At 69.2% G+C, this 55,056-nt stretch carries 56 protein-coding genes, 1 tRNA gene and 1 pseudogene (1 of these 58 running past the window's edge); 25 read left to right on the top strand and 33 right to left on the bottom strand.

The features are described from left to right. Together ACSGDB_RS14290 and ACSGDB_RS14285 are read right to left on the bottom strand one after the other, a co-directional pair. Window positions 1–410, bottom strand: partial view of a glycerate kinase gene (locus ACSGDB_RS14290; protein WP_434995534.1) — the 5' end (the start) only. 796 nt of this gene lie to the left of the window's left edge; 410 of the gene's 1,206 nt are visible here — the first part of the coding sequence; the start codon lies at window positions 408–410; its stop codon lies beyond the left edge, outside the window. 43 nt (window positions 411–453) lie between these two features. Beyond that, entirely contained in the window at window positions 454–633 is a 180-nt protein-coding gene (locus ACSGDB_RS14285; RefSeq protein ID WP_434995533.1) for a hypothetical protein, read from the bottom strand. A 158-nt stretch (window positions 634–791) separates the two neighbouring features. On the opposite strand from ACSGDB_RS14285, the gene pgm reads away from it, so the two are divergent. Then, on the top strand, window positions 792–2,423 hold the full coding sequence (gene pgm, locus ACSGDB_RS14280) for a phosphoglucomutase (alpha-D-glucose-1,6-bisphosphate-dependent) (protein WP_434995532.1): 1,632 nt from the start codon (window positions 792–794) through the stop codon (window positions 2,421–2,423). 19 nt (window positions 2,424–2,442) lie between these two features. On the opposite strand, the gene ACSGDB_RS14275 is transcribed toward pgm, so the two are convergent. Both ACSGDB_RS14275 and ACSGDB_RS14270 read right to left on the bottom strand, forming a co-directional pair. Continuing rightward, window positions 2,443–3,831 carry an aldehyde dehydrogenase family protein gene (locus ACSGDB_RS14275; RefSeq protein WP_434995531.1) on the bottom strand — a complete coding sequence of 463 codons (1,389 nt, stop codon included), beginning with the start codon at window positions 3,829–3,831 and terminating at the stop codon, window positions 2,443–2,445. Beyond that, window positions 3,828–4,676, bottom strand: coding sequence for an SDR family NAD(P)-dependent oxidoreductase (locus ACSGDB_RS14270; RefSeq protein WP_434995530.1), 849 nt, complete (start codon window positions 4,674–4,676; stop codon window positions 3,828–3,830). Before ACSGDB_RS14270 ends, ACSGDB_RS14275 begins: the two co-directional genes overlap by 4 nt. Before the next feature lie 98 nt (window positions 4,677–4,774). On the opposite strand from ACSGDB_RS14270, the gene ACSGDB_RS14265 reads away from it, so the two are divergent. Beyond that, window positions 4,775–6,103 (top strand): uracil-xanthine permease family protein, encoded by a 1,329-nt coding sequence (locus ACSGDB_RS14265; protein ID WP_434995529.1) that lies wholly within the window; start codon window positions 4,775–4,777, stop codon window positions 6,101–6,103. A gap of 59 nt (window positions 6,104–6,162) precedes the next feature. After that, complete coding sequence (locus tag ACSGDB_RS14260) at window positions 6,163–7,164, top strand: hypothetical protein (protein WP_434995528.1); 1,002 nt, start codon at window positions 6,163–6,165, stop codon at window positions 7,162–7,164. A 144-nt stretch (window positions 7,165–7,308) separates the two neighbouring features. Here the strand turns inward: ACSGDB_RS14260 and ACSGDB_RS14255 are convergent, their stop codons facing one another. From ACSGDB_RS14255 to ACSGDB_RS14235, 5 genes are all read right to left on the bottom strand, one after another. Further along, window positions 7,309–8,139 carry a glycerophosphodiester phosphodiesterase family protein gene (locus tag ACSGDB_RS14255; protein ID WP_434995527.1) on the bottom strand — a complete coding sequence of 277 codons (831 nt, stop codon included), beginning with the start codon at window positions 8,137–8,139 and terminating at the stop codon, window positions 7,309–7,311. Further along, window positions 8,117–8,926: an HAD family hydrolase gene (locus ACSGDB_RS14250; protein WP_434995526.1), complete on the bottom strand. Its 810-nt coding sequence runs from the start codon at window positions 8,924–8,926 to the stop codon at window positions 8,117–8,119. Before ACSGDB_RS14250 ends, ACSGDB_RS14255 begins: the two co-directional genes overlap by 23 nt. 76 nt (window positions 8,927–9,002) lie before the next feature. Continuing rightward, a complete protein-coding gene (locus ACSGDB_RS14245) occupies window positions 9,003–9,530 on the bottom strand; it encodes a YbhB/YbcL family Raf kinase inhibitor-like protein (RefSeq protein WP_434995525.1) in 528 nt (175 codons plus the stop codon). 31 nt (window positions 9,531–9,561) lie between these two features. After that, window positions 9,562–10,482, bottom strand: a complete 921-nt coding sequence (locus ACSGDB_RS14240; protein ID WP_434995524.1) for a carbohydrate kinase family protein — start codon at window positions 10,480–10,482, stop codon at window positions 9,562–9,564. Between the two features lie 53 nt (window positions 10,483–10,535). Further along, the gene (locus ACSGDB_RS14235; protein WP_434995523.1) at window positions 10,536–11,015 is read right to left on the bottom strand and encodes a PGPGW domain-containing protein; all 480 of its coding nucleotides are present in this window, start codon (window positions 11,013–11,015) and stop codon (window positions 10,536–10,538) included. Window positions 11,016–11,153: 138 nt separating this feature from the next. Between ACSGDB_RS14235 and ACSGDB_RS14230 the strand changes: the two genes are divergently transcribed. From ACSGDB_RS14230 to ACSGDB_RS14220, 3 genes are read left to right on the top strand one after another with little or no spacing between them, the layout of a single operon-like run. Continuing rightward, window positions 11,154–12,143: a ring-cleaving dioxygenase gene (locus tag ACSGDB_RS14230; protein ID WP_434995522.1), complete on the top strand. Its 990-nt coding sequence runs from the start codon at window positions 11,154–11,156 to the stop codon at window positions 12,141–12,143. Next, window positions 12,140–12,781 carry an alpha/beta hydrolase gene (locus ACSGDB_RS14225; RefSeq protein ID WP_434995521.1) on the top strand — a complete coding sequence of 214 codons (642 nt, stop codon included), beginning with the start codon at window positions 12,140–12,142 and terminating at the stop codon, window positions 12,779–12,781. The genes ACSGDB_RS14230 and ACSGDB_RS14225 overlap by 4 nt, the downstream gene beginning before the upstream one ends. Next, window positions 12,774–13,562, top strand: coding sequence for an isocitrate lyase/PEP mutase family protein (locus tag ACSGDB_RS14220; RefSeq protein ID WP_434995520.1), 789 nt, complete (start codon window positions 12,774–12,776; stop codon window positions 13,560–13,562). The genes ACSGDB_RS14225 and ACSGDB_RS14220 overlap by 8 nt, the downstream gene beginning before the upstream one ends. Here ACSGDB_RS14220 and ACSGDB_RS14215 read toward each other — a convergent pair. Then, the gene (locus ACSGDB_RS14215; RefSeq protein WP_434995519.1) at window positions 13,559–14,485 is read right to left on the bottom strand and encodes a prolyl oligopeptidase family serine peptidase; all 927 of its coding nucleotides are present in this window, start codon (window positions 14,483–14,485) and stop codon (window positions 13,559–13,561) included. The two genes, ACSGDB_RS14220 and ACSGDB_RS14215, sit on opposite strands and share 4 nt — an antisense overlap. A 64-nt stretch (window positions 14,486–14,549) precedes the next feature. Between ACSGDB_RS14215 and ACSGDB_RS14210 the strand changes: the two genes are divergently transcribed. Next, window positions 14,550–15,659, top strand: a complete 1,110-nt coding sequence (locus ACSGDB_RS14210) for a GTP pyrophosphokinase (protein ID WP_434995518.1) — start codon at window positions 14,550–14,552, stop codon at window positions 15,657–15,659. Window positions 15,660–15,684: 25 nt separating this feature from the next. Here ACSGDB_RS14210 and ACSGDB_RS14205 read toward each other — a convergent pair whose 3' ends face one another. From ACSGDB_RS14205 to ACSGDB_RS14195, 3 genes are all read right to left on the bottom strand, one after another. Next, window positions 15,685–17,196, bottom strand: a complete 1,512-nt coding sequence (locus tag ACSGDB_RS14205; RefSeq protein WP_434995517.1) for a carboxyl transferase domain-containing protein — start codon at window positions 17,194–17,196, stop codon at window positions 15,685–15,687. Next, window positions 17,193–18,416, bottom strand: a complete 1,224-nt coding sequence (locus ACSGDB_RS14200) for a CaiB/BaiF CoA transferase family protein (RefSeq protein ID WP_434995516.1) — start codon at window positions 18,414–18,416, stop codon at window positions 17,193–17,195. Before ACSGDB_RS14200 ends, ACSGDB_RS14205 begins: the two co-directional genes overlap by 4 nt. Before the next feature lie 73 nt (window positions 18,417–18,489). Continuing rightward, window positions 18,490–19,854 (bottom strand): SLC13 family permease, encoded by a 1,365-nt coding sequence (locus tag ACSGDB_RS14195; protein ID WP_434995514.1) that lies wholly within the window; start codon window positions 19,852–19,854, stop codon window positions 18,490–18,492. A gap of 143 nt (window positions 19,855–19,997) precedes the next feature. On the opposite strand from ACSGDB_RS14195, the gene ACSGDB_RS14190 reads away from it, so the two are divergent. Beyond that, the gene (locus tag ACSGDB_RS14190; RefSeq protein WP_434995512.1) at window positions 19,998–20,696 is read left to right on the top strand and encodes a FadR/GntR family transcriptional regulator; all 699 of its coding nucleotides are present in this window, start codon (window positions 19,998–20,000) and stop codon (window positions 20,694–20,696) included. Window positions 20,697–20,773: 77 nt separating this feature from the next. Here ACSGDB_RS14190 and ACSGDB_RS14185 read toward each other — a convergent pair whose 3' ends face one another. From ACSGDB_RS14185 to ACSGDB_RS14170, 4 genes are all read right to left on the bottom strand, one after another. Continuing rightward, the gene (locus ACSGDB_RS14185) at window positions 20,774–21,238 is read right to left on the bottom strand and encodes an SRPBCC family protein (RefSeq protein WP_434995511.1); all 465 of its coding nucleotides are present in this window, start codon (window positions 21,236–21,238) and stop codon (window positions 20,774–20,776) included. 34 nt (window positions 21,239–21,272) lie between these two features. Beyond that, window positions 21,273–23,657: a phosphoketolase family protein gene (locus ACSGDB_RS14180; protein WP_434995510.1), complete on the bottom strand. Its 2,385-nt coding sequence runs from the start codon at window positions 23,655–23,657 to the stop codon at window positions 21,273–21,275. Between the two features lie 40 nt (window positions 23,658–23,697). Then, window positions 23,698–26,208, bottom strand: a complete 2,511-nt coding sequence (locus ACSGDB_RS14175; RefSeq protein WP_434995509.1) for an ATP-dependent DNA ligase — start codon at window positions 26,206–26,208, stop codon at window positions 23,698–23,700. A gap of 73 nt (window positions 26,209–26,281) precedes the next feature. Then, entirely contained in the window at window positions 26,282–26,776 is a 495-nt protein-coding gene (locus tag ACSGDB_RS14170; RefSeq protein ID WP_434995508.1) for an SRPBCC domain-containing protein, read from the bottom strand. A gap of 69 nt (window positions 26,777–26,845) precedes the next feature. Here ACSGDB_RS14170 and ACSGDB_RS14165 point away from each other — a divergent pair, with 69 nt between their 5' ends. Next, on the top strand, window positions 26,846–27,685 hold the full coding sequence (locus ACSGDB_RS14165; protein ID WP_434995507.1) for a Ku protein: 840 nt from the start codon (window positions 26,846–26,848) through the stop codon (window positions 27,683–27,685). Beyond that, window positions 27,682–27,939: a hypothetical protein gene (locus ACSGDB_RS14160; protein ID WP_434995506.1), complete on the top strand. Its 258-nt coding sequence runs from the start codon at window positions 27,682–27,684 to the stop codon at window positions 27,937–27,939. Before ACSGDB_RS14165 ends, ACSGDB_RS14160 begins: the two co-directional genes overlap by 4 nt. 16 nt (window positions 27,940–27,955) lie before the next feature. Here ACSGDB_RS14160 and nhaA read toward each other — a convergent pair whose 3' ends face one another. The 5 genes from nhaA to ACSGDB_RS14135 all read right to left on the bottom strand — a co-directional run bounded on the left by nhaA (window position 27,956) and on the right by ACSGDB_RS14135 (window position 32,691). Continuing rightward, entirely contained in the window at window positions 27,956–29,374 is a 1,419-nt protein-coding gene (gene nhaA, locus ACSGDB_RS14155) for a Na+/H+ antiporter NhaA (protein WP_434995505.1), read from the bottom strand. A gap of 130 nt (window positions 29,375–29,504) precedes the next feature. Beyond that, complete coding sequence (locus tag ACSGDB_RS14150; protein ID WP_434995504.1) at window positions 29,505–30,182, bottom strand: potassium channel family protein; 678 nt, start codon at window positions 30,180–30,182, stop codon at window positions 29,505–29,507. 7 nt (window positions 30,183–30,189) lie between these two features. Then, the gene (locus ACSGDB_RS14145) at window positions 30,190–31,557 is read right to left on the bottom strand and encodes a TrkH family potassium uptake protein (protein WP_434995992.1); all 1,368 of its coding nucleotides are present in this window, start codon (window positions 31,555–31,557) and stop codon (window positions 30,190–30,192) included. Between the two features lie 220 nt (window positions 31,558–31,777). Continuing rightward, window positions 31,778–32,446: a haloacid dehalogenase type II gene (locus tag ACSGDB_RS14140; RefSeq protein WP_434995502.1), complete on the bottom strand. Its 669-nt coding sequence runs from the start codon at window positions 32,444–32,446 to the stop codon at window positions 31,778–31,780. After that, a complete protein-coding gene (locus ACSGDB_RS14135) occupies window positions 32,446–32,691 on the bottom strand; it encodes a DUF2630 family protein (RefSeq protein ID WP_434995501.1) in 246 nt (81 codons plus the stop codon). Before ACSGDB_RS14135 ends, ACSGDB_RS14140 begins: the two co-directional genes overlap by 1 nt. A gap of 193 nt (window positions 32,692–32,884) precedes the next feature. On the opposite strand from ACSGDB_RS14135, the gene ACSGDB_RS14130 reads away from it, so the two are divergent. The 5 genes from ACSGDB_RS14130 (at window position 32,885) to ACSGDB_RS14110 (ending at window position 36,797) form a co-directional block, all read left to right on the top strand. Next, window positions 32,885–32,958, top strand: a tRNA-Val gene (locus ACSGDB_RS14130). A 212-nt stretch (window positions 32,959–33,170) separates the two neighbouring features. Further along, window positions 33,171–33,632: an Hsp20/alpha crystallin family protein gene (locus tag ACSGDB_RS14125; protein WP_434995500.1), complete on the top strand. Its 462-nt coding sequence runs from the start codon at window positions 33,171–33,173 to the stop codon at window positions 33,630–33,632. A 102-nt stretch (window positions 33,633–33,734) separates the two neighbouring features. After that, window positions 33,735–34,532: an SDR family oxidoreductase gene (locus tag ACSGDB_RS14120; RefSeq protein WP_434995499.1), complete on the top strand. Its 798-nt coding sequence runs from the start codon at window positions 33,735–33,737 to the stop codon at window positions 34,530–34,532. Between the two features lie 97 nt (window positions 34,533–34,629). Then, a complete protein-coding gene (locus ACSGDB_RS14115) occupies window positions 34,630–34,842 on the top strand; it encodes a hypothetical protein (RefSeq protein ID WP_434995498.1) in 213 nt (70 codons plus the stop codon). Between the two features lie 212 nt (window positions 34,843–35,054). Next, a complete protein-coding gene (locus ACSGDB_RS14110; RefSeq protein ID WP_434995495.1) occupies window positions 35,055–36,797 on the top strand; it encodes a GAF domain-containing protein in 1,743 nt (580 codons plus the stop codon). 78 nt (window positions 36,798–36,875) lie between these two features. Here the strand turns inward: ACSGDB_RS14110 and ACSGDB_RS14105 are convergent, their stop codons facing one another. Beyond that, the gene (locus ACSGDB_RS14105; RefSeq protein ID WP_434995990.1) at window positions 36,876–37,415 is read right to left on the bottom strand and encodes an SRPBCC family protein; all 540 of its coding nucleotides are present in this window, start codon (window positions 37,413–37,415) and stop codon (window positions 36,876–36,878) included. 215 nt (window positions 37,416–37,630) lie between these two features. Between ACSGDB_RS14105 and ACSGDB_RS14100 the strand changes: the two genes are divergently transcribed. Next, window positions 37,631–38,125, top strand: coding sequence for a Dps family protein (locus ACSGDB_RS14100; RefSeq protein ID WP_434995494.1), 495 nt, complete (start codon window positions 37,631–37,633; stop codon window positions 38,123–38,125). Between the two features lie 715 nt (window positions 38,126–38,840). Here ACSGDB_RS14100 and ACSGDB_RS14095 read toward each other — a convergent pair. Further along, window positions 38,841–40,061: an SIR2 family protein gene (locus ACSGDB_RS14095; RefSeq protein WP_434995493.1), complete on the bottom strand. Its 1,221-nt coding sequence runs from the start codon at window positions 40,059–40,061 to the stop codon at window positions 38,841–38,843. A 178-nt stretch (window positions 40,062–40,239) separates the two neighbouring features. On the opposite strand from ACSGDB_RS14095, the gene ACSGDB_RS14090 reads away from it, so the two are divergent. Continuing rightward, window positions 40,240–40,701, top strand: a complete 462-nt coding sequence (locus tag ACSGDB_RS14090) for a GNAT family N-acetyltransferase (RefSeq protein ID WP_434995492.1) — start codon at window positions 40,240–40,242, stop codon at window positions 40,699–40,701. 58 nt (window positions 40,702–40,759) lie between these two features. Here ACSGDB_RS14090 and ACSGDB_RS14085 read toward each other — a convergent pair whose 3' ends face one another. The 3 genes from ACSGDB_RS14085 to ACSGDB_RS14075 form a co-directional block, all read right to left on the bottom strand. Then, window positions 40,760–41,017, bottom strand: coding sequence for an ANTAR domain-containing protein (locus ACSGDB_RS14085; protein ID WP_434995989.1), 258 nt, complete (start codon window positions 41,015–41,017; stop codon window positions 40,760–40,762). A gap of 121 nt (window positions 41,018–41,138) precedes the next feature. Beyond that, on the bottom strand, window positions 41,139–42,434 hold the full coding sequence (locus ACSGDB_RS14080; protein ID WP_434995490.1) for an MFS transporter: 1,296 nt from the start codon (window positions 42,432–42,434) through the stop codon (window positions 41,139–41,141). Beyond that, window positions 42,434–43,201, bottom strand: coding sequence for an MBL fold metallo-hydrolase (locus tag ACSGDB_RS14075; RefSeq protein WP_434995489.1), 768 nt, complete (start codon window positions 43,199–43,201; stop codon window positions 42,434–42,436). The genes ACSGDB_RS14080 and ACSGDB_RS14075 overlap by 1 nt, the downstream gene beginning before the upstream one ends. A 120-nt stretch (window positions 43,202–43,321) precedes the next feature. Between ACSGDB_RS14075 and ACSGDB_RS14070 the strand changes: the two genes are divergently transcribed. Next, window positions 43,322–43,939, top strand: coding sequence for a CGNR zinc finger domain-containing protein (locus ACSGDB_RS14070; RefSeq protein ID WP_434995487.1), 618 nt, complete (start codon window positions 43,322–43,324; stop codon window positions 43,937–43,939). A gap of 163 nt (window positions 43,940–44,102) precedes the next feature. On the opposite strand, the gene ACSGDB_RS14065 is transcribed toward ACSGDB_RS14070, so the two are convergent. Further along, complete coding sequence (locus tag ACSGDB_RS14065) at window positions 44,103–44,966, bottom strand: SDR family oxidoreductase (protein WP_434995486.1); 864 nt, start codon at window positions 44,964–44,966, stop codon at window positions 44,103–44,105. Window positions 44,967–45,063: 97 nt separating this feature from the next. On the opposite strand from ACSGDB_RS14065, the gene ACSGDB_RS14060 reads away from it, so the two are divergent. Together ACSGDB_RS14060 and ACSGDB_RS14055 are read left to right on the top strand one after the other, a co-directional pair. Beyond that, window positions 45,064–45,456 carry a winged helix-turn-helix transcriptional regulator gene (locus ACSGDB_RS14060; RefSeq protein ID WP_434995485.1) on the top strand — a complete coding sequence of 131 codons (393 nt, stop codon included), beginning with the start codon at window positions 45,064–45,066 and terminating at the stop codon, window positions 45,454–45,456. 403 nt (window positions 45,457–45,859) lie between these two features. Further along, window positions 45,860–46,126 (top strand): hypothetical protein, encoded by a 267-nt coding sequence (locus ACSGDB_RS14055; RefSeq protein ID WP_434995484.1) that lies wholly within the window; start codon window positions 45,860–45,862, stop codon window positions 46,124–46,126. 57 nt (window positions 46,127–46,183) lie between these two features. On the opposite strand, the gene ACSGDB_RS14050 is transcribed toward ACSGDB_RS14055, so the two are convergent. Both ACSGDB_RS14050 and ACSGDB_RS14045 read right to left on the bottom strand, forming a co-directional pair. Beyond that, window positions 46,184–46,378 (bottom strand): hypothetical protein, encoded by a 195-nt coding sequence (locus ACSGDB_RS14050; protein ID WP_434995483.1) that lies wholly within the window; start codon window positions 46,376–46,378, stop codon window positions 46,184–46,186. A gap of 46 nt (window positions 46,379–46,424) precedes the next feature. Next, window positions 46,425–47,186, bottom strand: a complete 762-nt coding sequence (locus tag ACSGDB_RS14045; protein ID WP_434995482.1) for a LysE family translocator — start codon at window positions 47,184–47,186, stop codon at window positions 46,425–46,427. A 208-nt stretch (window positions 47,187–47,394) separates the two neighbouring features. Between ACSGDB_RS14045 and ACSGDB_RS14040 the strand changes: the two genes are divergently transcribed. The 5 genes and pseudogenes from ACSGDB_RS14040 to ACSGDB_RS14020 all read left to right on the top strand — a co-directional run bounded on the left by ACSGDB_RS14040 (window position 47,395) and on the right by ACSGDB_RS14020 (window position 53,183). Further along, complete coding sequence (locus ACSGDB_RS14040; protein WP_434995481.1) at window positions 47,395–48,330, top strand: LysR family transcriptional regulator; 936 nt, start codon at window positions 47,395–47,397, stop codon at window positions 48,328–48,330. Window positions 48,331–48,417: 87 nt separating this feature from the next. After that, window positions 48,418–48,978: a hypothetical protein gene (locus ACSGDB_RS14035; protein ID WP_434995480.1), complete on the top strand. Its 561-nt coding sequence runs from the start codon at window positions 48,418–48,420 to the stop codon at window positions 48,976–48,978. Between the two features lie 95 nt (window positions 48,979–49,073). Further along, a pseudogene (locus ACSGDB_RS14030) lies at window positions 49,074–50,474 on the top strand (DUF2252 domain-containing protein). Window positions 50,475–51,295: 821 nt separating this feature from the next. Next, complete coding sequence (locus ACSGDB_RS14025) at window positions 51,296–52,054, top strand: GAF and ANTAR domain-containing protein (protein WP_434995479.1); 759 nt, start codon at window positions 51,296–51,298, stop codon at window positions 52,052–52,054. A 715-nt stretch (window positions 52,055–52,769) separates the two neighbouring features. Further along, window positions 52,770–53,183: a transglycosylase domain-containing protein gene (locus ACSGDB_RS14020; RefSeq protein ID WP_434995477.1), complete on the top strand. Its 414-nt coding sequence runs from the start codon at window positions 52,770–52,772 to the stop codon at window positions 53,181–53,183. Window positions 53,184–53,395: 212 nt separating this feature from the next. Here ACSGDB_RS14020 and ACSGDB_RS14015 read toward each other — a convergent pair whose 3' ends face one another. From ACSGDB_RS14015 to ACSGDB_RS14005, 3 genes are all read right to left on the bottom strand, one after another. Next, complete coding sequence (locus tag ACSGDB_RS14015; protein WP_434995476.1) at window positions 53,396–53,893, bottom strand: MarR family winged helix-turn-helix transcriptional regulator; 498 nt, start codon at window positions 53,891–53,893, stop codon at window positions 53,396–53,398. A 205-nt stretch (window positions 53,894–54,098) separates the two neighbouring features. Continuing rightward, on the bottom strand, window positions 54,099–54,431 hold the full coding sequence (locus ACSGDB_RS14010) for a hypothetical protein (RefSeq protein WP_434995475.1): 333 nt from the start codon (window positions 54,429–54,431) through the stop codon (window positions 54,099–54,101). A 202-nt stretch (window positions 54,432–54,633) separates the two neighbouring features. Further along, window positions 54,634–54,972, bottom strand: coding sequence for a hypothetical protein (locus tag ACSGDB_RS14005; RefSeq protein ID WP_434995474.1), 339 nt, complete (start codon window positions 54,970–54,972; stop codon window positions 54,634–54,636). Window positions 54,973–55,056 lie beyond the last annotated feature (84 nt).

Raw genomic sequence — 55,056 nt, 5'->3', positions numbered from 1 at the left:
ATCTCCCCGACGCCGTAGCTGGTGGCGGTGAGGGCGTCGAGGGGGCGGTCGGCGACCAGCGGCAGGCCGTTGGCCTCCGCCGCCTCGAGGACGCCCCGGATCGGTGCCCCGTAAGCCCCTGATCCGTCCGAGATACCGTAGCGCGCGGTCCGGGCCCGGCCGGCGGCGTCGTGGCAGGGCGCGGTCCGGGCCTCCACCCGCCAGGCCGCGAGGAGGGCGTCGAGCGTCCCTTCACCGCCGTCGGCGAGGGGCATCAGGACGACCTCGGGCTCCGGGTGGCCGAGGCGGGCGGCGGCCGCCGTGACCCCCGCGGACATGGCAAGGGCAGCCTCCCGCGCGGAGAGGCTGCCCTTGAGGGAGTCGGGTGCGAGGACGATCCTGAGTGGGCGCTGCTGCGCGGGCGTGGTCACGCCTCCACCCTAGTGGTGCGTCAGGGCCAAGAGGCCGGGCGGCTCAGGTGCCGGTCGCGCCGTCGTTGTCCGCCTCGAAGCCGGGGGCCACCTCGTCCTCGGTGGCGGGTCCGCCGTAGCCGCCGGTGTCCTGCTCGTCGGGAGCGCCGGCCTGCTCGGCGCCCTGCTCGGCGGCCTGCTCCCCGGACTCGGAGGTCGGGGTGTCGCTGGAATTCTCGCTCATGGTGCTACCTTCCGTGATGCGTCTGCTCCCTGGCTGGGCGCTGATCCTCAGCTTACTGATGATCGTTCCGCGGGCAACCCGCCGGTTCCCCCGCGGAACTCCTCCCTAACCCGCGGTGCGCTGGTGTAATCGGGCGCGTTCTTTGACATGCTGGGGCCATGGCTAACCGAGCGGGCACAGTGGCCCTCCCCAGCGACCTCGTCGACGTGACCAGACTGCTCGACGCGTACTTCGACGTCGAACCCGACCTCTCCGATCCCGGCCAGCGCGTGGCCTTCGGCACGTCGGGACACCGGGGCTCGTCCCTGAAGTCCTCCTTCAACGAGGGGCACATCGCGGCGATCACCCAGGCGATCGTCGAGTACCGCGCGGGCCAGGGGATCACGGGCCCCCTGTTCATGGGCAAGGACACCCACGCCCTGTCCGAGCCGGCGCAGAACACCGCGCTGGAGGTCCTCGCAGCCAACCGGGTGACCGTCCTGGTCGACGCCCGCGGCGCCTACACCCCCACCCCCGCGGTCTCCCACGCGATCCTCACCCACAACGCGACGCACACCGAACAGGCCGACGGCGTCGTCATCACGCCCTCGCACAACCCTCCGGGTGACGGCGGCTTCAAGTACAATCCCCCGCACGGCGGCCCGGCCGACTCGGAGGCCACGAACTGGATCGCCGACCGCGCCAACGCCCTGCTGGAGGACGGACTGCGCGGGGTGCAGCGCATGCCGATCGCCCAGGCCCGCACGGCGGACGGGATCGGCGGCTACGACTTCCTGCAGCACTACGTGGACGACCTGCCGTCGGTGCTGGACCTCGACGCCATCCGGTCCGCGGACGTCCACATCGGCGCGGACCCCATGGGCGGCGCCTCCGTGGACTACTGGGGCGCGATCGGGGAACGCCACAACCTGAACCTGACGGTCGTGAACCCGACCGTGGATCCGCAGTGGGCGTTCATGACGCTGGACTGGGACGAGAAGATCCGGATGGACTGCTCCTCCCCCGCCGCGATGGCATCCCTCATCAAGCGGGCCACGGAGTTCGACATCGCCACGGGCAACGACGCCGACGCGGACCGTCACGGGATCGTCACGCCCGACGCGGGCCTCATGAACCCGAACCACTACCTCGCCGTCGCCATCCAGTACCTGTACGCCAACCGGCCCGGCTGGCGTGCCGACGCCGTGATCGGCAAGACCCTCGTCTCGTCGTCGATCATCGACCGCGTCGCGGCGGACCTCGGCCGCGTGCTCCACGAGGTCCCCGTGGGCTTCAAGTGGTTCGTCCCCGGCCTGCTGAGCGGCGACCTGGCGTTCGGCGGCGAGGAGTCCGCCGGCGCGTCCTTCCTGCGCCTCGACGGGACGCCGTGGAGCACCGACAAGGACGGGATCCTCCTGGCCCTCCTCGCCTCGGAGATCACCGCCGTGACCGGCAGGACGCCCTCGCAGCACTACGCCGGGCTGACCGACCGCTTCGGCGCCCCCGTGTACGCGCGGATCGACGCCGCGGCCACGCGCGAGCAGAAGGCGGCGCTGGGCAAGCTCTCGCCGTCGGACGTCACGGCGACCACGCTCGCCGGCGAGGAGATCACCGCCCGCCTCACGGAGGCGCCCGGCAACGGCGCGCCCATCGGCGGGCTGAAGGTCACCACCGAGAACGCGTGGTTCGCGGCACGGCCCTCGGGCACCGAGGACGTCTACAAGATCTACGCCGAGTCCTTCCGGGGCGAGGAGCACCTGCGGCAGGTGCAGGCCGAGGCGAAGGCCCTGGTGGACGGCGTCATCAGCTGACCCCGCCTCTTCGGGAGGCCTAGAGGAACATGCTCAGTAGTTTCCGCTTGATCGGACCGAAGGGAGGGTACGCGAGCCGCAGCGTGTCCGGCCCCGTGGGCTTGGAGAACACCGGCTGCTGATGGCTGAAGGTCCGGAAGGACTCCCGCCCGTGGTAGCTCCCCGTGCCGCTCGCGCCGACGCCGCCGAACGGCAGGCCGGGCACCGCGAGCTGGATGGTGCAGACGTTGTGGGCGATCCCGCCGGCCTGGACGCGCTCGGTGAACGCGTCCAGGTGCTCCGCGCGGTCGCTGAACAGGTAGGCGGCGAGCGGGTGGGGGCGGGCCCCGACGAAGCGGATCGCCGTGTCGAGGTCCTCCACCTCGACGATCGGCAGCAGCGGTCCGAAGATCTCCTCCTGCATGAGCGCGGACGAGGGGTCGACGCCGCGCAGGATGGTCGGCTCGATGTACCGCCCGGCGCGGTCGTGGCGTCCTCCCGAGACGATGGTGCCGTCCCCGAGCAGGCCCACGAGGCGGTCGAAGTGGTGCTCGTTGATGATCCGCCCGTAATCCGCGGAGGTGCTCGGGTCGCTGCCGTAGAAGTCCCGGACGGCCTCCGCCAGTGCCGCCGCGAGCACCGGCGCCGCGGCCGGCGTCGTCAGGATGTAGTCGGGCGCCACGCAGGTCTGCGCCGCGTTCAGGAACTTGCCGAGCGCGATCCTGCGGGCCGCGGCGCGGAGGTCCCCGCCCACCACGACGGCGGGCGACTTCCCGCCGAGCTCCAGTGTCACGGGCGTCAGGTGGTCGGCGGCAGCCTTCATCACCATCTTCCCGACGCGCTCACCGCCGGTGTAGAAGATGTGGTCGAACGGCTGCGCGAGCAGCGCCGTGCTGGCCTCCACGCCGCCCTCGACGACCGACACCGCCTCCCGATCCAGGTACTGCGGCACGAGCCGGGCGAGCGTGCGGGAGGTCGCTGCGGCGAGCTCGCTGGGCTTGAGGACGGCGGCGTTGCCCGCGGCAAGCGCCCCGACGAGCGGCGCCAGCACGAGCTGCAGCGGGTAGTTCCACGGGCCGATGATCAGCACGACGCCGAGCGGACGGGCCTGCGTCCAGGCCCGTGCCGGGAGCAGCCCGGCGGGCACGGCGATCTTCTCGGGGGCCATCCACCGGTCGAGGTGCTTGAGGGCGTAGTCGACTTCGGCGCGCACGACGGCGAGCTCGGAGAGGAACGCCTCCGTGCGGCTCTTGCCGAGATCCTCCTCCAGTGCCGCGGTGAGCTCGTCGGCCCGCTCGGCGAGCAGCCGGCGCAGCGCACGCAGTTGTCCGCGGCGCCAGGCGGCGGGACGGGTGGCCCCCGTCGCGAAGTACCGTCGCCGGTCGGCCAGCAGATCCGCGCCGTCCGTCGCCTGGATGTCGGTGCTCATCGGGCGCCTTCCTGGTCGGGGGCGCTCGGGCGCCCGGTGAAGCGGTCCATGGAGCTGTACACCTTGAAGACCCGGCCCGCGACGACGTCCCAGACCGGCTGGGGCAGGAGGTTGCGGAGGGTCCCGCCGAACTGCACCGTCCAGGGCAGCTGGACGCGGGCCCGGCCGGCCAGCGTGGCGCGCCAGGCCTTGTCGACGACGTACCCGGGCTCCATCAGGGGCGTCATGAGCGGGCCGCGGGCGCCCTCGAACATGCCGGTGCTGATGTAGCTCGGGATGAGCGTGGTGACGCCGATGGGGTGGCCCGTGGACACCAGTTCCAGGCGCAGCGAGTCGCTCCAGCCGATGACCGCCCACTTCGAGGCCGCGTAGACGCTCATGCGGGGCACGGCCAGGGTGCCGGAGGCGGAGGCGACGTTGAGGATCCTCGCGGGCGTGCCGCGCTCCATCATCGCGGGCAGGAATGCGCGCGTCACATGCATGGGCCCGCCCGTGTTGATGCTCAGCGTGAGGTCGATGTCCGCGTGGTGGTCGTGCTCCCAGAAGTACTTCCCGCGCACGATCCCGGCGTTGTTCACGAGCACGTCGGGCACGCCGACCTCGTCGAGGACGGCGCCGGCCGCCGCCTGGATGGACTCCACGGACGCCACGTCGACCACGTAGCTGTGCACGGAGGCGGCGCTCGAGGCGAGCCCGGCGACCACGTCCTCGAGGGCACGCCCGTCCACGTCCCACAGCACGACCGCGGCGGCGCCCTCCCTCGCCGCGCGTTCGGCGTACAGCCGGCCCATGCCCATGCCGGCGCCCGTGACCAGGACGGTGCGCCCCTGAACCGTGAATCCCATCGTGTCCCTCTTCCGTCGGAACAAGCAACGTAACACCGAAGGCTGCACCCTCCCGGTAGGCTTTCCCGGAACCCCCGCCCCCTTCGGAAGGCATACCCATGAGCGCACGAGGCATCGGCTGGACCCTCCACGGAGACGGGAAGAACGTCCGGCCGGGCGGGTTCGTCGCCCCGGAGGAACGCCTGACCTGGCCCAGGACCATCGGCATCGGCGCGCAGCACGTCGTCGCGATGTTCGGCGCGACCTTCCTCGTGCCGCTCATCACCGGCTTCCCGCCCTCGACCACCCTGCTCTTCTCCGGGATCGGGACCATCCTGTTCCTGGTGATCACCGCCGGACGCGTGCCCAGCTACCTCGGGTCGAGCTTCGCCTTCATCGCCCCGATCGCGGCGGCACAGTCCCAGCACGGTGCGGCCGGCGCGCTCGGCGGCATCATCATGGCCGGGGCGGCCCTCGCGCTCATCGGCCTCGTCGTCCACAGGGCGGGTACCCGGTGGATCCAGGTGATCATGCCGCCCGTCGTCACGGGTGCCATCGTGGCGCTGATCGGACTCAACCTCGCGCCGACCGCGAAGGCGAGCTTCGAGCAGGCGCCCCTGACCGGGCTGGTCACCGTCGTCTCGATCCTGCTCGTCACCGTCCTGTTCAGGGGCATCCTCGGACGCCTGTCGATCCTCGTCGGGGTGCTCGCCGGGTACGCCGTCGCCATGGTCCGCGGAGAGGTGGACTTCGCCGCGATCGGCAGCGCCCCGTGGATCGGCCTCCCCGAGTTCGCCGCGCCGGAGTTCCACCTCTCCGTCGTCGGGCTCTTCATCCCCGTGGTCCTCGTGCTCGTCGCCGAGAACATCGGCCACGTGAAGTCGGTGGCCGCGATGACCGGCCGGAACCTGGACCCGTACACCGGCCGGGCCCTGATGGCGGACGGGCTCGCGACCATGATCGCCGGCTCCGGCGGCGGGTCGGGCACCACCACCTACGCCGAGAACATCGGCGTGATGGCGGCGTCCCGCGTCTACTCGACGGCCGCGTACTGGGTCGCCGGCATCGTCGCGATCCTCCTCAGCCTCTTCCCGAAGTTCGGCGCCCTCATCGCGACCGTCCCGGCCGGGGTGCTCGGCGGCGCGGGCGTGGTGCTCTACGGCATGATCGGGATCCTCGGCGTGCGCATCTGGGTGCAGAACCAGGTCAACTTCTCCAATCCCATCAACCTGTCGACGGCGGGCGTGGCCCTGGTCATCGGCATTGCGGACTTCACCTGGGTGATCGGCGACCTGACCTTCGCGGGCATCGCCCTCGGCACGGGCGCCGCGCTCGTCATCTTCCACGGGATGACGGCGATCGCGCGGGTGCGCGGCAGCGAGCACGTCGCCGGGCCGGAGCAGCTCGAGTCGAGCGACCTCGGCACGAGGCCCTCGACGCTGGGCTGAGCCGTGCCCGGTGCGAAGATGGGACCCATGCGTCCCCCCTCCGTCATGTCCGGCACCCGATGAACGATCCGCGCGAGGTGTGGGCCTCCCCGGCGTGGCGGCAGCAGGCGGAGCAGTGGATCGACCTGGTGCTGGAATCGTCCGGGGTGGCCCGGACGGGGCCGACGGACCAGCCGCGGATCCGTTTCTGGTCGACGCAGCTCACCGTGCCCACGGACCACGGCACGCTCTGGTTCAAGGAGAACAACCTCGGACAGCTCGCCGAGGCCTCGATCGTCTCCCTGCTCGGCGACCTGGCGCCGGAACATGTCGCGGCGCCGCTCGCGATCGAACCCTCCCGCGGCTGGATGCTGACGGCGGACCACGGTGCGACGCTCGACAGCCTGGGGTCCGACGACCCCGCGGTCTGGGCGCGGATCGCCGCCGACTTCGCCGACCTGCAGCGGATCGCCGCCCCGCACGGTGAGCGGCTCGCCCAGGCCGGGCTCGTCACCATGAATCCGGAGGTCGCGGCGAACTTCGTCGAGAACCAGTTGCTCCTGCACACGGGGCTCCCGGCCGGGCACCCGCTGTACCTGTCCGCGGAGGACGCCGACGACGTCGTGCGCCGCCTGCCGGCCGTGCACCGCGCCGTCGACGCGCTGCGCGCCGTCCCGGTGCCGCTGTCCCTCGACCACAACGACCTGCACGCGCGGAACTGCTTCCTGCCCGGCACCACCACCGAGCCCCTGCGGTTCTTCGACTTCGCCGACGCGTACTGGGCGCACCCGTTCAGCGCCCTGCTCGTGCCCATCACGCAGATGCGGGAGCAGTGGAACACGACGGCGGAGGACCCCCGCATCCGGGCGGTCATCACGGCCTACCTCGAACGCTGGACGGACCATGCGCCGCTCCCGGAGCTGTGGGCCGCCGTCGAACCCGCCCTGGCGCTGGCCGGTGTCCACCGGTACGGCTCGTGGCTGCGCCTGCTGGTCTACGCCGACGACGACTCGATGCGCGCATACGCCCCCGCCGCGCTGCACTACCTGAGGACGCTGACGGACCCCGTCCTGACGGCCTAGCCCGGCGCCCTCACGGTTGTTGCCCGCGCTTCCCGGACGCCGGCCTCGTTGTCCACGTATGGCGGGTGTCGGGCCGCGCGACCCACCACACGTGCGCACCCGCCGCGACGGAGGACCCGTCGAGGGCCCGAGGCCCCCGGCCGATCAGGGGGACGGGCGACCCTGAGGCCAGACGGCGCGCTCGCTGATGCATTCCGCGAGGACGTCCGCGGCATCGGACACGATCCCGTGGACGCCGAGGTCCAGCAACCGGTCCATCCCCGTCCGTTCGTTGACCGTCCAGACGTGGACCTGCAGGCCCGCGGCCTCGCAGCGCCGGACGAACCCCCGGGTCACGACCCGCATGCCCCGGTAGGTCTCGGGCACCTGCAGCGCATGGACGCGGGCCGTCCGGGCCACCGGTCCGGCCAGCCCGAGCGGCGCGGCGATCTTCAGGAGGGCGTTGACGGCCATCCCCGCGGACGACGCCGTCGGCCGGTCGAGCAGGCGCAGCACCGCCCGCCTCCGCCGGTCGGAGAAGGACGCGACGAGCACGCGGTCGTGGGCGGCGTGCCTGTTGATGAGATCGGCGAAGGGGCGCACGCACGCATCGCTCTTCACGTCGACGTTGAGGCGCACCTCCGGCCAGCGGAGGAGGACGGCCTCGAGCGTCGGGATCCCCCCGCCGCCGCCGACCGACAGTCCGCCCAGCTCCTCCGCGGTCCGCGCCCCGATCGGGCCCCGGTCACCGGTGACGCGGTCGAGGACCTCGTCGTGGAAGACCATGACGACGCCGTCGCTCGAGGCGTGGACGTCGATCTCCAGGTACCGGAAGCCGAGGTCGACGGCGCGTTCGAACGCGGCCAGGGTGTTCTCCCCGCCGTCGGGCGCGAAGCCGCGGTGGGACAGCGCGATCGGCTGGGGCCGGGGCGGGGTCCCGGCTGCGTTGTCGAGGTAGGGGTAGCGGCCCGCGTCAGGCCGTGCGGAGCGCCGCAAGCCGCTGCTCCAGGATCTGGGCCACGCCGTCCTCCTCGAAGGCCGGGGCCATGAGGTTCGCGGCGGCGAGCGCGTCGGGGTGCCCGGAGGCCATCGCATACCCGTGGCCCGCCCAGTCGAGCATCTGCACGTCGTTGGGCATGTCCCCGAAGGCGACGACGTCGGCGGCCTCGATGCCGCGCGCCGCCGCGTACCGGGCGAGGGTGACGGACTTGTTGATCTCCGGCAGGGACATCTCGAGCAGGGCCATCGAGGGCGCGGAGTGCGTCGTGGAGACCAGGTGCGCGACGGCGGGCCGGACGACGGCCAGGAAGTCGTCCGGCGAGACGGCCCGCTCCCGCGCCATGAACTTCACGATCTCCTCGCCGGGCAGGGACTCCTCGAAGGGCTGGGCCGTGAGGCCGCCGAGCAGCTCGGCCGTGGAGGGGTCGGCGAACCCGGACTCGACCTTGAACCCCGCGACGGTCTCGGCGGCGAAGGTGGCCGCGGGGAAGAGCCCGCGGATGATGTCGCGGGCGGCGTAGATGTTCTCGGGCGCGAGGAGCTTCGCGTCGAGCACGCTCTCCGACGCGAGGTCGTAGGTCAGGGCGCCGTTGGAGCAGATGACGGTCCCCGTGTGCCCGAGCTGGTCCCGGAGGGGGTGGAGCCAGCGCGGCGGGCGGCCGGTGACGAAGACGACGTCCACGCCGGCCTCCGCGCACGCCCGGAAGGCGCGGACGGTCCGTTCGCTCATCCTGCCGTCATGCCCGACGACGGTGCCGTCCATGTCGCTCGCCACGAGGCGCATCGTCCACTCCTTCAGATCCGGGACCTCTACCCTACCGGCGGGCCGGCCGGCTTCGGGGCACGTGGCGGCGGAGCCGCTACTGCTCGTACGTGCCGGTCAGGCGGGCCCGCCCGAGGGTGTGGGAGAACAGGTTGAAACCGAGGTAGGCGGGGCTGGCGTCGGCGGGGACGTCCAGGGACTCGACGTCCACGGCGTGGACCACCACGTGGTAGTGGTGCGGCCCGTGCCCCTCGGGTGGGGCGGCGCCCACGAAACCGGGGAAGCCTCCGTCGTTCCGCAGCTGCACCGCGCCCTCCGGCAGCAGGCCCGACCCCTCCGTGCCCGCACCGGCGGGCAGCCACGTGGTCGTGACCGGCAGGTTCGCCACCGCCCAGTGCCAGAATCCGCTCGCGGTCGGCGCGTCCGGGTCGTAGACCGTGACCGCGAAGCTCCGGGTCCCCTCGGGGAAGCCGCGCCAGGCGAGCTGCGGCGACTCGTCCTTGCCGCCCGCCCCCATCCTCCCGGAGACCTGCGCGAGATCGAGGGGCGCCTGGTCGGTCACGGTGTCGCTGGTGAGTTCGAACTCGGGGACCTGGGGAAGGTCTGCGTACGGATCGCGGGTCATCGCGTGCTCCTCTGGTCGTCGGTCGGGGCCCTCATGCCGGGGCCATCTCGTCCCGCGTGGGCGGGTTCGCACCCGCGCGGGAGACCGTGATGGCCGCAGCGCGGACCGCGTACTGCAGCATCCCGGTCAGCTGTTCGAGGGTGATTCGGTGCAGCTCGTCGCGGTGATGGGCGCCGTCCAGCCCGGAATCCACGAGCGAGCCCACGAGGGCCGCCATGAACGAGTCCCCGGCGCCGACGGTGTCCACCACGGAGGTGGGGGGCGCGGGGACCGCGACCTCCCCGGCACGGCAGAGGCCCAGGGGCCCCGCCGACCCCCGCGTCACGACGACGACCGCGGGGCCGGCGTCCAGCCAGGCGCGCGCCGACTCCTCGGGCGTGCGGTCCGGGTAGAGCCACTCGAGGTCCTCGTCGGAGGCCTTGACGACGTCGGCGAGGGCCACGAACTTCTCGGCCTGCCGCCGGGCGAACCCGGCGTCGCGGATGATCGTCGGCCGGCAGTTGGGGTCGTAGGTGACGGTGACGAGCGGATGGGCGCTCGCCACCAGGTCCAGGACGTCGTCCGCCCCCGGGGCGAGCATGGTGGCGATCGACCCGGTGTGCAGCAGGGTGGACCCGTCGAGGAGCGTGTCCTTCTCCGCTGCCAGTCCCGGGAGGTCCCAGACCAGCTGGAAGTCGTAGGACGCGCCTCCCGCGGGGTCGAGGCGGGCGGTCGCGACGCTCGTGGGCGCGGCGTCCGGACGGACGGGGAAGGGCACCGCGTTGTCGCGGAGGTGCTGCTGGATCATCCGTCCGTAGTCGTCGTCGCCGTACCGGCCGACGAACTGGGCGGCATGGCCGAGGCGCGCGAGGCCCACGGCCACGTTCATCGGACTGCCCCCCACGTGGGCGCGCATGGCGGCGGTGTCGCTGACGACTTCGTCGATGAGGGTTTCCCCGATCACGGTAAGCACCCGATCAACGTACCAGCCGTGGCCCCGGCGGGCCCGGGATGCCTCCCGTCGTCCTACCGCACGCGCCGGTGGATGATCGAGGGCCGCGGTGGTATCGGCCGGCCGCGGAACCGCCGCACGCTGTAGACGATCAGGGCGAGGGCGATCATCGACGAGAGGATCAGGCTCACACCCGTGCCTGTGCCGCCGAAGAGCCACCACTTGTCCTCGAGGAACCACCAGTGGGGGGTGGTGGGCTCCATGATCCACACCACGCCGAGGGTCATGATCACGAACGAGCTCATGCAGCTCGCCGTGATCCGGGGGATCGTCTTCACCCCGAGGGCCGCGGCGTGGAAGGCGTTCTCCTTCAGCGGCTTGAGGTAGCGCCGTGCCCAGTGGTAGTGCCGCGACAGGACGGCGAGGCCGGCCGCGAGCATCAGCAGGCCGGGGCCCGGCAGCACGAGGGCGGCGAGCCCGAGCACCACGAGGGTCCACCCGATCACCTCGGCGCCGGTACGGTGGACCCACCCTGGGAACCGCTTGTCTGCCATGCTCACAGGATGCCACAGCCTCCTGAGTGCGCACGACGCCCGGGAAGTGAACTCCCGGAGTGGAACAAAAGCCCGAATACATGTGTTTGCATGAACATGCCGGAGCACAGAAGGCCGGTCCGAATCCAGGAGGACAGCGTGACCGCTCGAACCGAAGGTCTGCACCACGTCACCGCGATCGCGGGCGACCCGCAGAGGAACATCGACTTCTACATCAGGGGCCTCGGGCTGCGCCTGGTCAAGAAGACCGTCAACTTCGACGATCCGGGGACCTACCACCTCTACTACGGCGACGAGGCCGGCCGGCCCGGCTCCCTCCTGACCTTCTTCCCGTGGCAGGGCATCCGCAGCGGCCGCGTGGGCAGCGGGCAGTCGACCACCACCGCGTTCTCGGTGCCGCAGGGCACTCTCGGCTGGTGGCAGGAGCACTTCAAGGCCATCGGCGTCGAGTCGACCATCGCGCGTGCCTCCTCCGAGGAGGAGCGCCTCTCCCTCCGCGACCCCGACGGACTGCAGATCGATCTCGTGGCCTCCTCCGTCTCCGACCCCCGTGACCCGTGGGACTCCGCCTCCGTCCCGGCCGAGTACGCCGTCCGCGGCCAGCACTCCTCGGTCCTCACGGTCCAGGACCCCGCCCGCACGCTCGAGACGTTCACGCGTGACCTCGGCATGACGGTCCTCGCCGAGAAGGACGGCCGCTACCGCCTGAGCACGCATGCCGGGGAGCCCGGCACGGTCGTCGACGTCGTCACCGACCCCCGCGGCGAGCGCGGCCTCGTGGCCGGCGGGACGGTGCACCACATCGCCTTCCGCGTGCCCGACCAGCAGACCCAGGAAGTGTGGCGCCAGGAGCTCGCCGAGCGCGGGTACGCGGTCACGGCCATCCTCGATCGCCAGTACTTCACCTCGATCTACTTCCGCGAACCCGGTGGAACCCTGCTGGAGATCGCGACGGACACGCCGGGCTTCGACATCGACGAGCCCCTGCTGGAACTCGGCCGCTCCCTCAAGCTGCCGCCGTGGCTCGAGCCGAACCGCGAGGCCATCTCCCACGCGGTCGCGACGATCGACCTCCCGGAGGAGAACAACCCCGCCGTCCAGGCCTTCTTCGGGAAGGCCGGAGCATGACCGGCCCGCAGTCGTGGCCGCACCTGTTCGGGAGGGGGGAGCCGGGCACCCCGGTGCTGCTGCTGCTGCACGGCACGGGCGGCACCGAACGGGACCTCCTGCCGCTCGCCGCCCGCCTGGCACCCGGGGCGGGCTACCTCGCGCCGCGGGGCCCGGTGCAGGAGCACGGCCTGAACCGGTGGTTCCGCAGGTTCGGCGAGGGCGTGTTCGACGTCGACGACGTCGTCCGCCGGGCGGGTGAGCTCTCCGCGTTCATCGCGTGGGCGCGGGACCACTACGGCATCGCCGACCGCCCGCTCGTCGCCGTCGGCTTCTCGAACGGGGCGAACATCGCCCTCGCCGCCGCCCTGCTCCACCCGGACGCCGTCCCCCGCGCCGTCGCGTTCTCCGGCATGTACCCGCTGGAGGGGCGCACCGTCGACGCCGACCTGACCGGGACGTCCGTGGCCCTGTTCAACGGGACCTCCGACGCCATGGCGCCGATCGACAGCGTGACCCGCCTCGGATCGATCCTCGAGAGCCGCGGCGCCGAAGTACACCGGAACGTCCGCGAGGGCGGTCACGGTATCCACCCCACCGAGGTCGACGGCGCCGCCGCCTGGATCGCCTCGCTCACCCGGAAGGTCTCCCATGACTGAAACCCGCACCGACCTCGCAGCGAAGGCCACGACCCTCGCCCGGCTGCACTCCGCCCCCGGGATCCTGCAGGTCGTCAACGTCTGGGACGTCATCAGCGCGAAGACCATCGCCGACCTCCCGGGCACCCGGGCCCTTGCCACGGCGAGCCACTCGATCGCCGCATCGCTCGGCTACGAGGACGGCGAGAACATCCCCGTGGAGGAGATGATCGCGGCCGTCGGACGGATCGCGGCGGCCACCACGCTGCCCGTGTCCGCCGACCTCGAATCCGGGTACGGCGACCCCGGCGAGACCGTGCGCCGGGCGATCGGCGTCGGCATCGTGGGCGCGAACATCGAGGACCGGATGCGCCCCCTCGCCGAGGCCGCCGCGCAGATGGAGGCGGTCGTGGAGGCCGGCCGGGCCGAGGGCATCGACTTCGTGCTGAACGCCCGCACCGACGCGTACGTGCTGGCGGGCGACCGCGACCCCGCGGACGTCCTGGCCGACGCCGTCGAGCGCGGCCGGGCGTTCCTCGACGTCGGTGCCACGACCGTGTTCGTCCCCGGCCTGCTCGACGAGCACGCCGTGGGCACCCTCGTGGAGGCCTTCGGTCCGCAGCGGCTCAGCGTGATCAACGTGCCCGGCAGCCTGCCGCCCGCACGGCTCCAGGACCTCGGCGTCGCGCGGATCTCCTACGGCCCGTGGACGCAGCGCGTGGCCCTGACGGCGCTGGCGGACTCCGCGCGCGAACTGCTCGCCGGCGGCGCCCTGCCCTCGGGGACGCTTTCCCTGAACTAGGGCGGACCCGGCGCCGGGCGGCCCTGCGCCGGCCGTCCGGGGTCGGTCGCCGCCTCGAGCCGGGCGAGCACGGCCTCCCAGGCGTCGGTTCCCGGCGTGATGACGGCGAAGTGGTCGCCCGGGACACGGACCAGCTCCGCCGTCGCACCCGCCGCCGACGCCGCGGCCACGTATGCCTCCGACTGGGCGGGCGGGACCGTGGTGTCCTCCGTGCCGTGCACCGCGTACACGGGGACCGCGAGGGGGATCGCGGTCATCGGGTCCGCGAGCGCGTAGCGCTCCGGGTCCCCGGGTGCGCCGAGCAGGTTCTCCACGGCGCCGTCGCTCAGTCCGAGCGCCCGGGCCTGCGCGAGGTCCAGCACCCCGGCCTGGCTGACGACGGCGGCGAGCGGCACCACCGGCGTGCCGGCACCGGGGGCGCCCGGTGGCAGCGACGGACGCCCTGCCGCCCAGACGGCGAGGTGGCCGCCCGCGGAGTGGCCGAGCGCCGTCGTCGGCCCCAGGTCCAGGCCGTGCTCCGCGGCCGCGACGGCCAGGTGGTCGATACCCGCGGCGACGTCGTCGAAGGTGGCGGGCCAGCCCCCACCGTTGCCCGCGCGCCGGTACTCCAGGTTCCAGCAGGCGTAGCCGCGGGGGGCGAGGTCCCGTGCGAGGGGCACGCCCAGTTCCGCGCCGTAGGTGGAGCGCCAGTAGCCGCCGTGGATGATCACGACGACGCCGCGCACCGGTGTCCCCGGGGCGGGCAGGTACAGGTCCGCGAACTGGCTCGGATCGTCGCCGTACCGGTAGCGCCGGGGCGCCGCCGAGCCGGGCGCGGCCTCCCGGCGTACCCCGCAGGCGGTGAGGACGGCGGCCCCGGCGGCGGCGAGCAGGGCCAGGACGGAGCGGCGGGCCGGGGGACGGACGGTGTTCTCGCGGTGCACACGGGAAGCGTAACGGTCACCGGGGTTGGCTACGATGAAGACTCTCCTCGGAAAGGCTGGATGCATGGGCGCGTGGGACGATCTCGACGAGCGGCTGCGCCCTGCCGTCGAGGCGCATACGCGGGAGTTCGCGCGGGTCCGGCCGGCCCTGGACCGCGTCACCGAGGCCATGCGGTCCAGCATCGCGGCGATCTTCGAGGGCTCGGACCTGAGGCCCCTGTTCGTCACGGCACGCACCAAGACGGTCGAGTCCTTCCGCGACAAGGCCTCGCGCACGCTGCCCGCCGTGGACCCCGCGGACCCGCCCGCCCTCGTCTTCCCGGACCCGATGCGGAACCTGACGGACCTCGTGGGGGTCCGCATCATCACCACGCTGCCCCACGAGGTGGACCTCGCGGCGAACCTCCTCAAGCGGCAGCGCTCCGAGTTCGACTGCCGGGGGGACCGGGAGAAGGACATCGGGTCCATCGAGTCCGGCACGTACGGCTACTCGAGCCGCCACCTCATCATGCGCACCATCCACAACGACGTCGTGCGTAGTTTCCAGCAGGCCGTGGACCCGGAGACGAAGGCCGCGGGGAGCTACCTCTTCGAGGTGCAGGTGCGCACCGTCCTGGCGCACGCGTGGTCGGAGATCGAGCACGACATCCGCTTCAAGGCGTCCAACCCGAAGGCCTGGAGCCCCTACTTCGACCGCCAGTTCACGGGGACGGCGGCCATGCTGGAGACCGTGGAGTCGGCCTTCGCGGAACTGCACGAGCGTTACGAGACGGTCACCGGGTTCTGGGACGAGGACGGCGAGGGCAGCGCCCCGCTGACACCGAACCGCATCCGCGACGTCTGGCAGACGCTGCTGCCCCACGTGGACCGGAAATCGGACGACAACTGGGGGTGGGCCGCCGAACTCCTCGCCGCGCACGGGCGGAAGACCACGCTGGAACTCGTGGACCTGCTGCAGGCGGACACCATCACCACGGTCCGCAAGGCCCTCGACCACCGGTACTCCCCCGGCCCGGACCGGCTCCTCGACGACATGCTGCTGTGGCATTACGGCGAGCGCCACATCGACCTGACGGCGGAGGCACCGGACGCCGAGAGCACCCCGCGCCGGGACAGCCTGCAGCGCCGGCACCGCCAGATGGAGATCTACCGGGCGCAGCACCCCGGCGCCTGACGCCGGGGGCGCGGCCGTGACGGGGTCAGGGCGTGCCGGCCCGGTACTTCCCCGCCCGGCGTTCCAGCCGGTCACCGGTCGGGAGGCCCTTGACCCGCCCCAGCTCGTACTCGATGGCCGCGGCCATCCGCTCGCAGAACGCCCGCCCCTCCTCGGCGGCGTCGGGCCGTTCGTCGACCACGTGGTCGACGACGCCCCGGTCCACCAGCGCGGCGACCTTCACGCCCTGCGCCTCCGCCATCTCGGGGGCCCTGTCCACGGTGCGGTGCACGATCGCGCTGGCCCCCTCGGGCGGGAGCGGCGAGAGCCAGGCGTGCTCGGCGGCGATGGTGCTGTCCGCGGGCAGCAGGGCGAGCGCGCCGCCTCCGGCCCCCTGCCCCAGCAGGACCGAGACGGACGGCGAGGCGAGCCCGATGAGATCGTGCAGTGACCGGGCGATCTCCCCGGCGAGCCCGCCCTCCTCGGCTTCCCTGGACAGGTCGGCGCCGGCGGTGTCGATGACGGTCAGCAGCGGGAGGCCCAGTTCCTCGGCGAGCTTCATGCCGCGCCGTGCCTCCCGGAGCGAGGCCGGGCCCATCACGGAGTCCTCGGGGCGTCGCGGCCGCTGGTGGCCCAGCACGATGCACGGCTGCTCCCCGAACCGGGCCAGGGCGAGCAGCAGCCCCGGGTCCTTCTCGCCCTGCCCGGTCCCGTTGAGCGGCAGGACGTCGCGGGCCCCCGCGGCGAGCAGGCGCCGGAGGTCGGGGCGCCGCCGGTTGCGCGAGATGAGGATGGACGTCCAGGCGTCGCCGTCGCCCGGGGGCACCGTGGTGGTCGGGGGCGGCGGCGGGACGCGGGTGGGGTCCGCGAGCAGCACGGAGAGCGCGGTGTCCACGATCGCGGCGAGCTGCCCGGGCGGGACGACCGCGTCGATGAGTCCCTTGTCGAACAGGTTCTCGGCCGTCTGGACACCGGCCGGGAAGGCTTCACCGTAGAGCGCCTCGTAGACGCGCGGCCCCAGGAAGCCGAGCAGCGCGCCGGGTTCGGCGACCGTGACGTGGCCGAGGGAGCCCCAGGACGCCATGACGCCGCCGGTCGTGGGGTGCCGGAGGTAGACGAGGTAGGGCAGGCCCGCCTGCCGGTGGGCCCGTACGGCGCCGGTGATGTCCACCATGGACAGGAACGCGGGCGTTCCCTCCTGCATGCGGGTCCCCCCGGAGGCCGGGCCGGCGAGGAGGGGCAGCCGTTCGCTCGTGGCCCGCGTGACGGCCGCGGTGATGCGCCGCGCGGCGGCACTGCCGATCGAGCCCGCGAGGAACGAGAACTCGGAGACGATGACGGCGACGCGCCTGCCGCGGATGAGGCCCTCACCGGTCAGCACCGACTCGTCCGCCCCGGTCTTCTCCCGGGCCCGCCGCAGTTCGTCCTCGTAGGCGGCGCCGGCACCGGGGTAGGGCGACGGGACGGGGCTGTCCCAGGAGGCGAAGGACCCGGCGTCGAGGACCGCGTCGATGAGTTCGCGTGCGGTCAGGTGCCGCGCACGGGCTTCGGCACTCACGCGTCCCTGCCGGACGACGCCAGCCAGGCGCGGATCGCGTCGCCGTCGCCGTCGAGCACCGGCGGCGCACCATGGCTGCGGAGGGTGGTCTCCGACGCACCGTCGAAGAAGCGCAGCGGCGGACCGGGCAACGCGATGCTGCCGAGCACCGGATGGTCGACGTCCAGGAGCAGGCCCTGCGAGTGGACCTGGTCCCACGCGTACACCTCGTCGAGGGTGCGCACCTTGCCGGCGGGGATCCCCGCCTCGTCGAGCTTCGCGAGCAGCGGCTCCGGGTCGTGGGCGGAGAACGCGGCCTCGACCGCCTCGATCAGCAGGTCCCGGTTCCGCACCCGGTCCGCGTTCGTGGCGAATTCGGGCCGGCCGGCGTCGAGCCCGAACGCGGCCGCGAAGGCGGCCCACAGCTTCTCGCTGCCCACGCTGATCTGCACCTTGCCCCCCCGGCAGCCGAACAGGCCGTAGGGCGCGATCGAGGGGTGGTGGTTGCCCTGCGCCCGGGGCACCTCCCCGGCCACGGTGGTCCGGGTGCCCTGGAAGGCATGGACGCCGACGACCGCCGCGAGCAGCGACGTGCGCACCACCTGGCCGCGGCCCGTCCGCTCGCGTTCCAGGAGGGCGGCGACCGCCCCGTAGGCGCCGTACATGCCGGACAGGAGGTCGGCGATGGGCACGCCGACGCGCTGCGGGCTGTCCGCATCCGGGCCGGTGACGGACATCAGGCCCGCCTCCCCCTGGACGATCTGGTCGTACCCGCTGCGCGTCGCTTCCGGCCCGTCGTGGCCGAACCCCGTGATGGAGAGGATGACCAGCCCGGGGTTGAGCTCGAGCATCGCGTCGGTGGAGAAGCCGAGCCGGTCGAGGACCCCGGGCCTGAAGTTCTCGACGACGACGTCCGCGCGGCGCAGCAGGTCGGTGAGGACGGCCCGGCCGTCGTCGCTCTTGAGATCGAGGGCGATCGACTCCTTGTTCCGGTTGCAGGACAGGAAGTACGTGGACTGGCGGTCCTCGTCCGGCCCCACGAAGGGCGGCCCCCACCCGCGGGTGTCGTCCCCGGTGCCGGGCGTCTCCACCTTGATGACGCGCGCACCGAGGTCGCCCAGCATCATCCCGGCGTGCGGCCCGGCGAGGGCCCGGCTGAGGTCGACGACGAGGCGCCCTGCGAGCGGCCCCCCGCGGTCCCCGCCGGCGGTCGGTTGCGGTGCGGTGGTCTCGGCGGTCATGGTTCCTCCGGGGGTCGGTGCGAGGTGCGTGGGATGGCGGTGCCGGGTGGCGGCGTGGCGGCGGTGGGCCGGCTCAGAGCCAGCCGGGGACCACGAGGACGAGCCAGGCGATGATCGGCCCGGCGACGACGACGATCGCCCCGTAGCCGAGGATCTGCCGGTAGAAGCGCTCCTTGTCCGTGCCCTCCGGGGCGTTGGCGAGGACGAGGGCGCCGTTGGTGGAGAACGGCGAGACGTCCACGATGGTCGAGGACACGGCCAGCGCGCAGACCACCCCGACGGCACCGACGGCGCCGGTCTCGAGGAACGGGATGGCCAGGGGGATCAGGGCCGCGAGGATGGCCGTCGACGACGCGAAGGCGGACACCACGGCGCCGATGTAGCAGATCAGTAGCGCCGCGAGGAGCGGCATGCCGAGGCTGGCGACCCCGTCGGACACGTAGTCGATGGTGCCGGCGGCCTCGAGGACGCCCACGAAGGTGAGCATGCCGCAGATGAGCAGGACGGTGGACCAGGCGATCTTGTTGACGGCCCCGCTCTGCGCCTTCGGGGAGATCAGGGCGAGGACGACGGCCACGGTGATGGCGACGAAGCCGACGTCGACGCTGAAGCCGAGGGCGACGACCGCGAGGGCGACGAGGCCGAGGATGGTGGCACCCTGCGAGACGCGGTCCTCGCGGGTCCGGGTGGCGACGGCGCCGTCGCCGGCGGGGTCGCGCGGACCGTAGGTGCCGCTGCCGGTCCCCTTGTAGGCGACGTCGCTCCGGCGAACCCCGGGGCTGACGCTCAGGCGGGCCTCCGCGGCCTCCTCCACGAACTCGGTGACGCGCGAGGACATGAGGGTGCGGCCGCCGAGGACCACGAACAGCGCGACGGCGATGAGCAGGTTGAAGATGAAGCTCGTCAGGAAGACGGCGAGCGGGCTGTACTCGAAGCCGGACTCCCCCACGATGTCGTTGACGATCACGCCGTAGACGGCGATGGGCGAGAATCCGCCGGCCTGTGCGCCGTGGACCACCATCATGCCCATGAGCAGCGGGGAGATCTTGTGGCGGGCCGCGAAGCCGAGCGCCACGGGGGCCATGATGGCGACGGCGGCGGGGCCGAGTGCGCCGACCGCGGTGATGACCGCGGTGATCAGGAACATGACCCAGGGGATGAGCGCCACCCGGTTGCGCACGAGCTTCACGGCGCCCTGCACGAGGAGGTCGATCGTCCCGTTGTTCTGGGCGATGGCGAAGAGGTAGGTCACCCCGACCAGGGTGAGGAACAGCCCGCCGGGGAACTCGGCGATGATGTCGTCGGTCTCCATGCCGAGGACGACGGCCCCGAGCAGGAAGGCGCCCACGAAGGCGAGCGCCCCCATGTTGATGGGCAGCAGGGTGGCTATCAGGAACATCGCCGCGAGGATGATGATCGATAGGAGTGGGGCGGACATCGGGATCCTCCAGTGGGCGATGGACAGGGGGCTGAGCTGTGACCTCTGTTACAGGACCACTGGCCTAGCCTGTAGGAGAGTGAGTGTCCCTGTCAATCAACGAGCGGTAACATGAGCGCACCACGACACGGGGGAGAACCAGGATGACCGACGCCGGCCCACCACCGCTCGGGCGCCTCGCGCGTCCGCGGCTGTACGAACAGCTCGTCGAGCAGCTCCTCGGCTACATCGAATCGGCGAAGCTGCGGCCCGGGGACCTCCTGCCCTCCGAGCGGGATCTCGCCGAGCGGCTCGGCGTCTCCCGGGCCACGCTCGCCCAGGCGCTCGTGGCCCTCGAGGTCCTCGGCGTCATCGACGTGCACCACGGCACCGGAGCAGTGCTGCGCCACCGCGCCAGCGTGGCGACCGTCATCAAGGGCCTGCGCGAGCACCGGAACCGCCTCCCCGACATCGTCGAGGCGCGCAGCACGCTGGAGGTCAGGCTCGCCGCGCTCGCTGCGGAGCGCCGGACGGACGGCGACCTCGCCGCGATCGACGGGGCCCTCGAGGAGATGCGGACGGAGATCGACGACGGCGGCCGCGGCGCGCACGGTGACGAGCTCTTCCACCAGGCCGTCACGGCGGCTGCCCACTCCCCGGTGCTGGCGCAACTGATGGCCTTCATCGGCGAGATGGTCCTGGAGACCCGCCTGGAGTCCCTGGCCCAGCCCGGCCGGCCGGAGCAGTCCCTCGCCTCGCACCGGAGCATCACCGAGGCCATCCGGGCGCAGGACCCGGCCGCGGCGGCCGCCGCCATGCAGCGCCACATCGAGCTGGTCTCGGACGTCGCCCTCCTGGACTAGCCGCACCGCCAGAGCGTGCGACGGCGGCCGGCCCGGGGACCGGCCGCCGACGCGTGTCCACTCGGGCGACCCGGGGATCAGGCCTCGGACACCTGCGCCGCGAGGTTCGCCAGCGTCGAGTCCAGGGCCTCCTGCGAGACCTCCGGGAAGCTCAGCTGCTTGAGGATCGCCTTGTCCGTCACGGCCGACCAGTCGTAGGTCACCGAGACCTCGGTGGAGTCCGGGCCCGCGGGCTGCAGTTCCCACACCCACTCCCAGCCCGGGGGCACTTCGCCGGCGGGAGCCGTCTTCCAGGCGAGCAGCTTGTTCGGGTCGTAGCCCACCACGTGGTTGTCCGTCTGGTAGTCGCCGCCCATCTTGTCCCAGTTCTGGTTCATGGTGAACGTCTGGCCGACGCCCGTGATGCGGTCCGACTTGCTGTCCGACTGCACCATGCCCGAGCCGTCCAGTGCGGCGTGACGGGCGGGGTTGGAGAGGAGGTCGAAGATCGCACCGGCGGGTGCGTCGATGGTACGGGTCGCGGAAATGCGGGTCTCTGTCATACGGCGTTCTCCTTCTGGTCGTGGACGACGGGTTTTACTTCGCATCGTCCGGCGAAGATTCGTCGAGCGTCCAGCCGGTGATGGACTCGAGGTCCTTCCCGGCGTCGCGCGTGTACTGCCAGGCGCGCTGCCGCTGGTCCTGGAGGTCCTGCCGCAGGCGGGCCTGGGTGGCCCCGAGGGTCGGGACGCGGTCGATCACGTCCATCGCCAACTGGAACCGGTCGATCTGGTTGAGCATCGCCATGTCGAACGGCGTCGTCGTCGTCCCTTCCTCTTTGTACCCGCGGACATGGAGATTCGCATGGTTGGTGCGCCGGTAGGTCAGGCGGTGGATGAGCCAGGGGTAGCCGTGATATGCGAAGACCACGGGCTTCGACGTCGTGAACAGGGTGTCGAAGTCGCGGGTCGACAGCCCGTGGGGGTGCTCCGAGCTGTCCTGCAGGCGCATGAGGTCCACGACGTTGACCACGCGGATCCGAAGCCCGGGGACGGCCGCCTTCAGCAGTCCGGCCGCGGCCACGGCCTCGAGCGTCGGCACGTCGCCGGCGCAGCCGAGGACGACGTCGGGCTCGACGCCCGGCTCCTCGGATCCGGCGAAGTCGAGGATGCCGATGCCCCGCGTCACGTGCAGGTGTGCGTCCTCGGGCCCCAGCCAGGTGGGCGCGGGCTGCTTCCCGGTGACGATCACGTTGATCGTGTCGCGGGTCTGCAGGCAGTGCTCGGTGACCGCGAGCATCGTGTTGGCGTCCGGTGGCAGGTACACCCGGATGATGTCCGCCTTCTTGTTCACCACGTGGTCGATGAAGCCCGGGTCCTGGTGGGAGAACCCGTTGTGGTCCTGCTGCCAGACGTGGCTGGAGAGCATGTAGTTGAAGGAGGCGATGGGCTGGCGCCAGGACAGCGTGCGGTGGACCTTGAGCCATTTGGCGAACTGGTTGAACATCGAGTCGACGATGTGCACGAACGCCTCGTAGCAGTTGAACACGCCGTGCCGTCCGGTGAGGAGGTAGCCCTCGAGCCAGCCCTGGCACAGGTGCTCGCTGAGGACCTCCAGCACGCGGCCCGAGCGGGCGAGGTGCTCGTCGACGTCCTCGATGCGCGGCTGCCAGGCCTTGTCCGTCACCTCGTACACGGCGGACAGCCGGTTCGACGCCGTCTCGTCCGGCCCGAACAGCCGGAAGTTGTGGGGGTTCTGCCCGATCACGTCCCGGAGGTAGCCGCCGACGGTCATCATCGGGCTCGCCTTCTCCACGCCCGGCCGGGAGACCTCGACGGCGTGCTCGGCGTAGGAGGGCAGCACGAGGTCGCGGAGGAGCCGGCCGCCGTTGGCGTAGGGCGTCGCGCTCATGCGGAGCGGCCCCTCCGGGGCGAGGGCGGCGATCGCCGGCTGCAGCTCCCCCGTGGCCGTGAAGAGCGACGCCGGGTCGTAGGACCGCATCCACTCCTCGAGCTGGCGGAGGTGCTCCTGGTTCTCGTGGATGCCGGACAGCGGCACCTGGTGGGCGCGCCACGTCCCCTCCGAGGGCAGTCCGTCGACCACCGCCGGCCCGGTCCAGCCCTTCGGCGAGCGCAGCACGATCATGGGCCACCGCGGCGCGGGGGCCTCCGGTGCCGCCGGTGCGGTGCGCGCCGCCGCCTGGATCGCGTGGATGCCGTCGACGCAGGCGTCGAGGACGGCAGCGAAGTCCCGGTGCGCGGCCTCCGTGGCCGAGGGATCGGACACCGTGACGAAGTGGGGGTCGTAGCCGTAGCCGTACATGAGCTGCCGCAGCTGCTCCTCGGGCATGCGGGAGAGCACCGTGGGATTGGCGATCTTGTAGCCGTTGAGGTGGAGGATCGGCAGCACGGCGCCGTCGACCGCCGGGTCCACGAAGCTGGTGGAATGCCAGCTCGTGGCGAGCGGGCCGGTCTCGGCCTCCCCGTCGCCCACCACCGTGGCGGCGATGAGGTCGGGGTTGTCGAAGACGGCGCCGTAGGCGTGGGCCAGCGCGTAGCCGAGTTCCCCGCCCTCGTGGATGGAGCCCGGGGTCTCCGGCGCCGCGTGCGAGGGGATGCCGCCGGGGTAGCTGAACTGCCGGAACAGGGCGTTGAGCCCCGCGCCGTCCCTGCCGATGGTGCTGTAGGTCTCGGAGTACGTGCCTTCGAGCCATGCGTTGGCCACGTTCGCGGGCCCGCCGTGACCGGGGCCCGTGACGAAGAGCATCTCCTGCCACCGTTCGGAGATCACCCGGTTGAGGTGCGTGTAGACGAAGTTGAGCCCGGGGGTGGTGCCCCAGTGCCCCAGCAGCCGCGCCTTCACGTCCTCACCGGCGAGTGGGCGGGTGAGCAGGGCGTTGTCCCGCAGGTAGATCTGCCCCACCGAGATGTAGTTGGCGGCCCGCCACCAGGCGTCCAGTCCCTGGATATCGAGAGTGCTCATATCTGCCTCCTTGGGTGATGCGCTGTGGATAGGGGTCCGTTCACAGTTCGACGACGACGTCGGACGGTGACTTGTCGGGGCGCCAGCCGCGCCAGACCGGATGGCGGAGCCGGCCGGAGCCGGTGTGCTCGCTGTACTGGACCTCACCCACCAGGGCCGGCCGCACCCAGTGCGCATCGGAGGCGTCGGCGTCCGGGACGTCGCCGAGGGGCGCGGTCTTCCGTGCCAGCTTCTTCAAACGGGCGCCCACCTCCGCGAGGTCGCGTTCGCTCAGCCCCGAGCCCACGCGGCCCACATAGCGCAGGTCCACGCCGTCCGGCACGGCGACCAGCAGGGACCCCACCTTCGCCGCGCGGCCGCCCCTGCCCGGACGCCAGCCCACCACGACCACCTCCTGCGTGCGCAGGTGCTTGATCTTCACCCAGGACGCCGACCGCGCGCCGGGCTGGTAGTCGCTGGTGAGGCGCTTGGCCATGATGCCCTCGAGGGCCAGCTGCCGGCTCGCCTCGACCGCCTCCCGGAGCGTGGCGTCGAGCGCCGCCGGGACCTGCACGTGACCGTCCTCCGCGTCGTCGACCGCTTTCCCGAGCAGTTCACGGCGCTGGCGGTACTCGAGGCCCGTCAGGTCGTTCCCGTCGAGTTCCAGGAGGTCGAAGAGCATGAGGCGTACGGGAGTGGCGTCCTGCCCGGCCTCGATCTCGGCACGGTGGGTCAGCTTCATGCGCGTCTGCAGGAGCCCGAAATCGGGGCGGCCCCTGGCGTTCAGCGCCACGATCTCGCCGTCGAGCACCGCGCTGTCCGCGTTGAGGTGCTCGGCGAGGTCCCCGAGCTCCGGGTAGGTGGCGGTGGTGTCCACGCCGTTGCGGCTGACCAGCCGGACCCTGCCGTCGCGGACGACGGCCAGGCAGCGCACGCCGTCCCATTTCATCTCGTACGCCCAGTCCGCCGGATCGGGGATCGCGCTCTCGGAGCCGAGGGTCGCGAGCATGGGCCGCACGGTCGCGGTCCCGTCGCCCGCGGCCCCGGACGGCGCGGGGTCGGGTGCGGCGGGACCGGTGCCCGCCTCCTGCTCCGGCGGGGGCTCCTGCGCGGGGTCGGGGGTCGGTGCCGCCTGCGCCCCGGCGGGCTGGTCCTTCATCAGGTGGATCAGCCAGTTGCTCTTGCCGCCCGGCGCACCGCCGGTGTTGATGAGTGCGTAGCGGCGGATCGCGGCGCCGCCCCGCGCCAGGCCCCCGTCCGGCCTTCCGTGGAGCGTGCAGATGACTTCCTTGCCGTCCCGCCACTTCTCCAGCTCGTAGGTCCCCGCATCCCAGATCGACACATGCCCAGCACCGTATTCCCCTTTCGGAATATCTCCTTCGAAGGAGCCGTAGTCGAGGGGGTGGTCCTCGGTCTGCACGGCCAGGTGGTTCCTGTTCGGCGTCAGCGGAGGACCCTTGGGGACGGCCCAGGAGACGAGCACGCCCTCGTGCTCCAGCCGGAAGTCGTAGTGCAGGCGCCGCGCGTGGTGCTCCTGGATCACGAAGCTGGTGCCGCCCGTCGGCCCCACCGCCTCGGGGACCGGTTCGGGGGTCTTCGAGGCGTCGCGCATGGAACGGTACGTCGAGAGCCGGTCCGCGGCGGCGCCCGTGCCGTCCCCCGTCGGTGACACAGGGTGCGTGGCGGGGGCGAGGACGTCCCCGAGTGCCTCGACGCGCTGCAGGACCTCGCGGTAGTCCAGGTGCTCCAGGCCCTCCGCCCCGAGCTCCTCCCAGGTGCGCGGCGCGGCGACGGTCGGGTGGAAGCGCCCGCGCAGCGAGTAGGGGCTCACCGTCGTCTTGTTGGCGTTGTTCTGGCTCCAGTCCACCAGCACCTTGCCGGGGCGGAGTGCCTTCCTCATGTCGCTGACGGCGAGGTCCGGGTGGTCGGCCTCGAGGGCGCGCGCGAGTTCGTGGGCGACGGCGGAGACCTGCTCGGAGGTCTGGCGACCGTCGAGGGCGCAGTAGAGGTGGATCCCCTTCGAGCCGCTGGTGACGGGGAACGGCTCGAGGCCCATGCCCTGCAGGATGTCCCGGGCGAGACCGGCCACGGCAGCACATTCCGCCAGTCCCGCGCCGTCACCCGGGTCGAGGTCCAGCACGAGGCGGTCGGGGTTCGCCGGGGTGCCGTCGGCGGCGAACCGCCACTGGGGCACGTGGATCTCGAGCGCCGCGATCTGCCCCAGCCAGGTGAGCGTGGCGAGGTCGTCGACCATCGGGTAGACGTTCGTGTGGTCCTTGTGCTTGATCGCGTTCCGTGGGACCCAGGCGGGGGCGTTGTCGTCGATGTTCTTCTGGAAGAACACCTGACCCGGGTCCTCGGGCGTGCCGACCCCGTGCACCCAGCGCTTGCGCGTCACCGGACGGTGCGCGGCGTGGTGGATGAGGTGGGGAGCCACGGCCGCGTAGTAGGCGAGGACGTCCGCCTTGGTGGTGCCGGTGGCGGGATACAGCACCTTGTCCAGGTTGGAGAGGCGCAGCGTGTGCCCGTCGACGGTGACGGTCTGCTGCCCTGCGGAGCGCGGAGGGGCCATTCCCCCAGTCTTGACCGGATGTCCGCGGTATTCCAGTCCCGCCCGGCGCAGCAGGCTCCGGGGCCCTGCGGGGTCAGTCCCCGAACTGCCGCCGGTAGCGGGCCACGTAGGTGTCCCACAGTGCCGGGTCCTGACCGAGGCTGCGCCTGTTCAGGAAGTCGTCGAGGCCCGCGATGGTGAGGTGCCAGCCGGCCGCCATGGTGGCCGAGTGGCGGGGGCTGCCCGGGGTCAGGAACAGCACGAGCTGCGTGCCGTTCTCCGCGGTCCGCGTCAGCTCCCAGCGGAGGCTGTCGCGTTCCCAGGTGTAGGCGAGCACCGACGGCCTCTCGGCCTCCAGCACCGTCCCGCGGAGGGGCTTCTGGTCGGCGAAGCGGAACAGGATCTCCTCGTCCTTGCGCGGCTCGAACTCCATCTCGCACGGGAACCAGTACTTCAGCTTGTCGACCTCGGTGAGGTGCTTCCACAGCACGGTCGGCGGGAACGCGAACTGGAACTCCAGGCGCAGCACGGTCCCGCCGTCGTCGCTGGTGGTCTTGCTGACGATGGGCTCTACGGTCTCGGAAGTCACACCCCAAGTCTAGGGGTGGGCGGAGGGCCTGCTCTGGCCCGGCCGGCCGGGCTGGTGTTCACTGGACCCATGAGAGCCATCTGGAAGGGTGCCGTCGCGTTCGGACTGGTGAACGTGCCGGTCAAGGTCTACAGCGCCACGGAGGACCACGATATCTCCCTGCACCAGGTGCACGACAAGGACGGCGGCCGCATCCGCTACCAGCGGCGCTGCGAGGTGTGCGGCGAGGTGGTGGACTTCAAGCACATCGACAAGGCGTTCGACGACGGCGAGCACACGGTGGTGCTGACGGACGAGGACCTCGCCGCCCTGCCTGTCGAGAGGAGCCGGGAGATCGAGGTGGTCGAGTTCGTCCCGAGTGACCAGATCGACCCGATCATGCTCGATCGCGCCTACTTCCTGGAGCCCGACGGCAGCTCGACCAAGGCCTACGTCCTGCTGCGGCGCACCCTCGAGGAGACGGACCGCACCGCGATCGTGCAGTTCTCCCTCCGCCAGAAGAGCCGCCTCGCCGCCCTGCGCGTGCGGGGCGAGGTCCTGATGCTCCAGACGCTCCTGTGGGACGACGAGGTGCGGGAGGCGTCCTTCCCGTCCCTCGAGGAGAAGGTGCGGATCTCGGCCAAGGAGCGGGAGATGTCGGCCGCCCTCGTCGACTCCTTCTCCACCGACTTCGACCCGGAGAACTTCACCGACGAGTACCAGGTGCAGCTGCGCACCCTGATCGACGCGAAGATCGAGAAGGGCGACACCCTCGACACCGAGGAGACGTTCGGCGGCGCCAGGGGCGACGACGACGGCGACAACGTGCTGGACCTCATGGAGGCCCTGCGGCGCAGCGTCGAGAAGAACCGCGAGAAGAAGACCGGGTCCGCGAAGGACTCCGGCTCCTCCAAGAAGAAGGGTGCGTGATGGGGTACTTCACCGACAGCCTCGGCCGCCAGACGGTCGCCCAGAAGCCGAACGCCCCGATCCTGGGGTGGGCGGTGCTCGGCGCGGCGTCCTTCCTGGCGCTCGACGAGCGGAACCGCGAGCGCCTGCGCCGGGCGAGCACCGTGTGCCTGGCCGTCTGGGCCGTGCTCGAGCTCGTGTCCGGCCGGAGCGGTTTCCGCCGCACCGCCGGCGCCGCCACGCTGTCCTGGCTGTGGCGGCGCGCGAACGCCTGACCTAGCTGGACTGCACCTAGCGCTGCTCGAAGACGTCGGGCACGCCGTCGTTGTCGGCGTCGATCTTCTCCTGTTCCTCGATCTCGCGGTACCGCTTGTTCCGCCGGCGCAGCAGCGCGGCGGCTGAGAGGGCGGCGATCAGGGACCCGGCGAGGATGGCGACCTTGGCGTGGTCGTCCTCCGGGGAGCCCTGGCCGAAGCCGAGTTCGCTGATGAGCAGTGACACCGTGAAGCCGACGCCCGCCAGCAGTGCGACTCCGACGATGTCCACCCAGGCGAGGTCCGGGTCCAGGGTCGCCTTCGTGGTCTTCGTGACGGCGAGGGTGGCGAGGAGGATCCCGACGGGCTTGCCGATGACGAGTGCCACCATGATGCCGACGGCGATGGGATCGGTGACCGCACTCACGAGTCCTTCGAAGCCGCCGATGGCCACCCCTGCGGAGAAGAAGGCGAAGACCGGCACGGCGAAGCCCGCGGACAGCGGGCGGATGCGGTGCTCCAGGGTGTCGGCCAGCCCGTCGGGCTGCACGTCGTAGGTCTTGGCCGGACCGTCCGCCGGTTCGGCGTCGACGGATGCTGCCGGGTCGTCGAGGTCGGAGGCCTTCACGCCGCGCGGGAGGACGGGGATCGCGAAGCCGAGCAGGACGCCCGCGACGGTGGCGTGCACCCCTGATTCGTGCACCAGGGCCCACACCACGAAGCCGATCGGCAGCAGGATCAGCCAGGGCGCCCAGGCACGGCGCTGGAATAAGGTGGGGAAGCGCTGGGCGAGGAAGGCGAAGACCGCCAGCGGGACGAGCGCGATCAGCAGGGGCGGCACGGAGATGTCCTCCGAGTAGAAGAACGCGATGATGCTGATGGCCAGGAGGTCGTCCACCACGGCCAGCGTCAGCAGGAAGATGCGCAGCGAACTGGGCAGCGAGGAGCCGACGACGGCGAGGACGGCCACGGCGAACGCGATGTCCGTCGCCGTCGGGATGGCCCAGCCCCGCAGGGCTTCGGGGCCCGCGCTCAGCGTGATGGCGACGTACACCAGGGCGGGCACGACGACCCCGCCGATGGCCGCGGCGACGGGCACGATCGCGCGGTCGAACTTGCGCAGGTCCCCGGCGACGAACTCGCGCTTGAGCTCCAGGCCAGCGAGGAAGAAGAAGATGGCGAGGAGGCCGTCCGCGGCCCAGGTCCCGACGCTCAGTTCGAGGTGCCAGGGCTCGTAGCCGAACCGGAAGTCGCGGACGGCGAAGTAGGTGTCCGCCGCGGGCGAGTTGGCGAGGATCAGCGCGAGCACCGTCGCGAGGAGGAGCAGACCTCCGCCGACGGTCTCCTTGCGCAGGATGGCGGAGATGCGCAGGTGTTCGGGGTAGCTGTTGCGGCTGAAGACCGTCGCGCCGCGGGGCGCTCCGGGCGGACTGGACGGTGCGTGGTGGGAGGTCATGGGTCTCCTGGAATCGGGGTCGCTCGTCTGAGCGCCGACCAGACTTCCCGGCTCACCAAGATGACAAGCCTAGCGTGCGGGCCGGACGGCCCGCCAACAATGACGCCGCCTCACGGGCCTTGCGCTGTGCTCAGACGAGGGAGCTGAAGAGTTCGGCCCTGCCGGTCGGTCCCGCCACGATGATCTCGTCGTCGTCGTAGAGGGTGGTCGCGGGGGTGGTGTGGTCCCAGGTGCCTCCCCTACGCTTCACAGCCACGACGGTCACGCCGTGCCTGGCGCGGATCCCCGACGTGCCGAGATCGCGATCCCAGTATTCACGCGGCGGACGGGTCTTGACCATGGCGAAGTTGTCCTCGAACTCCACGTAATCGAGCATCGTCCCCCGGACCAGGTGGGCCACGCGCCTGCCCATGTCGTGTTCGGGCCGGATCACCCGCTCCACCCCCAGCTGCGAGAGGATCTGCGCGTGCGGCTCGCTGATCGCCTTCGCCCAGATGGTCGGCCGCTCGAAGCGCAGCAGGATCGACGTGGTCAGGATGCTCGCTTCGAGATCGCTGCCGATCCCCACCACCACGCGGTCGAAGTCCGGCAGCGACAACTGGCGCAGGGCGTCCTCCTTCGTGGTGTCGGCCCGCACCACGTGCGTGAGCCGGCCGTTGTAGGCCTGGACGACGTCGGCGTCGTCGTCGATCCCGAGCACCTCCGTCCCGGCCTCCTCCAGTTCGAGGGCGAGGGCTCCGCCGAACCGGCCGAGGCCGATGACGGCGACGGAGTCCGCGACGGCGTCAGCGCGTTGGGAGGAGAACATACGTTGCCTAGCCAATGAGGGGCCTTTCCTTCGGGTACTCGTAGTAGAGGGGTTTGGAGCGCAGCGCCAGGGCGGACGCGAGCGTGACCGGACCGAGCCGTCCCGCGAACATCACGAGGATCAGGACCACCTGGCCTGCGGGCGGGATGCCGGCCGTGATGCCCGTGGAGAGGCCGACCGTCCCGAAGGCGGAGATGACCTCGAACAGGATCCGGTCGAGGCCGAAGTCGGTGGTGACCATGAGGAACATCGTCGCGCAGGTCACGAGGCCGACGGCGAGCAGGACGATCGAGATGGCCTGCCGGTGCGTGGAACGGGGCAGGCGCTTGCCGAAGACGTTGACGGCGGTGCCCCCGCTGATCTCGGTGTAGAGGATGAAGAACAGCACGCCGAACGTGGTGATCTTCAGGCCCCCGGCCGTGCCGGCGGGACCGCCCCCGATGAACATCAGCACGTCCATGGCCAGCAGGGTGACCGGGTCCAGATGTGCGAAGTCGACGCTGTTGAAGCCGGCCGTGCGGGTCATCACGGACTGGACGAACCCGGCGAGGATCCGCTCCTGCGGCCGCAGGGCACCGAGGGTCGCGGGGTTGGACCACTCGACGAGGGTGATGAAGACCGTCCCGAGGACCAGGAGCAGCAGCGTGCCGCTGAGGACCAGTTTGGTGGTCATGTGCCACTTCCGGGGGTACCGGTAGTGGCGTCGAAGCTCGAACAGGACCGGGAAGCCCAGTCCTCCGACGATGACGGCGGCGCAGATCGGCAGGCAGATCCAGGGGTCGCCCACGAACCCGATCAGGCTGTCGCTGAACAGCGCGAAACCGGCGTTGTTGAAGGCGGACACCGCGTGGAAGATCCCGAGCCACACCGCATCGGCAAGGCCGTGGTCGTAGTGCAGCCAGAAGCGCGCGGTGAGCAGCGCCGCTGTCGCGGACTCCACGACCAGGGTGATCCGCAGGACCCCGAGGAGCACCGTGCGGACATCGCCGAAACCGACGCTCTTGGTCTCCGCCGCCGTCGAGATCCGTGAACGAAGGCCCATCCGGCGGGCCAGGAGCACTCCGAGGAGGGAGGCGAAGGACATGATGCCGAATCCGCCGACCTGGATCAGGCCCAGGATGATGACGTGGCCGGCGCCGGTCCAGTAGACCGGGGTGTCGACGACGATCAGGCCGGTGACGCAGACGGCGGAGGTGGCCGTGAAGAGCGCCTCGAGGAACGTGGCGCCTCCGTCGCCGACCTTCGAGCCCGGGAGCATCAGGAGCGCGGTGCCGACGAGGATCGCCGTGCCGAAACCTAGCGCGATCACCTGGGCGGGATGGCGGGGGCCGAGCCGTTCCAGCCAGAGGGCGGCAGCGGGCGCGGCGCGACGCAGGCGGACTGCCGCGGAACTGCGGAACTCCCGGAGCGGCGCGGTGAGTGACGTGATGGGGATGCGCCTGGCCTTCGGGAACGGACTGGCGCGGACGGTCCGCGCCAGTCGTCCAGTCAACCCGACGATCGGCTGCCGAAACGGCCTCTTTACGCTTTCTTGATGTGCGACGAGGCAGGGCAGGCGCTGCTGTCGCGGCAGCCCGGAGCGGGAGGGGTCTGCGTCAGTCGGCGAGGAGGCCGGGCAACTCGGTGATCGTCGACACCTCGTGGTCCGGGCGCGTCATGACGGCCGGGTACGGCGCTCCGGCGCGGTTGAGCCAGACGGTGCGGAGACCGGCACGGGCCGCGCCGTGGATGTCCCACGGGTGGACCGCGACGAGCACGACGTCGTCCGCCTCGCGCTGGAGCTCCCGGAGGGCGTAGGCGTAGGACTCCGGTGCGGGCTTCCATCGCGGCGCGTCCTCGACGGACAGGACGCGACCGACGTCGCCGCGCACGCCCGCCCGTTCCAGGAGGGATGCCGCGGTCGCGGCGGCACCGTTGGTCAAGGCCGCCAGTTCGAACCCCCGGCCGGCCAGGTCGCGGAGCCCGTCGACGACGTCCGGGTGGACCGGCAGCTCCTTCAGGCTCGCCATCAGGTGGTCGACGGCGTCCCCGGGGTCCCGGTTGAGCCGCTGCCCCGCGAGGACCGTACGCAGGGCGTCCTCGGCGATCTCCCCGAAGGACGCGTTCCGGCCGGTGGCCGTGAGGGCGAAGCCGTCACGGAGCACGGAGGCGAACCAGAGGGCGGCCAGTTGCGGCGGAGCGCCCACCTCCTCGAAGTGCTGGGGCATGCGTCCCAGATCGGACAGGGTCTCGTTGACGTCGAACAGGACGAGGGGCAGGGCCATTACTGGCGGTACCCCTCCACCTGGCTGACGGGCTGGGCCTCGGCGTCGGTCGGGTCTTCTCCGGCGTCGGCCTTCGCGCGGCGCCGGCGCAGCAGGTCCCAGCACTGGTCGAGGTCCTCCTCGACCTTCCTGAGGCGGGTCGCGTGGTCCTGCTGCCCCGCTCCGGCGTCCTGGGACTGTTCACGGAGGTCGTGCTCCTCCTGGACGAGTGTCTGGATGCGCTGCAGGATGTCCTGGTTGTCCATGGTGCTGTCCCTTCTGAGTGGTGCCCGGCCCGCGTCGATAATGCTCAGCAGGCTTTCCTTCAGGCTACTGAGGTGGTCCCGCGAAGACCAGCGCGATGCCGGGCGGAAGCCGGGGCGCGGTGGCTCTGCGGGCCGCGTGAGCGGGGGAATTTGGCGGGGGGCGCGGATGGCCTAAGCTATGGGAGAACCAATTGCCTGTGTAGCTCAGTCTGGTAGAGCATCCGCTTCACACGCGGAAGGCCCGGGGATCGAGGCCCCGCGCAGGCACTGAGGATCAGCTGGAGACAGCACCACGAAAAGGCTCGTACCGCTCCGTCGGGACGGGCCTTTTCCGCGTCCGGGATTTCGTTCTGGGCGAACGCCCACCCCTTAGCACTCACCGCGACCGAGTGCTAACATTTTTCGTAGTTGAGCGGAGGACGCTCAACTCTCGACACACCAACCACCTGCCGGTGGCATCAGCGAAGGAGTTGTTTCCCGTGGCCATGAAATTCGATCCTTTCCGCGAGCTGGACCGTGTGACCGGCGCCCTGATGGAGGGCCGCTCCGGGCTGCGCCTCATGCCGATGGACCTCTACCGCGAGAGGGACCACTACGTCCTCTCCGCGGACCTCCCGGGGATCGACCCGGGATCCGTCGACATCGACGTCGACGGCCAGCTCCTCACCATCCGCGCCGAGCGCACCCTGCGCAGCGCCGAGGGCGTCAAGTGGCTGACCCGCGAGCGCGAGAGCGGTTCGTTCCTGCGCCAGCTCAACCTCGGCCAGGGCGTGGACACGGAGGGCATCTCCGCCCGTTACGAGAACGGTGTCCTCAGCGTGACCATCCCCGTCATCGAGCGCGCGAAGCCCCGCAAGATCGAGGTGATCAGCGGGGAATCGGCCGAGGCGGTCCGCTCGTCGACCTCCGGGACCGCACCCCAGGGCGCCGTCGACGCGTAGCCCCGACCACCCGGAGTACCCCCGGACGCCCGTCCGGGGGTACTCCGCGCCCGATCGGCGGCCGGCTTGCGCGCCCGGCGCCCGGGTGCGAAAGATGGGCACATGGACTTCACACCGAGCAAGGCAATCGTCACCGGCTCCGACTCCGGCATCGGCCGCGCGACCGCCATCGCCCTCGCCGCGGCGGGCTGCGACGTCGGCATCACGTGGCACTCCGACGAGGAGGGAGCCGAGGAGACCGCGCGGTTCGTGCGGGAGAAGGGCGTGCGGGCCGCCGTCGCGCAACTGGACACCACGGACGCGCCGGCGTGCGGCGACGTCGTCGACCGGCTCGCGCAGGAGCTCGGCGGCCTCGACGTCTTCGTCAACAATGCCGGCGTCAACGGCGGCACCATGTTCATGGAGACGGACTGGGACACGTGGCGCGGCACCTTGGGCGCCAACCTCGACGGCGCCTTCGTCTGCCTGCAGCGCGCGGCACGGCACATGATCGACGGCGGACGGGGCGGGCGCATCATCGCCGTCACCAGCGTGCACCAGGAGCAGCCCCGCGTGGGCTCCGCCGCATACGACGCCTCCAAGCACGGCCTCGGCGGCCTCATCCGGACCATCGCCCTCGAACTGGCGGATCGGGGCATCACCGCCAACGCCGTGCTGCCCGGCGAGATCAACACGCCCATGAACGACTCCGAGGAGCAGGACCCGCACTCCATGGACCGTCCCGGTATCCCGCTCGGCCGCCCCGGCGCGCCCGAGGAGATCGCCGACGTCGTGGCCTTCCTGGCCTCCGGTGCCTCCAGCTACGTCAACGGGGCATCCTTCGTGGTCGACGGCGGCATGCTCCTCATGGGCCCGCAGGCGGGGTCGCACCTGACGAGCGGGGGCTGGCGGACCCTGTGACGGGGGCGGGAGTGGCCCGATTCTTCAGCGCGCATTCACGTGCCGTTCAGGACGCGCGGCTAGCGTGGGATCCCCGGACCCTCCCGAAAGGCCCACCATGAACACCCCGTCCCCCACCACCGATGCCGAGGTCCAGGACTGGTCGGGCTTCCGGCGCGGCCAGCACATCACCCTCCACCACGCCACGGGACCCCAGCTCCGCGGCGTCCTGGACATGAGGACCGACGACGTCCTGTGGATCCTGCTGGACGACGGCGGCGGGCGCCGGCTCGTCCACCGGGCGGACGGCTACCGCCTCCGTCCCGCCTGACCCGACACACCCGCTGACGCTGTCGGCGGCGCTGGGTGATCCAGGGTGCGCTGACACGATGACACCCCAGCAATCGGGCTGGTGCCCTGCACCCGGGAACCCTCGCTATTGATGAGCAGGTTTGGTATTTTTGGGCCGCGATCATGCGGCCGACCGTCGTGTGTCCTTTCGGGTCACCGGTCGGCGGGTCGCTTCATGGGAGGGGGCCCGGAGTGTGGCGTGAGCCGTTGCGTCGTCGGACGCGGGAGCTGTTCCGGGACTTCATGGACCGGGCCGAGGACCTGCTGGTCGTCCAGGAACACCTCGAGGGCCTGCTGGAGGCGGTGGTCCTCCTCACGGAAGACCTCAGCCTCGAAGCGGTCCTGGACCGGGTGGTGCGCTCCGCCTGCGACCTCGTCGATGCCCGGTACGGCGCCCTGGGGATCATGGGCGAGGACGGGCAACTCAACCATTTCGTCACCGTCCGGCTGGACGAGGAGGTGGCCCGGGGCACCGGAGAATCCCCTGGCGGCCAGGACGCGGCAGGGCGCCCGAGCCAGGATCCGACCCCGCCCGAGCCCCTCGACCTCGACCTCGACCTCGACCTCGACCTCGATCTCGACCAGCATCCCGCCTCACCGGGGTTCCCTGTGGGCAGCGCGGCGCTGTCCGAGGACCAGGCCACACTGTCCTCGTTCCTGGACGTGCCCCTCCAGGTGCGGGACAGAGTCTTCGGAAACCTGTTCCTGGCGAAGAAGCGCGGCGGGTGGGACTTCACGGACGAGGACGAGGACCTGGCCGCCGCCCTCGCCGCGGCGGCGGGCCTGGCCATCCAGAACGCGCGCCTGTTCGAGGACAAGACCCGGCGTCAGCAGTGGCTGGAGGCGGGCATGAGCGTCAACGAACACCTCACGACCCCGCCCTTCCCCCAGCACGCGGGCGGCCTGGAACTCATCGCCGGCCAGGCCCGGAACGTGTCAGGGGCGGCCCTCGTCGTGGTGGCCACCCCCGGCCCGGACGGGGCGCTGGTATGCACGACATCGGTCGGAGCGCCGGCCATCCCGACGGGGCAGAGGATGCCGGGCCCGGCCATGACGACCGTCCTGCAGACGGGGCAGGGGTTCCGGGCACGGGATCCGAGGGACGTCTTCGACGCGGACACCGCTGCGGGGCTCGGGCCCGTCATGATCGTCGCGCTCGGTTACCAGGCAACATCGAACGGGATCCTGATCATCGCCCGGCAGGAGGGCGCCACCCCGTTCTCCGCAGCCGACCTCGAATCAGCAACCGTGTTCGGCACACAGACCGGCCTGGCCCTGGACCTCTCCCGCGCCAACCGACGCCAGGAAGAACACGCCCTCTCCGCCGATCGTGACCGGATCGCCCGGGACCTGCACGACCGCGTCATCCAGCGCCTCTTCGCCACCGGGCTGAGCCTGCAGGCGCTCCGCCGCTACACGGGCGTCCCGGACGCCCAGCAACGCATCACGACCATGACCATGGAACTGGACGAGACCATCCGGGAGCTGCGCGACACCATCTACTCGCTGCAGTCCGACCGGGTCGACGGCGCGTTCCTCACCGATCTCATCGCCCACACGGTCCGCGAAGGAACCGCAGGCACGAGCATCATCCCGGACCTGCAGTTCATCGGGCCCGTGAACCGGGCCGTCCCCGCCGACGTGAGCGATCATCTGCTGGCCGTTCTCGCCGAAGGGATCAGCAACACGGCCCGGCACTCCGGCGCCACTCATCTGAGCATCAGCGTCAGCGCGCAGGACGGGACGGTGGAGGCACTGATCGCCGACGACGGGCGCGGTTTCGCCAACCCGGACCGCACCAGCGGGCTCGCCAACCTGCACCACCGGGCCAACGCCGTCGGCGGAACCTGCACGATCGACAGCACCCCCGGCCACGGCACCCGTATCCACTGGAGCGCCCCCACCAAACGACCCGCCCCGGAAACCACCGCCTGACACGACCGACCACGGTCGGGCCCATCACACTGGAAGAGGCGGACCCCCGAAGGGATCCGCCTCTTCCAGCCCGGCACGTCAGCCGACGCGCGGACCGCCGGACTCGGGATCATCCGCCGAGGTGTCCGGCAGGGCGCTGTTGGCCGGCTCCGCCTCGGTGGTGGCACCCGAGGAGGGCGCTGCGACGTCGCCGCGCCAGGCACCCGTCTCGCCGCCGCTGTTCTCGATGAACGCCTTGAACCTCTTGAGGTCGCCCTTCACCTGTGAGGCGTCGGCGTTGACGACGGCCCCGACCTTCTCGATGAACGTCTCCGGGTGCCAGTCGATCTGGACCATCAGCCGGGTGGTGTTCTCGTCCAGGCGATGGAAGGTGACCACGCCGGCGTGGGATTCGCCGTCGGTGCTCTTCCAGGCCACCCGCTCGTCGGGGTGCTGCTCGGTGATCTCGGCATCGAACTCGCGATGCACGCCGCCGATGCTCGTCACCCAGTGGGTGGAGGTGTCCGTGGTCTGCGTGATCGAGTCCACGCCGCCCATGAACTGGGGGAAGCTCTCGAACTGGGTCCACTGGTTGTAGGCGGTGCTGACCGGTACTGATACGTCGATGGATTCCTGCACTGAAGCCAAAACGGTTCCTCCTTGGTCGGACTCCGGCGCCGTCCGCGTACCGTCAGAGGCACAGGGACGACGAAACCGTAAGTTCCCTTAGCGTAGGCAGATCGGCTGGAATTGACCAACGGGCAGGACTAGGGTGAAAGAAGTCCCTCCGGCAGGAAGAAGCGCTCCCGGCGCCCCGGCCGGTGGGAGAAAATCTCTCTAGCACTGGAGGATCCATGAAGGCATCACCTACCCTCACAGACAACATGCAGGCCGTCCTCGTCGATCTCATCGAGCTGCACCTGCAGGGCAAGCAGGCCCACTGGAACGTGGTCGGCAAGAACTTCCGTGACCTCCACCTGCAGCTGGACGAGATCATCGACGACGCCCGCCTCTTCGCGGACGAGATGGCGGAGCGGATGCGCGCACTGCACGCCGTCCCCGACGGACGCAGCGTGGCCGTGGCCGAGGGCACGAAGATCGAGCCGTTCCCGGCCGGCCTCGTCTCGACCAAGGACACCGTGGGCCTCGTGGTCCGGATGCTGCAGGCAAGCGTCAAGACCATGCGCGACGTCCATGACCAGATCGACGAGGAGGACCCCACCACCGCCGACCTGCTGCACGGCTTCATCGCGAAGCTCGAGCAGTACGCGTGGATGGTCGACGCCGAGAACATGGAGCCCACCGCGGAGGTCGTCTCCCCCGCCGGCACCGAGAAGGCCACCGTCTGACGGACCTGATTTCCGGAGGGTCGGGAGGGGGACGCGCATCGGCGCGTCCCCCTCCTGTGTGTCTGGGGGCCGTCTGGCAGCCCTGACCGGCCTGGGCCAGATGAGCCTTCTGCGCCGATGCTGTCTCTGCAGGATTGTGGACCTGCCTCCTGCTCTCCGCTGTCGGTGAGCGCCTCAGCTCCGGCCGCCCGGCGGCGTACCGATCAACGGGCGGACAGCGCCAAGCCACGGGTCGCGCAGCCAGATGGTGGCTTGAAGAATATCGGTGAGGATCGGGTCCAGCTCAACACCGGATCAGGTCGCCGACGTAGGTGCCACGTCGCATAAAGTACCGGCGACACGAGTGCTGAGACACGATGCGATGAGACGACTTTCCGAGACAGTCACAGCCCCGGAATCTCGAGGAAGTCTCTAGGTGTCGGCTCCTCCGGTCCCATGCCTAGTTAACCTGTAGTTTTATGAGACAGTCTTGGCGGGCGGTTGCCCTGGATGGGAGTACCGCTTGAGGTACGTTTGCGCCCATCTTCATCGTCCCGGCTATACGTGCGCTCCCCCGGCCTAGCGGCTCTGCCCAGCCCTCGAGGTTCCAGTAAGTACTGTGGACGACCGGCTTACGGACAGTATCTTCCGGTTATCGAAAGGCGAAGTGGACCGCATTGGTCGAGCGCGTGTTCTCCCATATCTTGCAGCGGCGTCGCGCAGCTGTATAAATCGTCTAGAAGACACCCTCGGGCGATCGGGACCACAGGTCAGATGCAGATAGACCGTGAGCAGCAGTTTCCTTCAGTACTCGCAAGTTCAACTTACAGACCCGATTGCCCCCCTCGTAGATGCGCGTAGCGGACAGTAGTTGGGACGAGAAACTGTCGCGTTCATACACCCGGGGATCATTATTGAACGCAGGATCTATGACGGTCATATTCCTCAAAGGAAAAGAGTTAATCCAACGGGACAAAGCCACGTTTATATGCGCATCACGAAAAGAATAACCGACTACCAGCAACCGGTCCGCTCGCGCAAGCATATTCTCGAATTCTCGCAACATGGAGAGAAATGGTCCATCTGCGCGCAACTTACCGCGTGCACCGAAGACGACCCCGGGCAGCGATCTGTGCTGCGGAGGGCCAGATTCGCTCGCAGCTACAACTTTGGTCTCGTAGAGGCCGCCAAGCCCTTTTTCACTATGTATCCGCCAGTCGATGGAACCGTGAATCTTGAGTAGACGCACCTCGGCATCATCATCCCAGCGCCAGTCGCTCCCGCCGCTCCAACCGGAGATGCCCGTATCCAATTGAATACCGCGTCGCTCGCACATAAGCTCGACTGATCGATCATAGTTAAGGGTCGCGATTTCGACCGGGTTATCGCGCATTTGAAGCAGAGGGCTAAGGTAGTCGACGTCTTTATCCGTCACGCTTACAAGGTTGGTCAACGCGTTCAGGAGTTCCATCTGCAGGCGGTTGTAAAGCTCTTCCGTGGAAGCGGAGTTACTACCAGTTAGTGCTTCTACGGCTTTCTTTATCATCTCACCGGGCCCTTTGAAGGCCCGATCTTTCAAGATTCCCTCCCGAAAATCCCTGTCAAAAAAGGCCGGCATTGAATCACTACCTTGCCGAACACCAGCGAGGGCCGGGGACCATTGGACGAAGGGAGCGATCTCCAACGACTCGCGTTCCGCCAGCATCTGGACTGCCGAAAACAGGTCTTCCACGTCAATGCCGGCGTATGCGTTCGCGCCGTTTGCCGTGCGGTGGGCAATCATTGCGCCAATTGCGTAGTTCACCGCGTGTGTTACCCCGTAATACTGGTTCTGGGGGGTATCCAAGGCAGCGACAATCTGCTGCGTCATCGCCGTCGACCCTGGCACTCCAGCATCCATGCTTGCGCCAGCTCCGAGCAACGCCAATGTATTCATCGTGTTCGCAATTTCCTTCACGTTTTGAGTGTAGCGATCGGGACCGACGTGGCTCATCTGCTCAACATGGACTGACCGTGGGTGCCGACGCGTGAGTACGGTAAAAGATCCGCTTACGGGCGGATTGAAATCTCTGAGCGCCATCAGCCCGCTATCGATCAGGACTGCGGGTGACCGCAAGTGCGCTTATCGTCGGTGCATGGAACTCGCGCCCCTGACTCCGGAGAACCTCGGCAAGGCCGTCAGCATCACTCTTCGACCCGAACAGGAAGTGTTCGTCGCACCAGTTGTGCAGTCGATCGCCGAGGCCTACGTGAACCCCACGGCCTGGCCACGTCTCGTGGTGGACGGCGAGGACGTACTGGCCTTCATCATGGGCAACTTCGATCCCGGCCACGAGATCGAAGCATTCCGTGCCGGGATCTGGCGACTCAATGTAGCCGCATCCGCGCAGGGGCGCGGCGTGGGACGGTTCGCCGTCCGTGCGCTAGAGGAGGAAGCGCGTGTTCGCGGCGTAGAGAGGATCTCTGTGCTGTGGGAGCGTGGCGATCATGGTCCAGAGGGCTTCTACCTCAAGCTCGGGTTTGTTCCCACCGGAGAGGAACTCTTCGGAGAGGTAGTTGCGTTCAAGGACCTCGGTGCCCGCGGAGCGCTCCCCTGAGGGGTTCCCTAGTGCGGCGAGTCGGTCAGAAGACACGCCCGCGGGAGACGCGTGGTGGCTATCCGCCGCGGCGCGGTGCTGTCATTTGGTAGATGATGGCGGCTAAGACGTCCTTCAGCTTGACGTGGGTTTCGTTGGACATGTTCTTCAGTCGGGAAACTGCCTCTGTACTGGTGCAGTGGTGCTGAGCCAGGACGATGCCCTGGGCTTGCTCGATGCCAGCCTGAGTGTGGCGACGTCGTTCAGGACTACCAGGACGGTTTGATTCAGGACCGCCCGGCGACTCGTCGGGCGTGTCCGTCGGTTTTTTGGTGATTGTGTCACCGGAGACTTGGGCCGTGGCATGAGGTACTCCTTATCCTCGATAGCGGCGTGTTCGTCCTGAGGGTATCGGGCGTCGACGCGGGCGCGTGGTTGCGTCGGAGGCCAGTGGCCTGTCAGCGGTCGCGCGGCGTCCTGTGGTGGATGACGGTGACGGCGGCGACGAGGATCAGGAGCACCCCTGAGAGGCCTTGGAAGGTGATGAGGGCAAGGATCGGTCCGGCGAGGGCGCCTCCGGCGGCGCCGGCACCATTCATGAGCGCATCGGACAAACCCTGGATCTGGGGGCGGTCCCGGGCCTCCACGGTGCGGGTCAGGAGAGCGGATCCGGCGACGGTTGACGCGGACCAGCCGACGCCGAGGAAGATCAGGCTCACGGTCACCCCGGTCCTGGAGTCGGCTGTGAGGATCCCGATGACCAACGCGGTGGCGAGGAGGCCTTGTCCGGCGAGGACGATGACCTGTTCACCCCATTTGTCGGTCAACCATCCGAAGACCGGCGCCAGCGCGTACATGCCGGCCAGGTGGAGACTGATCGTGACGCCGATGATGGTCAGGCTCGATCCATGTCCACTCATGTGGACCGGGGTCATGCCCATCAGTGCCACCATCACCGCATGGGACAGGGCGATCGTGATGGTCGCACGGCGTGCTCCGGGGTTGGTGCGGAGGATCGACATGCCGCGGGAGGGTTTCGTGGACCCGTTCTCGTCTTTGAGGGCCGGGGCCATGGCGTGCGCTGTGAGGAGCGGATCCGGGCGCAGGGCCGCCAGGTAGACGAGGACGCCGGTAATCTGGGCGAGGACCCCGATCGCGAAACCGCCGGTGAGGGCGGGGAGTCCTACCCAGGCGCCGAGGGCCTCCCCTGGTGCGAACAGGTTCGGTCCCAGGACCACACCGAAGGTGGTCGACCAGACCACGAGCGAGAGATCCCGGCCCCGGTTGGCCTCCGCGGCGAGGTCGGTCGCCGCGAATCGGGCCTGCAGGTTCAATGCCGCAGCCGCACCCATCATTGTCAGCCCGATGAGCAGGAGTGGAAAGCTGACCAGGACGGCCGCACCGATCACGAGCAGCCCGCCCAGTGCCGCGAGGATCGCCCCGGTGGAGAGGGAGAACCGTCTACCGCGTGTGCGGGCGAGGCGGGCCAAGGGGATGGCGAACAGGGCGGCCCCGAGGGTACCCGCCGTCGCCGCCATCCCCGACCAGGCCGCGGACCCGGAGACGTCCACGACCAGCAGCGCCCCGAGGCTCATGGTCGCCCCCGTGCCGACACCGCCGACGATCTGCCCGAGGGACAGTGCCGAGACTACGCGTCGCTGCAACCGCTGCAGGTCCAGCCCCGACCCACCGTCCCGGTCGATGTGGGCGCGATGGTGACTACCGGCCCGTGTGGCCGGTGGTGTTCGAACCATCAGAAGGTCATCGTTTCGCCATCGGCCGGAACGTGGACGAGGTCCGCGATGCCGTGCTCGGACGCGAGGTCGCGGACCTGTGCACGGGTGACGACGCAGTGGTTGAGGGCTTCCATGTGCACCGCGATGAGCTGTGCGCTGGGCAGGGCTTCGTGGACGCGCAGGACATCCTCGGCGCCCATGATGATCGCATCCCCGCTGATCCAGGTCGCTTCCCCGGTGTTCAGGACGACGACGTCGGGGCGGTACTCGTCCAGGGCACTGACGACGCCGGCATGCCATACGGTGTCACCGGCGACGTAGAGGGTCGGCTCCCCCGGGACCTGCAGGACGAAGCCGCTGACCGACCCCATGTAGGGGTTCTCCGCCATGAACGCATCAGGGCCGTGCTGTCCGTCGGTGCGGGTCACGGTCGCCTGGCCGAGGGTGACCGGGCCATCCATGATGATCGCGTGCGTGAAGCCGATCTCACCGAGCATCTGCGCGTCGCTGCCGTTCTGCACGATGATCGGCAGCTCACGCGAGAGGAGCGATGCTGCGGCCTCGTCCCAGTGATCAGGGTGGGAATGCGTCACGATCACAGCGTCGACGTCCAGCAGCTGGGCCAGGGGCGTCGTCAGGTCCACGAGCGGGTTGCGGCTCTTGTTGTCCGCGACGGTCGGCGCCGCCGCGCCTGAGCCTTTCGCCCCGAGCATGGGGTCCACGAGGATACGCATACCTCCGGCCTCGATGAGCATGGTGGCGTTGCGGACATGGGTGATCTGCATGAGCTTTCCCTTCACGATGATGAGCACGACGCCGGAGTTTTCTCACGGCAACGTCTTTGACGTTCCGTGAGGAAGCCTAAGGTGTTTCTCATGGGATATGCAAACGAGTACCATGAGAGCATGTCTGTGATGCTCATGCCCGTGGAGTTGATGTCCCCTGCTCCCGGGGAGGACTGCCACCCGTCGTTGGCGCTGGCGAACAGCTCCGGCCGGCAGGACGATTCACCCGAGGCCGACCTCCTCAGCACGCCCGAACGGGCCACCGGCTGGATGAGGCAGCGCCGTCTGGTCGCCGCCGACATCGAGCTCTACGAGTTCTGCAACAATCTCCTGGGAGAGTTCCGCCAATCCGTGCGGGACGTACTCGGGGCCGCGACCGCCGGCACCCAGCCCGACACCAAGGCCGTTGCGGCGATCAACCGGGCAATGGCCCAGATCCCCTCCGTCAGGCTCCTCGCCTGGGACGCCTCGACGGGCTTCCACAGCCAGCAGAAGTATGCGCAGACCCAGGCCCTCGAACACGCCCTCTCCGCCATCGCGGCCGACGTCGTCGACCTCCTCACCGGTGACGACGCCGGCACACTTGCCCAATGCGCGGCCCCTTCGTGCGGTCGCTTCATGCTCCGCACCCACGCCCGCCGCCAATGGTGCTCCACACGCTGCGGAGACCGCGTGCGCGCAGCACGCGCATACGCGAAGAAAACATCGACCGACATTCCAGAAGGCACAACCCGCTGACCGCACGCGGAGCACCAGACACCACAAGAATCCCTGATTCCCGAGCCGAGCACCGTGATGGTCGGCGTTACGGCTCTGGGCGGATTGTGGACGTTGTCGTAGCTGCCCGGCGGGACGGCCGGGCAACCAGAACGACACACTCCTGGAGGTCCTGCAGGGGTGCCTAGGTGGAGGCGGCAGCCGAACGAACAGCCTCAGCAAGGGTCGTGGTGGGGCGTCCGATCAGTGTGCGCAGGTCCCCGGAGCTGACGAGGAGGTCGCCGCGGGCTATTCCCAGGTCGGAATCTGCGAGGACTTCCGCGAACGCCTGCGGCACCCCGACACCGACGAGCAGGTCAGTGTATTCCCGGGCAGGAAGGTCCCGGTAGGCGATGGTCCTGCCGGCCACGGTGCTGATCTCGGTCGCCAGCTCGGCCATGGTGAACGGCTCGTCACCGCCCAGTTCATAGACCCTGCCGGCCTGGCCCTCGGCCACCAGTACCGCGGCTGCGGCGTGGGCGTAGTCCAAGCGGGAGGCTGCGCTGACCCGGCCATCGCCGGCGCTGCCGGCGATGGCACCCTGCGCGAGCGTGCCGGGCAGCTGATCGGTGTAGTTCTCGAGATACCAGCCGTTGCGCAGCACGACGAAGGGGACGCCGGACTCCTGCAGTATGGCCTCCGTGGCCTGATGCTCGGTGGCCAGTTCCATCCCGCTCGTATCCGCGTTGGCGATGCTGGTGTAGGCGACCAGTTCGATGCCTTCCGCCTTCGCGGCCTCGATCACGCGGCGATGCTGCTCGACCCGCTGGCCGACCTCACTACCGGAGATGAGGAGCACTTTGCGAGCCCCCTTCAGGGCCTCCGCCACGGAGGCCGCGTCCGCGTAGTCCATCCTCCGGACCCGGACGCCGCGCTCTCCCAGATCTGCGATCTTCTCGACTGAACGACCCGCGGCGACGATGTCCTGTGCGGGAACACCGCGCTCCAGCAGTGCCTCGATAACGTGACGGCCGAGCTGGCCCGTTGCTCCGGTGATGACGATGCTCATGGAGGTCCTTCCGTAGGGAGTTTGTCGAAGGACATAACTGCTTCCTCGTCCAGTTACTTCCGCAAAGTTAGTACGCACTTTCAAGTAAGGTACTGCCATGGAAGTTAGTCCCAGCCCTCCTGCGGTCCACGCCGCACCCCTGCCTCCCAAACTTGCTGACGGTGTTTTCCCGGTCGGGTGCCCCAGCCGCAGGGTTCTGGACCACATCACCAGTAAATGGGGTGTGTTGATACTGCTGGCTCTGTCCGAGGGCGAGCAGCGTTGGAGCGATCTCCGGCGGCGAACTGAGGGAATCAGCGAGAAGATGCTGGCTCAGACTCTCAAGTCCCTCGAACGCGACGGCTTGGTCACGCGGACGGCCCAGCCCCTCATTCCACCCAGGGTGGACTACAGCCTCACAGAGCGCGGATACGAATTGACCGCACTCCTGCTGCCCCTTGTGCAGTGGGCCTTCGACAACGCAGACGAGATCATCAACGGCCAGAGCTGATCGTCGAGAACACGGCACACCGAACCCGACAACTCGCCGACGCAGCACCCACTGAAAAAGCGGAAAAGGATGCGGCGTCAGGAAGCGCTCTGATGATCCGGCAACCGGGACACGAACCGGCCTGAGCCCTTACCTTTCACCGTTCCGCTGCGGCTTCAACCCCCGGCGCCCATGCCGAGGTGCAGGTAGGGCCCTGGCTGCAGCCAACCCCTCCTTCATGCGCCCCACAACCACCCACGGCATCTGATCTACGGCAGTACATCGCGGGAAAGGGTGTGATGCTGCAAGAGTGGCCCAGCGCGCGGAGCGGCCTGTTGAGGAGTTGGTCAGTGCCCTGATAACGTCATCAGCGGTTCAGAAGAGAGCCCCATTTCATCGTGCTTTCTTCTCGAGAGGCGCTTTCATGACCACACGTCTAAGCCCGTCTGAATCATTTCCCGAGGATCTGTCCTCGCTGAGCCTTCCGCAGGTCGAGGTCCTCAACAGCAAGATCCAGCGCGAACTGTCCCACGAGTATGTGCAAGACGGTGAAGCGCATCCGGAGACGGAGTTCCGCAACGAGGAACTGACCGAGGAGCTTGACCGCCGCGACGCTATCGCCGGGGAACAGACCTCTGAAAATCTGTCCGAGCAACCCTCGTCGGAGCTCCGCACCGCCCACGGCCTATAGCCGCGCCGCACTCTCCTCCTCGCCCGAAACGCGTCCACGTTCGCGTTCGCAGGTGAGTCATGTTCGGTCGTTCATGAACTGGTTGAGGGCGGACTGGTGGGAGCAGGCGTAGAGGCCGTGCCTGAAGTTCCAGTGCAGGTCGGCCGGGGTCCACTGGCTCAGTGGTATCCGTTCCTGGCAGGGGGTGGTGGCCCGGCCGATGCTGGCGAAGACGGTGATCACGGCGCCGAGGATCAGTAGCAGGGACATCATGGGCGAACCTGGCCGATGCGGGTACCGGCGTGTGGCGTGGCGGCTGTCATGGGAGCAGGGCTGTGATGACGGGAATGATGGTCATGAGTCCGAGGACGATGAAGACGACACCCGATACTCGGTGGATCCACCGGGTGACCGCGGGCCGGTTGAGCCATGTTCCGGCAGTGTGCGCGCCAAGGGCGATCATGGCGAGGTACCCGCCGATGACTGCCGCAACGGTGCCACCGACAACGGCGACAACGTAGGCGGGTGCTGCGTCGGTGGGGGTGAACTGGGGTATGAGGGCAAGAAAGAACAGCCCGGTCTTCGGGTTCGTGAGGCAACACAGCACACCAGCGGTGAACGCCGACCACCTCGTCGGGGCAGTGCCTTGTGGGTGCAGGCCTTCGGCAGGGGTACCGGCAGGAGCGGTCGCCGGGTTGCCCGGGGCGACCGTGCTCGTGGAGGGTTCCTGCGCTGTGCCACCTGTGGCTACTGCCACTGGGGTCCTCGCGTGTGCTTCCGGATCACTGATGTGGCCGTGGGCGTGGGTGGTGAGGGTGCGGTATCCGAGGTAGAAGAGGTACGCACCTCCCAGGACGCGGAGGGTATGGAAGGCCACGGGTGAGTCCTGGAGGAAGGCCGCGACGCCGGCGGCGACCAGGGCCGCCCATACGAAGATCCCTGATGTTGCACCGAGGGCCGCGAAGAGCCCTGCGCTCCGCTTGCGCAGGGCGTACTGCAGGGTCAGGAGGGTGTCCGGGCCCGGGGTGATCGCGAGAACAACCGCGACTCCCAGTAGCGCGAGGTAAGTCGTCATGTCCATCAGAATGGCCTTTCAGAAGCAGCATCGAGCACGCGCGACAGCAAAACGCGACAACGCGCGGGATTCTCGATCAGGGTCAGTAGTGCAGCGGGCGAGGGCGTTCATACGAGACCGCCCCTCTGCCCTTACTTCCACGATGACAGCCGGCATTGTGCGGCACCAGCAACAATCAGCCACGGATCATCAGGCGTCACCGTAGAATGGGTGTGTGCTGGATCCTCATAAGCTCATCGTCCTGCGGGCCGTGATCGCCGCGGGCTCCGTGCACGGAGCCGCCAAGGGACTGCACCTCACCCCTGCCACGGTCAGTCAGCATCTCCAGGTCCTCGCCCGGCAGACCGGGCTGGTGCTCTTCGAAAAAAGCGGGCGGAACATTGCGGCCACATCGGCGGCTCTCCACCTGGCCGAAGAAAGCAGCCGCGCCCTCTCGGACCTGCAACGCCTCGAGCGGACCGTGGCGGACCTTCGGGCAGGAAGGGCCGAGCGGATCACGTTCTCGTGTTTCGCCTCCGTCGCCCAGGCGTGGATGCCGCACGTCGTGAGCGTCCTACGACACACCTCCCCGACCACCGTGGTGGAAATCAGCATCAACGAACTCCACCCCGGCGGAGGGCGGCACCAACCCGACATCGAGATCCGCAACGAAGCCATCGACGCAGACCCCTCCACTCTTGAGGGGTACCAACGCCACGTCCTCGCCGAGGAGGAGCTACGCCTGGTCCTGCCCAAGGACCACCCCTTGTGCGCGCACGACACGGTGGACATGGTCCAACTCCGCAACGAAGCATGGATCGACCACGACATCCACGACGGGCCCACTGGACGCATCATCACCCGGGCCTGCACCACCGCGGGATTCACACCGAACTACATCGCCCGCCTCGATGACCACCACGCCGCCCTCAGCCTCACCGCAGCCGGCCTCGGCATCACCGTCCTTCCCACGATCGCCCTGACAGGACTCCCGGCGAACCTGACCACCCGGCCCCTGACCGGCCCCACCCTCAGCCGCCGCATCGTCGCGTTCACCCGCACCCACCCCGTCCGGGCACGCCTCATCCACACCGCACTGACCGCACTCCGACACACCGCCACAGCACAAACACCGACAACCCCTAGAAACCCCTCCACCGAGGATCGGTGATCGTTCGGGTCATGGCTTTCGTGCTCACCAGATGACGACCCTGCGTAGCCCTGCCGGTAGCGGAAACCTCGTCCTAGGATGATGGCCATGGCCTCTGATGCCGTGTCCGAGCCTGTTGATCCTTCGGGGCCGGAAGGCGCCGGATCGCCTCCTCGCGATCGTGCCGCCTTGGAGGATGCGGCCGGGCGGATCTCGGCCTACGTATATGGCAACATCCTGGTCCTGGCCGCCCTGATCGCCCTGCAACCGGACGATCTGGACGGACCCAAGGGTGTGGGGTACGTGCTGGGCACGGCGGTGTCCACCTTCATCGCCCATCTGTTCGCCGAGACATCAGCGCAGCGGGTCCGCCTCGACCGGCCCCTGACCTGGGAGGAGCTACGGCACGAGGCCCGTCACGCGGCGCCGATCGCCTCGACCGCAGCGACCCCGACGCTGCTGATGATCGGTGCCCTGGCCGGGTGGTGGCCCACAACCGTGGCACTGGTGCTGTCCATCGCCGTCACCATCGGGCGTCTGGTGGCCCTGGGCTGGGTGGTCGGTCGGCTGAGCCGCCGGCGGGTCTCGCGGCGCCCGTTCGTCTCCGGGCTGCTCCTGGCAGCCGTGTGCCTGCTGGTAGCCGTGCTCAAATGGTGGCTCACGCACTGAACCCCGGCGCCGTCCGGTCGGGTTTCACCTTGCCCGGGTGACGCCAGGAGTGTGATGTCCGTCGGACACTGCCTGTGTCGCCTCGGACCAGGAGCATGGCCATGCAAACGTCGAAGAGTACGGACACCCTCGCCCCGGTCACCGGCGACGGTCGACGCCTGCGCAAGCGCGCACCCCGCAGGAGCCATGGCGAGTGGTCCGTCTCCTCGGACCGGGTGAGCCCGGTGGAAATCCTCAGGGCCCAGGAAAAGGACAGGATTCCCGATCTCATCCCTGTCAGACACGAGCGGATGGCGGCGTCCCCGTTCGCGTTTTTCCGTGGCGGAGCAGCGATCATGGCAGCGGACCTCCGCGGCACCCCGACCACCGGGCTCCAGGTCCAGCTCTGCGGAGACGCCCACATCAGCAACTTCGGCGGCTTCGCGTCCCCGGAACGGCGCCTGGTCTTCGATATCAATGACTTCGACGAGACGCTGCCGGGGCCGTGGGAATGGGACGTAAAGAGGCTGGTGGCCAGTGTCGAGATCGCCGCCCGGGACCGCGGGTTCGCCGGGGCCGACGGGCGGGCCGCTGTCCTCGAGACCGCGAAGGCCTACCGGGAAGCCATGAGGTCCTTCGCGGCGATGACCCCCCTAGATATCTGGTACGCCTCATTCGACGTCCGATCGTTATTGCCGACCATCAGGAAGACTCTGGGCGGTCGCGCTCGAAAGGAAGCCAAGCGCGCCAACACCCGGGCGCAGGGCAAGGACAGTGCACGAGCCGCATTGAAACTGACGCACGTCATCGACGGCCGCCCGAGGATCATCGACGATCCGCCGCTGGTGGTCCCCCTCCATGAACTGCTGCCCGGCCTCGAGGCGCAGCAACTCGAGGACGGCATCCGCGGCGTGCTGGCCGACTACCGGCAGACCCTCGCCCCCGACCGGCAGGTCCTCCTCGACCGGTACGAGTTCCAGGACGTCGCCCGCAAGGTCGTCGGTGTCGGCAGCGTCGGAACGCTCAGCTGGATCGTGCTCTTAGTGGGTCGTGAGCACGCCGACCCCCTCGTGCTGCAGCTCAAACAGGCCGAGGCCTCAGCGCTGGAGAACCATCTGGGGCCCAGCCGCTACGCCAACCACGGCGAACGGGTGGTCCAGGGCCAGCGCCTGATCCAGGCCTCGAGCGACGTGCTGTTGGGGTGGCTGCGGACGACAGGCCTCGACGGCGTCGAACGGGACTTCTACGTCCGCCAACTCTGAGACTGGAAGACGTCCGCGGACCTGACCACCATTTCCGTGGCAGGGCTCGTAGCCCACGCACGACTCTGTGCGTGGACGCTCGCCCGTGCCCACGCCCGCACCGGGGACCCCACCGCGATCGCGTCCTACCTGGGATCGGAAGCGGCCTTCGATCACGCCCTGGCGATCTTCGCCGCCGTCTACGCCGACCAGAACCAGAGGGACTACGACAAGTTCATCCGAAGCCTCGGAAATGGCGGTAGCCCGGGGCACTGAAGGAACCCTCCACCCCTCCGGTCTTCATGAGCATCCCAGCGGGATGCGATATAGGTGCGCCCGGGCCTTATCCGGTCGAAGCGAAACGTAAGACCATTGCCCTGATGGGAGCGCCAGCGACAACCAGGGCAGCCCGCACACCTGAGACGCCAACGACCAACACCACTCGGCGAAAGGCTGGCGCCACCGGCGCAGCTTGTACGCACTCACATACTCACCTACTCACAGAAGTCCCGCGTCAATGGTGAGGTAGCAGCCCGGACCTAGACGTCGAGGTGTGGCGACGTCGATGACCGGCTGCAACCGGATGCTTCAGATGATGGCCGTCGTCGCACGCAAACGGCGACGCCTTGCGGGCAACGACGGCGGTCATTTCTCGCTTTCTTCCCGGGTTCTGGCCCTTTCCTCCGATGACGGTTTCCGTCACGGTCTTCCGCTCGGAGTGTGACCGAAGCCCGGGTGGCGCGTTCTCCTGTAAACAAATGTGTGCGGGCCATGTGCGCTTGAACAGGAGTGCAGGGCGCTAAGCCCTACACTCCTGCCGCCCCCTGGTGCCGTTTGCTCGACCCGCGGACTCCTCCCAGTGAAGGACAAAGCGGCCGGCGGATCAATCGTTTAGTTGCTGGGTGCGAACCAGTTAAGTGTGCATCGAACCTCATTGAGCGGTGCAATGACAGGCGGACCCTCCCGTCGATGGCTCACCCAGAGGGTGATCGATCGGAGGCACATCACGGTCCCGCAAGGGTGTTGGCGTGCGAGCACGAGGATTACAGTGAGCACCAGCCGTCAGCGCAACAGATCCACTGCCAAAGGTGTAAGTGATGAGCGAGGATTCCATCGTCAACAGAGGTATGCCCTCGTCCCACCACGGCGGCGTGGAACGAAAGCGCGATCTGGCCACGGAGCTTGCGGAACTTGCCCGGTCGCTGCAGGGAGAACCCGACGTGGACGCCATCGTCGCGGGGTTCGTCCACGCGGCCGTCGAACTGATCCCCGGCGTCGACGAAGGCTCCGTCAGCGTCGTACTGGGACGACGACGCGTCGACTCCCGGGGCGCCTCGGGAACTCTGCCGGAGCGCATCGACGCCCTACAGATGGAAGCCGGGGAAGGCCCGTGCCTGGAAGCGGCGTACAAGCACCGCACAATCCGGGTGCCGGACATGGCACACGAAGACCGGTGGCCGCTGTTCGCCCAGCGGGCCTCTGCAGCCGGCGCCAAGGGGATGCTCTCCATCCAGCTGTGGGTCGAGGGCGATGACCTTGGCGCGCTGAATCTCTACTCCCATGAAGCCGACGCGTTCACGGACGAGTCGGAGAATATCGGGCTGCTGGTCGCCTCCCACGCGGCTGTGGCGTTCGCCGAAGCTAAGAAGAGCGGGCAACTGCAGGAAGCGGTGGACTCCCGGGATGTGATTGGCCAGGCCAAGGGCATCCTCATGGAACGCCACAAGATCACCGGCGAAGAGGCGTTCATCGTGCTGTCCATCGCCAGCCAACGTGTCCACCTGAAACTTTGGGACGTCGCCGATTTCCTCATCAGCAGCGGAGAACTCCCCAGCAGGACAAAAACCTCATACTGAACGAACCCCGCATCGGCTTCAGCCGCGAGGAGCAACCGTGGCCGGCGGTGCCATCGGCTTCTTCACTGGTGTTCGCGGACCAGATTGGTCGCTCTACGCCCTGGTCTTCACCGGGCTGGCCGTCCTGCTCGTGCTTCCCTCTCCCTGGCAGGGTCGCGATCGTGCCGCCCTCGGCGTGCGGGTACGGGGCGGGCAAGCAGATCGCGATCTTCCGTGTGCAGCGCCGCTACCCTGCACCACTCATGAAGGTCTAACGCGGCCCATCGGGCATCCTTCCATCATCGCTGTGGCCACCCGTTCAGCTGATACTCAGCTGATGACAGCACGGATACGGGGCAGCGACGATTCCGTAACGGCCCCCGCGGAGAGGTTGCGGCGCGATAACGGGGCGGCTGCCGAGTTTGAGAGGACGCTTCCGTCGTGCCTACCGTGGCCGTTGGCCTGAAGCTCCTTCACCTCGAAGCACCATCCAGCCGAGGTCGCCGATCCTTCCGGAATCGAGCCCTCTGTAACAAGCCTTTCTTTAGGGAGACGATATCTGCGCGAGTACACACCAGAACCGGGTTGGCGACGCAGCATCGCCCACCATCACACCCCGAATGAACCTCGTTGTCGGACCGACGTGTCGCCGGGGCGCGATTCTTCCGTCCGGGCAACATCGTGCGCTCCTTGTCGGCCCTGTCAGAGTGCCCGCCACTGATCGGTCCCAGGCCTGATGGATGCCAACACGCCCCCGTTTGCCAGTTCGGGCTCGGGCTCTGTCCTCGGCACTGTCCTGGCGTTCTTGGGCATCAGTGCCCTGACGGGTGTGCTCGCCGCGGGTCTGTTGGTGCCGGTGACCGCGGTCGCCGGGACGGGGGCTTCGGCCTCCATCGAGTTCTTCGAGGACCTGCCGGCCGAACTGGAGCGTGACGCCCTGGCGCAGCCGACCACGATCGTGGCCGCGGATGGGTCGCTCATCGCGACCCTGTACGAGGAGAACCGGCAACCGGTCCCCCTCGACCAGGTATCCCAGGACATGCAGGACGCCCTGGTCTCCATCGAGGACTACCGCTTCTACGAGCACGGCGGCGTGGCGCGAGCTGGATCGGGAACTGGAAGGAAGGCAACACCTCCCTCAGCGGCCTGAGGATCGGCGGCAAGATCTACCCCGAAGTCGACGGCTCCCTCATCGCAGCCCCCTCCTGGGCCGCCTTCATGCGCAAGATCCCAGGCCTGCACGTCGGCGACCCGTTCACCCCTCCGACGGAGGCGATACTGAGCGGCGCCAACCGACCCAAGGACATCGACACGGACACAGCCGCGGAGTAGCCCGGGAATCAGGCGTTGCGGGTGGTGCGATCAGCCCAGACCGAGGGCGGCACCAGTCGCCTCGCTCGTGCTTTCGCCTGCAGCTTCGGCAAAGGCGAGCATCGCTTTCTCCAGTGCCAGTCGGTCGCCAGCGCCCATGCGGCTGACGACGTCGTTGAGGGCGCGGCGCCGATTGGACATGACGCGGTTCACCAGCGACTGGCCCTCGTCCGTTAGTTGCAGGCGCAGGAACCGTCGATCGTGAGGGTCCTCTTCCCTCCGAACCAGTCCTGCCGTCTGAAGTTTGTTGACTGTGCGAGTCGCGTTCGAGGGATGCACCCGGAGATCCGCGGCTACAGCGCGGTGTGTCTGGGGCCCACGGGTAGCGATGAGGATAAGTATCCGCCATTGCGGCGCAGTGACGAGGTCTTCGATGTCGGCAACGGATTTCGCGACCACGGCGATGAAAACCCGCGAGGCACGTACGAGGGCATCCAGGCTGGGGTCGTTGTGCGCTTGATCATTGTTTAGCCCATCCATGTAGACCATTCTCACCCATTTAGTTGCTTCGGGACCACGATCGTGAGCGGTGGAACCGATGCCGTGCCGGGGATCGGCTGCAAGGACGGGCGCTGGTAACGGTGTGCACAAGCATTCCCACAGCAGGTCTGCCCTCAGTGGCATTGCGTAGCGCGAAGCGGTCTGCGGTGCCCTCTCTTGCCCCTCTCTAGCGCTGAATCGAAGCGCCCAAGATTCAGTGCGGCAAACGCTCCGCTTCTTTAGACGAGGAGGTGTAGGAATCGCGGGCGCCGTCGACGACGGGTACTGCAAGCCGTGTGGATACTGCTGGGGTGCTCACCGTAAGCGAGGACGCCTGCCCGGGAGGGGCATCAACTGTGCCGAAGACGATCTCATGGGCGGCGAACAAGTAGCTCCCGCGGGCCGGAACAACGACGGTGAACGAGTCGTCGATATCGCTGATCATCACCTCAACGGGTGCCGTGGAGTCATTGGCGAGAGATCCCAGAAGTCTGCCTGATCCATTCTTGTTCGTGGTGACGAGCACAACGTCCCGCAGGCTCGCCACGCCTACCTGCTGGCTAGCGCCGCGGGATTGCGCGTCAGCGGCGGCATCCGGGCTTCCGCACCCGCTCATCGTCAGTAGCCCGCACACCAAAAGCGCCGACGCGCCAGCGGCGTAACGACGTCGAGAGCAGGCGGCGAGATCACCCATGCGATCTCGCATGGATGACGGCCATTCCGGTAGGTGAGCGCATGGTGCTGGTGGGTCAGGACCGGGGGGCCTGAAGCGCCCGGTCGTAGTAGCCTCCGAGATCACCCTCGTATACGGGCACTGCAGCGGCTTCCTCGCTGGCAGTAACCGGGACGCTGATGAGCATCGACACTGTGTCGCCGATGTCACCGTCCGTCGTACTGAAGATCGTCGGATTATCTGCGAACCGGAAGGTGTCCTCGGCTCCAATGGTCAGCGTGGCGGTGTCATCGCCATCGCGCAGCACAACTTCAACGGGGGTCGTTCCTGTGTTGATCAAGGTGCCCAGGATCCGGGCTGGTTCACCCGCTGCTTCAGTCACCAGTTTCAGGTCGACTCCCTGGATCTGGTCCATCGCCACTTGCGTTCCGCGGCCGATGCCCTGCTGGGAAGGCGCACTGCCGCACCCTCCCAGCAGCACGGCCGTGACCAACCCTGT

This window comes from Arthrobacter sp. Ld5, from assembly GCF_051172775.1.
Lineage (GTDB): Bacteria > Actinomycetota > Actinomycetes > Actinomycetales > Micrococcaceae > Arthrobacter_D.
The sequence above is the reverse complement of the archived record's forward strand: the minus strand, read 5'-3'. Positions and strand labels throughout refer to the sequence as shown.

Coding starts and splice junctions, on each gene's coding strand:
- ACSGDB_RS14245 (WP_434995525.1), bottom strand. CDS start 9,530: ATGACCCGCGATCCGTACGCAGACCTTCCCCAGGTCCCCGAGTTCGAA.
- ACSGDB_RS14270 (WP_434995530.1), bottom strand. CDS start 4,676: ATGGGATTCACGGTTCAGGGGCGCACCGTCCTGGTCACGGGCGCCGGC.
- ACSGDB_RS14020 (WP_434995477.1), top strand. CDS start 52,770: ATGGATGCCAACACGCCCCCGTTTGCCAGTTCGGGCTCGGGCTCTGTC.
- ACSGDB_RS14075 (WP_434995489.1), bottom strand. CDS start 43,201: ATGCAGATCACCCATGTCCGCAACGCCACCATGCTCATCGAGGCCGGA.
- ACSGDB_RS14275 (WP_434995531.1), bottom strand. CDS start 3,831: ATGAGCACCGACATCCAGGCGACGGACGGCGCGGATCTGCTGGCCGAC.
- pgm (WP_434995532.1), top strand. CDS start 792: ATGGCTAACCGAGCGGGCACAGTGGCCCTCCCCAGCGACCTCGTCGAC.
- ACSGDB_RS14180 (WP_434995510.1), bottom strand. CDS start 23,657: ATGAGCACTCTCGATATCCAGGGACTGGACGCCTGGTGGCGGGCCGCC.
- ACSGDB_RS14265 (WP_434995529.1), top strand. CDS start 4,775: ATGAGCGCACGAGGCATCGGCTGGACCCTCCACGGAGACGGGAAGAAC.
- ACSGDB_RS14250 (WP_434995526.1), bottom strand. CDS start 8,926: ATGCGCCTCGTGGCGAGCGACATGGACGGCACCGTCGTCGGGCATGAC.
- ACSGDB_RS14210 (WP_434995518.1), top strand. CDS start 14,550: ATGGGCGCGTGGGACGATCTCGACGAGCGGCTGCGCCCTGCCGTCGAG.
- ACSGDB_RS14070 (WP_434995487.1), top strand. CDS start 43,322: ATGTCTGTGATGCTCATGCCCGTGGAGTTGATGTCCCCTGCTCCCGGG.
- ACSGDB_RS14005 (WP_434995474.1), bottom strand. CDS start 54,972: ATGGACCAGATCCAGGGAGTCGACCTGAAACTGGTGACTGAAGCAGCG.
- ACSGDB_RS14285 (WP_434995533.1), bottom strand. CDS start 633: ATGAGCGAGAATTCCAGCGACACCCCGACCTCCGAGTCCGGGGAGCAG.
- ACSGDB_RS14090 (WP_434995492.1), top strand. CDS start 40,240: ATGGAACTCGCGCCCCTGACTCCGGAGAACCTCGGCAAGGCCGTCAGC.
- ACSGDB_RS14060 (WP_434995485.1), top strand. CDS start 45,064: ATGGAAGTTAGTCCCAGCCCTCCTGCGGTCCACGCCGCACCCCTGCCT.
- ACSGDB_RS14225 (WP_434995521.1), top strand. CDS start 12,140: ATGACCGGCCCGCAGTCGTGGCCGCACCTGTTCGGGAGGGGGGAGCCG.
- ACSGDB_RS14050 (WP_434995483.1), bottom strand. CDS start 46,378: ATGATGTCCCTGCTACTGATCCTCGGCGCCGTGATCACCGTCTTCGCC.
- ACSGDB_RS14165 (WP_434995507.1), top strand. CDS start 26,846: ATGAGAGCCATCTGGAAGGGTGCCGTCGCGTTCGGACTGGTGAACGTG.
- ACSGDB_RS14150 (WP_434995504.1), bottom strand. CDS start 30,182: ATGTTCTCCTCCCAACGCGCTGACGCCGTCGCGGACTCCGTCGCCGTC.
- ACSGDB_RS14055 (WP_434995484.1), top strand. CDS start 45,860: ATGACCACACGTCTAAGCCCGTCTGAATCATTTCCCGAGGATCTGTCC.
- ACSGDB_RS14140 (WP_434995502.1), bottom strand. CDS start 32,446: ATGGCCCTGCCCCTCGTCCTGTTCGACGTCAACGAGACCCTGTCCGAT.
- ACSGDB_RS14100 (WP_434995494.1), top strand. CDS start 37,631: ATGAAGGCATCACCTACCCTCACAGACAACATGCAGGCCGTCCTCGTC.
- ACSGDB_RS14190 (WP_434995512.1), top strand. CDS start 19,998: ATGACCGACGCCGGCCCACCACCGCTCGGGCGCCTCGCGCGTCCGCGG.
- ACSGDB_RS14235 (WP_434995523.1), bottom strand. CDS start 11,015: ATGGCAGACAAGCGGTTCCCAGGGTGGGTCCACCGTACCGGCGCCGAG.
- nhaA (WP_434995505.1), bottom strand. CDS start 29,374: ATGACCTCCCACCACGCACCGTCCAGTCCGCCCGGAGCGCCCCGCGGC.
- ACSGDB_RS14200 (WP_434995516.1), bottom strand. CDS start 18,416: ATGACCGCCGAGACCACCGCACCGCAACCGACCGCCGGCGGGGACCGC.
- ACSGDB_RS14035 (WP_434995480.1), top strand. CDS start 48,418: ATGGCCTCTGATGCCGTGTCCGAGCCTGTTGATCCTTCGGGGCCGGAA.
- ACSGDB_RS14195 (WP_434995514.1), bottom strand. CDS start 19,854: ATGTCCGCCCCACTCCTATCGATCATCATCCTCGCGGCGATGTTCCTG.
- ACSGDB_RS14065 (WP_434995486.1), bottom strand. CDS start 44,966: ATGAGCATCGTCATCACCGGAGCAACGGGCCAGCTCGGCCGTCACGTT.
- ACSGDB_RS14025 (WP_434995479.1), top strand. CDS start 51,296: ATGAGCGAGGATTCCATCGTCAACAGAGGTATGCCCTCGTCCCACCAC.
- ACSGDB_RS14175 (WP_434995509.1), bottom strand. CDS start 26,208: ATGGCCCCTCCGCGCTCCGCAGGGCAGCAGACCGTCACCGTCGACGGG.
- ACSGDB_RS14015 (WP_434995476.1), bottom strand. CDS start 53,893: ATGGTCTACATGGATGGGCTAAACAATGATCAAGCGCACAACGACCCC.
- ACSGDB_RS14185 (WP_434995511.1), bottom strand. CDS start 21,238: ATGACAGAGACCCGCATTTCCGCGACCCGTACCATCGACGCACCCGCC.
- ACSGDB_RS14120 (WP_434995499.1), top strand. CDS start 33,735: ATGGACTTCACACCGAGCAAGGCAATCGTCACCGGCTCCGACTCCGGC.
- ACSGDB_RS14080 (WP_434995490.1), bottom strand. CDS start 42,434: ATGGTTCGAACACCACCGGCCACACGGGCCGGTAGTCACCATCGCGCC.
- ACSGDB_RS14260 (WP_434995528.1), top strand. CDS start 6,163: ATGAACGATCCGCGCGAGGTGTGGGCCTCCCCGGCGTGGCGGCAGCAG.
- ACSGDB_RS14135 (WP_434995501.1), bottom strand. CDS start 32,691: ATGGACAACCAGGACATCCTGCAGCGCATCCAGACACTCGTCCAGGAG.
- ACSGDB_RS14220 (WP_434995520.1), top strand. CDS start 12,774: ATGACTGAAACCCGCACCGACCTCGCAGCGAAGGCCACGACCCTCGCC.
- ACSGDB_RS14115 (WP_434995498.1), top strand. CDS start 34,630: ATGAACACCCCGTCCCCCACCACCGATGCCGAGGTCCAGGACTGGTCG.
- ACSGDB_RS14045 (WP_434995482.1), bottom strand. CDS start 47,186: ATGGACATGACGACTTACCTCGCGCTACTGGGAGTCGCGGTTGTTCTC.